The 55,821-nt window shown below is 70.6% G+C and carries 54 protein-coding genes and 1 pseudogene (1 of these 55 only partly in view); 33 read left to right on the top strand and 22 right to left on the bottom strand.

Features of this window, described 5'->3' with window-relative positions; translation table 11 throughout:
- A protein-coding gene (locus IE134_RS00275) for a Rid family hydrolase (RefSeq protein ID WP_030711279.1) crosses the window boundary here: on the top strand, positions 1-13 show its end. The gene continues 413 nt to the left of window position 1, outside the view; 13 of the gene's 426 nt are visible here — the last part of the coding sequence; its start codon lies off the left edge, out of view; the stop codon is at positions 11-13.
- Between the two features lie 28 nt (positions 14-41).
- Here the strand turns inward: IE134_RS00275 and IE134_RS00270 are convergent, their stop codons facing one another.
- Positions 42-728 carry an SDR family NAD(P)-dependent oxidoreductase gene (locus IE134_RS00270; RefSeq protein WP_098894809.1) on the bottom strand — a complete coding sequence of 229 codons (687 nt, stop codon included), beginning with the start codon at positions 726-728 and terminating at the stop codon, positions 42-44.
- 119 nt (positions 729-847) lie between these two features.
- On the opposite strand from IE134_RS00270, the gene IE134_RS00265 reads away from it, so the two are divergent.
- On the top strand, positions 848-1,456 hold the full coding sequence (locus tag IE134_RS00265; RefSeq protein WP_098017951.1) for a TetR/AcrR family transcriptional regulator: 609 nt from the start codon (positions 848-850) through the stop codon (positions 1,454-1,456).
- A 28-nt stretch (positions 1,457-1,484) separates the two neighbouring features.
- Here IE134_RS00265 and IE134_RS00260 read toward each other — a convergent pair whose 3' ends face one another.
- The 3 genes from IE134_RS00260 to IE134_RS00250 all read right to left on the bottom strand — a co-directional run bounded on the left by IE134_RS00260 (position 1,485) and on the right by IE134_RS00250 (position 4,084).
- Complete coding sequence (locus IE134_RS00260) at positions 1,485-2,462, bottom strand: glycoside hydrolase family 6 protein (protein WP_030711283.1); 978 nt, start codon at positions 2,460-2,462, stop codon at positions 1,485-1,487.
- 210 nt (positions 2,463-2,672) lie between these two features.
- The gene (locus IE134_RS00255; protein ID WP_189429328.1) at positions 2,673-3,686 is read right to left on the bottom strand and encodes a TY-Chap domain-containing protein; all 1,014 of its coding nucleotides are present in this window, start codon (positions 3,684-3,686) and stop codon (positions 2,673-2,675) included.
- Positions 3,687-3,757: 71 nt separating this feature from the next.
- Entirely contained in the window at positions 3,758-4,084 is a 327-nt protein-coding gene (locus IE134_RS00250; RefSeq protein WP_098894806.1) for a hypothetical protein, read from the bottom strand.
- 228 nt (positions 4,085-4,312) lie between these two features.
- On the opposite strand from IE134_RS00250, the gene IE134_RS00245 reads away from it, so the two are divergent.
- Positions 4,313-5,686, top strand: coding sequence for an NAD-dependent succinate-semialdehyde dehydrogenase (locus tag IE134_RS00245; protein WP_030711288.1), 1,374 nt, complete (start codon positions 4,313-4,315; stop codon positions 5,684-5,686).
- A 40-nt stretch (positions 5,687-5,726) separates the two neighbouring features.
- Here the strand turns inward: IE134_RS00245 and IE134_RS00240 are convergent, their stop codons facing one another.
- Positions 5,727-6,275 (bottom strand): 2'-5' RNA ligase family protein, encoded by a 549-nt coding sequence (locus IE134_RS00240; protein ID WP_189429327.1) that lies wholly within the window; start codon positions 6,273-6,275, stop codon positions 5,727-5,729.
- A 150-nt stretch (positions 6,276-6,425) separates the two neighbouring features.
- On the opposite strand from IE134_RS00240, the gene IE134_RS00235 reads away from it, so the two are divergent.
- The 3 genes from IE134_RS00235 to IE134_RS00225 all read left to right on the top strand — a co-directional run bounded on the left by IE134_RS00235 (position 6,426) and on the right by IE134_RS00225 (position 9,110).
- Complete coding sequence (locus IE134_RS00235; RefSeq protein ID WP_179892618.1) at positions 6,426-7,427, top strand: DUF6924 domain-containing protein; 1,002 nt, start codon at positions 6,426-6,428, stop codon at positions 7,425-7,427.
- Positions 7,428-7,562: 135 nt separating this feature from the next.
- On the top strand, positions 7,563-8,015 hold the full coding sequence (locus IE134_RS00230) for a hypothetical protein (RefSeq protein ID WP_030711295.1): 453 nt from the start codon (positions 7,563-7,565) through the stop codon (positions 8,013-8,015).
- 84 nt (positions 8,016-8,099) lie between these two features.
- A complete protein-coding gene (locus tag IE134_RS00225; protein WP_189429325.1) occupies positions 8,100-9,110 on the top strand; it encodes a YdcF family protein in 1,011 nt (336 codons plus the stop codon).
- Positions 9,111-9,195: 85 nt separating this feature from the next.
- On the opposite strand, the gene IE134_RS00220 is transcribed toward IE134_RS00225, so the two are convergent.
- Entirely contained in the window at positions 9,196-9,975 is a 780-nt protein-coding gene (locus IE134_RS00220; protein WP_030711299.1) for a D-Ala-D-Ala carboxypeptidase family metallohydrolase, read from the bottom strand.
- A 174-nt stretch (positions 9,976-10,149) separates the two neighbouring features.
- On the opposite strand from IE134_RS00220, the gene IE134_RS00215 reads away from it, so the two are divergent.
- Positions 10,150-10,680 (top strand): MepB family protein, encoded by a 531-nt coding sequence (locus IE134_RS00215; protein WP_189429323.1) that lies wholly within the window; start codon positions 10,150-10,152, stop codon positions 10,678-10,680.
- Between the two features lie 41 nt (positions 10,681-10,721).
- Here IE134_RS00215 and IE134_RS00210 read toward each other — a convergent pair whose 3' ends face one another.
- From IE134_RS00210 to IE134_RS00195, 4 genes are all read right to left on the bottom strand, one after another.
- Positions 10,722-11,048 carry a DUF6980 family protein gene (locus IE134_RS00210; protein ID WP_189429321.1) on the bottom strand — a complete coding sequence of 109 codons (327 nt, stop codon included), beginning with the start codon at positions 11,046-11,048 and terminating at the stop codon, positions 10,722-10,724.
- Entirely contained in the window at positions 11,045-11,578 is a 534-nt protein-coding gene (locus tag IE134_RS00205; protein ID WP_373296725.1) for a GNAT family N-acetyltransferase, read from the bottom strand. The genes IE134_RS00210 and IE134_RS00205 overlap by 4 nt, the downstream gene beginning before the upstream one ends.
- Positions 11,579-11,874: 296 nt before the next feature.
- Positions 11,875-12,723, bottom strand: a complete 849-nt coding sequence (locus IE134_RS00200; protein WP_189429319.1) for an NmrA family NAD(P)-binding protein — start codon at positions 12,721-12,723, stop codon at positions 11,875-11,877.
- A complete protein-coding gene (locus IE134_RS00195; RefSeq protein ID WP_030711309.1) occupies positions 12,720-13,145 on the bottom strand; it encodes a nuclear transport factor 2 family protein in 426 nt (141 codons plus the stop codon). The genes IE134_RS00200 and IE134_RS00195 overlap by 4 nt, the downstream gene beginning before the upstream one ends.
- An 85-nt stretch (positions 13,146-13,230) precedes the next feature.
- Here IE134_RS00195 and IE134_RS00190 point away from each other — a divergent pair, with 85 nt between their 5' ends.
- Positions 13,231-13,845, top strand: coding sequence for a TetR/AcrR family transcriptional regulator (locus tag IE134_RS00190; protein ID WP_098017969.1), 615 nt, complete (start codon positions 13,231-13,233; stop codon positions 13,843-13,845).
- Positions 13,846-14,005: 160 nt separating this feature from the next.
- Here the strand turns inward: IE134_RS00190 and IE134_RS00185 are convergent, their stop codons facing one another.
- Both IE134_RS00185 and IE134_RS00180 read right to left on the bottom strand, forming a co-directional pair.
- A complete protein-coding gene (locus IE134_RS00185; RefSeq protein ID WP_098017972.1) occupies positions 14,006-14,221 on the bottom strand; it encodes a DUF397 domain-containing protein in 216 nt (71 codons plus the stop codon).
- The gene (locus IE134_RS00180) at positions 14,218-15,057 is read right to left on the bottom strand and encodes a DUF5753 domain-containing protein (protein ID WP_098017975.1); all 840 of its coding nucleotides are present in this window, start codon (positions 15,055-15,057) and stop codon (positions 14,218-14,220) included. Before IE134_RS00180 ends, IE134_RS00185 begins: the two co-directional genes overlap by 4 nt.
- A 93-nt stretch (positions 15,058-15,150) precedes the next feature.
- On the opposite strand from IE134_RS00180, the gene IE134_RS00175 reads away from it, so the two are divergent.
- From IE134_RS00175 to IE134_RS00160, 4 genes are read left to right on the top strand one after another with little or no spacing between them, the layout of a single operon-like run.
- Complete coding sequence (locus IE134_RS00175; protein WP_030711316.1) at positions 15,151-15,411, top strand: hypothetical protein; 261 nt, start codon at positions 15,151-15,153, stop codon at positions 15,409-15,411.
- Complete coding sequence (locus IE134_RS00170; RefSeq protein ID WP_229823261.1) at positions 15,408-15,866, top strand: hypothetical protein; 459 nt, start codon at positions 15,408-15,410, stop codon at positions 15,864-15,866. Before IE134_RS00175 ends, IE134_RS00170 begins: the two co-directional genes overlap by 4 nt.
- A 4-nt stretch (positions 15,867-15,870) precedes the next feature.
- On the top strand, positions 15,871-16,416 hold the full coding sequence (locus tag IE134_RS00165; protein ID WP_098017977.1) for a hypothetical protein: 546 nt from the start codon (positions 15,871-15,873) through the stop codon (positions 16,414-16,416).
- 36 nt (positions 16,417-16,452) lie between these two features.
- The gene (locus tag IE134_RS00160) at positions 16,453-16,833 is read left to right on the top strand and encodes a hypothetical protein (RefSeq protein WP_189429897.1); all 381 of its coding nucleotides are present in this window, start codon (positions 16,453-16,455) and stop codon (positions 16,831-16,833) included.
- A gap of 61 nt (positions 16,834-16,894) precedes the next feature.
- On the opposite strand, the gene IE134_RS00155 is transcribed toward IE134_RS00160, so the two are convergent.
- Positions 16,895-17,677 (bottom strand): MBL fold metallo-hydrolase, encoded by a 783-nt coding sequence (locus IE134_RS00155; protein WP_030711322.1) that lies wholly within the window; start codon positions 17,675-17,677, stop codon positions 16,895-16,897.
- Between the two features lie 91 nt (positions 17,678-17,768).
- Here IE134_RS00155 and IE134_RS00150 point away from each other — a divergent pair, with 91 nt between their 5' ends.
- The 3 genes from IE134_RS00150 to IE134_RS00140 all read left to right on the top strand — a co-directional run bounded on the left by IE134_RS00150 (position 17,769) and on the right by IE134_RS00140 (position 20,008).
- Complete coding sequence (locus IE134_RS00150) at positions 17,769-18,371, top strand: TetR/AcrR family transcriptional regulator (RefSeq protein WP_030711324.1); 603 nt, start codon at positions 17,769-17,771, stop codon at positions 18,369-18,371.
- Between the two features lie 91 nt (positions 18,372-18,462).
- Entirely contained in the window at positions 18,463-18,630 is a 168-nt protein-coding gene (locus tag IE134_RS00145) for an NIPSNAP family protein (protein ID WP_158717126.1), read from the top strand.
- Between the two features lie 160 nt (positions 18,631-18,790).
- Positions 18,791-20,008 carry a low temperature requirement protein A gene (locus IE134_RS00140; protein WP_098018028.1) on the top strand — a complete coding sequence of 406 codons (1,218 nt, stop codon included), beginning with the start codon at positions 18,791-18,793 and terminating at the stop codon, positions 20,006-20,008.
- 23 nt (positions 20,009-20,031) lie between these two features.
- On the opposite strand, the gene IE134_RS00135 is transcribed toward IE134_RS00140, so the two are convergent.
- The 5 genes from IE134_RS00135 to IE134_RS00115 form a co-directional block, all read right to left on the bottom strand.
- On the bottom strand, positions 20,032-21,495 hold the full coding sequence (locus IE134_RS00135) for a glucoamylase family protein (protein WP_098894799.1): 1,464 nt from the start codon (positions 21,493-21,495) through the stop codon (positions 20,032-20,034).
- A 154-nt stretch (positions 21,496-21,649) separates the two neighbouring features.
- A complete protein-coding gene (locus tag IE134_RS00130; protein WP_030711330.1) occupies positions 21,650-22,879 on the bottom strand; it encodes a glycoside hydrolase family 1 protein in 1,230 nt (409 codons plus the stop codon).
- 107 nt (positions 22,880-22,986) lie between these two features.
- A complete protein-coding gene (locus IE134_RS00125) occupies positions 22,987-23,865 on the bottom strand; it encodes a carbohydrate ABC transporter permease (protein WP_030711332.1) in 879 nt (292 codons plus the stop codon).
- The gene (locus tag IE134_RS00120) at positions 23,862-24,845 is read right to left on the bottom strand and encodes a carbohydrate ABC transporter permease (RefSeq protein WP_032783311.1); all 984 of its coding nucleotides are present in this window, start codon (positions 24,843-24,845) and stop codon (positions 23,862-23,864) included. Before IE134_RS00120 ends, IE134_RS00125 begins: the two co-directional genes overlap by 4 nt.
- A 2-nt stretch (positions 24,846-24,847) precedes the next feature.
- On the bottom strand, positions 24,848-26,092 hold the full coding sequence (locus tag IE134_RS00115; RefSeq protein WP_030711336.1) for a sugar ABC transporter substrate-binding protein: 1,245 nt from the start codon (positions 26,090-26,092) through the stop codon (positions 24,848-24,850).
- 293 nt (positions 26,093-26,385) lie between these two features.
- Between IE134_RS00115 and IE134_RS00110 the strand changes: the two genes are divergently transcribed.
- Entirely contained in the window at positions 26,386-27,399 is a 1,014-nt protein-coding gene (locus IE134_RS00110; RefSeq protein WP_030711338.1) for an acetylxylan esterase, read from the top strand.
- A gap of 76 nt (positions 27,400-27,475) precedes the next feature.
- Here IE134_RS00110 and IE134_RS00105 read toward each other — a convergent pair whose 3' ends face one another.
- Positions 27,476-28,672, bottom strand: coding sequence for a PP2C family protein-serine/threonine phosphatase (locus IE134_RS00105; protein WP_189429318.1), 1,197 nt, complete (start codon positions 28,670-28,672; stop codon positions 27,476-27,478).
- A 105-nt stretch (positions 28,673-28,777) separates the two neighbouring features.
- Positions 28,778-29,848 carry a LacI family DNA-binding transcriptional regulator gene (locus IE134_RS00100; protein WP_030711342.1) on the bottom strand — a complete coding sequence of 357 codons (1,071 nt, stop codon included), beginning with the start codon at positions 29,846-29,848 and terminating at the stop codon, positions 28,778-28,780.
- A gap of 446 nt (positions 29,849-30,294) precedes the next feature.
- On the opposite strand from IE134_RS00100, the gene IE134_RS00095 reads away from it, so the two are divergent.
- The 13 genes from IE134_RS00095 (at position 30,295) to IE134_RS00035 (ending at position 48,778) form a co-directional block, all read left to right on the top strand.
- Complete coding sequence (locus tag IE134_RS00095) at positions 30,295-32,724, top strand: ABC transporter family substrate-binding protein (RefSeq protein ID WP_098894798.1); 2,430 nt, start codon at positions 30,295-30,297, stop codon at positions 32,722-32,724.
- Between the two features lie 398 nt (positions 32,725-33,122).
- A complete protein-coding gene (gene typA / locus IE134_RS00090; RefSeq protein ID WP_030711347.1) occupies positions 33,123-34,997 on the top strand; it encodes a translational GTPase TypA in 1,875 nt (624 codons plus the stop codon).
- Positions 34,998-35,522: 525 nt separating this feature from the next.
- Positions 35,523-37,139 (top strand): peptide ABC transporter substrate-binding protein, encoded by a 1,617-nt coding sequence (locus IE134_RS00085; RefSeq protein ID WP_030711349.1) that lies wholly within the window; start codon positions 35,523-35,525, stop codon positions 37,137-37,139.
- A gap of 128 nt (positions 37,140-37,267) precedes the next feature.
- Complete coding sequence (locus tag IE134_RS00080) at positions 37,268-38,197, top strand: ABC transporter permease (RefSeq protein WP_010063259.1); 930 nt, start codon at positions 37,268-37,270, stop codon at positions 38,195-38,197.
- A complete protein-coding gene (locus tag IE134_RS00075) occupies positions 38,190-39,146 on the top strand; it encodes an ABC transporter permease (protein ID WP_030711351.1) in 957 nt (318 codons plus the stop codon). The genes IE134_RS00080 and IE134_RS00075 overlap by 8 nt, the downstream gene beginning before the upstream one ends.
- 11 nt (positions 39,147-39,157) lie before the next feature.
- The gene (locus IE134_RS00070) at positions 39,158-40,216 is read left to right on the top strand and encodes an ABC transporter ATP-binding protein (RefSeq protein ID WP_030711353.1); all 1,059 of its coding nucleotides are present in this window, start codon (positions 39,158-39,160) and stop codon (positions 40,214-40,216) included.
- A complete protein-coding gene (locus IE134_RS00065; protein WP_030711355.1) occupies positions 40,209-41,357 on the top strand; it encodes an ABC transporter ATP-binding protein in 1,149 nt (382 codons plus the stop codon). The genes IE134_RS00070 and IE134_RS00065 overlap by 8 nt, the downstream gene beginning before the upstream one ends.
- Before the next feature lie 165 nt (positions 41,358-41,522).
- The gene (locus IE134_RS00060; RefSeq protein ID WP_030711357.1) at positions 41,523-43,157 is read left to right on the top strand and encodes a peptide ABC transporter substrate-binding protein; all 1,635 of its coding nucleotides are present in this window, start codon (positions 41,523-41,525) and stop codon (positions 43,155-43,157) included.
- Positions 43,158-43,432: 275 nt separating this feature from the next.
- Entirely contained in the window at positions 43,433-44,356 is a 924-nt protein-coding gene (locus tag IE134_RS00055; protein ID WP_006127343.1) for an ABC transporter permease, read from the top strand.
- A complete protein-coding gene (locus IE134_RS00050) occupies positions 44,349-45,326 on the top strand; it encodes an ABC transporter permease (RefSeq protein ID WP_030711359.1) in 978 nt (325 codons plus the stop codon). The genes IE134_RS00055 and IE134_RS00050 overlap by 8 nt, the downstream gene beginning before the upstream one ends.
- Before the next feature lie 13 nt (positions 45,327-45,339).
- Entirely contained in the window at positions 45,340-46,317 is a 978-nt protein-coding gene (locus IE134_RS00045) for an ABC transporter ATP-binding protein (protein WP_030711361.1), read from the top strand.
- Complete coding sequence (locus IE134_RS00040) at positions 46,307-47,512, top strand: ABC transporter ATP-binding protein (protein ID WP_030711363.1); 1,206 nt, start codon at positions 46,307-46,309, stop codon at positions 47,510-47,512. The genes IE134_RS00045 and IE134_RS00040 overlap by 11 nt, the downstream gene beginning before the upstream one ends.
- Positions 47,513-47,716: 204 nt before the next feature.
- Positions 47,717-48,778 carry a hypothetical protein gene (locus tag IE134_RS00035; protein ID WP_306471750.1) on the top strand — a complete coding sequence of 354 codons (1,062 nt, stop codon included), beginning with the start codon at positions 47,717-47,719 and terminating at the stop codon, positions 48,776-48,778.
- A 30-nt stretch (positions 48,779-48,808) separates the two neighbouring features.
- Here IE134_RS00035 and IE134_RS00030 read toward each other — a convergent pair whose 3' ends face one another.
- Entirely contained in the window at positions 48,809-50,935 is a 2,127-nt protein-coding gene (locus tag IE134_RS00030; RefSeq protein ID WP_030711370.1) for a S9 family peptidase, read from the bottom strand.
- A 182-nt stretch (positions 50,936-51,117) separates the two neighbouring features.
- On the opposite strand from IE134_RS00030, the gene IE134_RS00025 reads away from it, so the two are divergent.
- The 4 genes from IE134_RS00025 (at position 51,118) to IE134_RS00010 (ending at position 55,239) form a co-directional block, all read left to right on the top strand.
- Positions 51,118-51,312 (top strand): hypothetical protein, encoded by a 195-nt coding sequence (locus IE134_RS00025; protein WP_010063247.1) that lies wholly within the window; start codon positions 51,118-51,120, stop codon positions 51,310-51,312.
- A gap of 81 nt (positions 51,313-51,393) precedes the next feature.
- A complete protein-coding gene (gene mshB, locus IE134_RS00020) occupies positions 51,394-52,329 on the top strand; it encodes an N-acetyl-1-D-myo-inositol-2-amino-2-deoxy-alpha-D-glucopyranoside deacetylase (RefSeq protein WP_030711371.1) in 936 nt (311 codons plus the stop codon).
- Complete coding sequence (locus IE134_RS00015) at positions 52,326-52,799, top strand: DUF6113 family protein (RefSeq protein WP_030711372.1); 474 nt, start codon at positions 52,326-52,328, stop codon at positions 52,797-52,799. Before mshB ends, IE134_RS00015 begins: the two co-directional genes overlap by 4 nt.
- Positions 52,800-52,974: 175 nt before the next feature.
- Positions 52,975-55,239, top strand: a complete 2,265-nt coding sequence (locus tag IE134_RS00010; protein WP_189429317.1) for a hypothetical protein — start codon at positions 52,975-52,977, stop codon at positions 55,237-55,239.
- A gap of 207 nt (positions 55,240-55,446) precedes the next feature.
- Here IE134_RS00010 and IE134_RS00005 read toward each other — a convergent pair.
- A pseudogene (locus IE134_RS00005) lies at positions 55,447-55,821 on the bottom strand (coagulation factor 5/8 type domain-containing protein); the annotation flags it as partial.

The raw sequence follows: 55,821 nt of genomic DNA, 5'->3' as shown, positions 1-55,821 counted from the left end.
CTCCGGAGCCTGACCGCCGCCCCGGCGCAGGACCTGGGTGCCTACCAGGGCAGCACCCCGGCCTCGTCCTGCAAGGTTCCCGTCGGGCCGTCCGCGTCGAGCGTCGCGAACCGTACGACGACCCGGGCGCTCTCCTCGGGGGAGCGCCCGATGCCGAACTCCGCGGTCATGTCGGTGGCGGTCGGGCCCGGCTCGACCGCGTTGAACCGGATGCCCGGCTCGGACTTCGCGTACTGGACCGTGAGCATGGTGGCCGCCGCCTTCGAGGCGGAGTAGAGCGCCAGCGGCAGCGTGGACTCCACCCGGTCGGGGTTGTTCACCGCCCAGAACGACCCGGCGCTGCTGGAGACGTTGACGACCGTGGCGTTCGAGGACGCGCGCAGCAGGGGGAGCGCCGCCTCCGTGACGCGGACGATTCCCACCGCGTTCGTGTCGAAGACCCGCAGGGCCTTGGGGCCGTCGACGTCCCCGTGTCCCAGGAGGCCCGCGTTGTTGACCAGGACGTCGAGCCGGCCCTCGGCCGCGCCGATCGCCGCCAGTGCGCTGTCCACCGACGCGTCGTCGGTGACGTCGAGCCGGACGAACCGCGCGCCGAGTTCAGCGGCGGCCTTCTCGCCCCGCTCGACGTCACGGGCGCCGATGTAGACGGTGTGGCCCAGTTCCGCGAGCTGCTTGGCGGTCGCGTAGCCGATGCCCTTGTTGGCGCCGGTGATCAGGGTGACGGTCATGGTGTTCCCCGGATTCCGTAGTCGTCGAGTTCCGTGGTCATCGATTTCCGTAGTGATCGATGCGGAACTTCACCGTAGCACTTCTGCATCGGTCACTACGGAAGACGTAGGATGAGGGGGTGGAGACGAGGAAGAAGGGCCCGAGCGGCCGGCCGAGGGGGTTCGACGCCGACCAGGCGCTGGAGCGCGCGATGCTGGTGTTCTGGGAGCACGGCTACGAGGGCGCCAGCCTGGCCGCGCTGACGGACGCGATGGGCATCTCCGCCACCAGCGTGTACGCGGCGTTCGGCAACAAGCAGGAGCTGTTCCGCAAGGCCATGGAGCGCTACGCCACCGGCCCCAGCGACTATCTGGTCCGGGCCCTGGAGCAGCCGACCGCCCGCGGCGTGGCCACCGAGCTCCTGGCCGGCACCATCCGGACCACCACCCGCCCGTCCGGTCCGCAGGGGTGCCTGGGCGTCCAGGGCGCGCTGGCCGCGAGCGACTCCGGGCGCGAGGTCCGCGACCTGCTCGCCGACTGGCGGAACGACAGCTGCTGCCGGATCCAGGAGCGGTTCCGGCGGGCCGCCGACGAGGGCGACCTGCCGCCGGGGACCGATCCGGCGGTGCTGGCCCGGTACGTCACCACCCTGGCCTTCGGGATCGCGGTGCAGGCCGCGAGCGGAGTCTGCGGCGACGAGCTGCGGGCGATGGCCGATGCCGCTCTGCGCACCTGGCCGCCCGTCTGAGGGAGGCGGACGGCCAGGTGGACCGCACTCAGTACCCGTAGATCATCTTGTACGCGACCTCCGGCAGGAACTGCCCGGCCACGGAACCGGCCCCGACCCCGCAGTTGCCGTCCGACTCGCCGGGGGTCTTCAGCCACAGCAGCATCTCGGCCCCGCCGCCCGTCTGGCTGACGGCTCCCGTCCTGCGTCCGCCCGGGTTGCACCACTCACCGTTGGAACCGTTGCCGTTGCGGCTGGTGTCGATGACGTACGGCTTCGTGTAGCCGTAGGACGCCGACAGGGAGCCGTTGACGGCGTTGCCGTACGCGGAGTTCTCGCCGGTGGCGTAGTAGTTCGAGATGTTCAGCGTGAAGCCGTGCGCCTGCCGTGCTCCCGCGCCGTCGAGGTGCTGCGCCATGGTGTCCGCGCCGATCCAGGCCGGGTTTCCGGCGTCCAGGTAGGTCCAGGTGTTGGGGGCGTGCGCGGTGAACTGGGCCAGCGCGTCCCGGAGCATCCCGTTGCGCTCGTCGATCTGGGCCTGGCTCAGGCAGCTGAAGTCGCCCAGCGAATCGGGCTCGATGACCACCAGTGCCGGCCGCGAGCCGATGGCCGAGGCGAACGCGGAGATCCAGGTGCGGTACGCGCTCGGGGTGCCCGCGCCGCCGCCGGAGTGGCCGCCGCAGGCGTCGCGCCCGGGGATGTTGTACGCGATGAGCACGGGCAGCTTGTCGGCGGCGTCGGCCGCGCCCACGTACGAGCTGACCGCCGCGCCGATGTCCCCGCTCCAGGCGCCGAACCAGCGGGCCATCGGCCGCGAGGCGATGTTGTCGCGGATGGCGGCGGCCCGGCCGTCACCGGGGTTAGCGGCGGCCCAGGCGGCGGGCGTCGAGTGCGGGTCGGTGTAGAACCCGCTGGTCATGCCGATGGGGTCGGCCTGGGCGGAGGCGGCGGCCGGCTGTCCTGAGGTGAGGGGGAGCAGGAGGCAGGCGAAGGCCGAGGTGGCGAGCGTGCGCAGAAGTCTCTTCATGACTGCGGCCCTTCTGTGGGAGCGCTCCCAATCTGCGGCGGCGGAACGGTGGGGGAGGGAGGCGCCCGAAGTGGGGTGGTGGGGGTGATGGAGGTGCGTACGGCGGGCCGGTGGGGGCCCGGTCCGCGACTGCCGCCGTCAGTCGAGACGGTGACAGCGGGGCGCGGCGCTGTCAATGAGTCCGGCAACGACGGCCCCACGCACGGGAGTTCAGGCGGCTGGGTGGTGGGCGCGGGGGATCCCCAGATCCGGCAGGTCGAGGTGGAGGCCGCGCCCGCGACCGCTCATGGTCCCGTCGTAGGAGAGGCCGGACAGATCGACGCCCAGCTGCCGCAGCTCCTCGACGAGCATGCGGGCGGCCGTCACCGCGTGCGCGGGGTCGTCCATGGCGTCGGGGAACCGGCGCTGCCAGATGGAGCGGGAGAACTCCCAGCCGTTCCGTGCCAGGCGGGCGGGGTCGGCCGCGTCCGGCCGGTGCAGATGGCCGGTGGCCTCGACGACGAGGCTCAGATCCTGGCTCCAGCACTGGACGAAGCGCTGGGGATCGCGGGCGTCTCCCAGGTGCAGGATGAACCTGCCGGGGAAGAACGGGGTGTCGTGGTCGAGGGACCGGAGGGTTTCGGCCAGGCGCTTCTCGACCTGCTCCCAGGTGGCGCCGGGCAGTTCTGGCGAGGCGGGCGGCAGTTCGGCAGGTTCGGCGGCACGCCAGCGACCACGGGAGTAGCCGCTCCCGGCTCCATCGCTGTCCGTTGCGGAGGGCAGGAGTTCGCAGCTCACCTCGCCCCCGTCGTGCGAGTGCACGAGGATGCTGGTGCCGGGGCGCCGCCACAGCATCCACGGTCCCGAGTCGCCTCCCCACAGCGTGGGCGGGCCCAGCTCGTCCTCCATCACCCACCAGGCGGCACGGATGAAGCCGGCGGCCGTGGCCAGGTCCTCGGGCGGCAGGTCGACGACGCGGACGTTCAGCTTGCGGAGTTGCTCGGGCTCCGAGGCGTCGGCGATCAGGGTGCCGTATCCGGCCGAAGGCCCCTTCCGGGGAGCGAACCTGCGCCGGACCTGGCCGGCGACCTCCTTGGGATCCCGAAGTTCCCATCCCAGCGACGACGTTGCGCGCTCGACATCGGTCAGGCTCCAGGAGCCGAAGTGGAGCGGTGCGACCTCTCTCACGAACGTACGGAATATGTCGTCGTCGAGCCAGTTGCCGCGAGGGATCATGTTCTCCATGCGCCGGACAGTAGCGGTCCGGTACGACAGGGGCCGATGGCGACGTCACCACGCTCGGGCGGAGCAGCGGCTCACCGCTCCCCGTGACCGTCGAACCAGGTGAGCCCGTCGCGCCACCGCCGGTCGCGCTCCCGCCCCGACTGCTCCCACCACGGGTCGCCCCGCTCGCCGAGCGCGACCTTCGCCCGCTGGACGCGGTCACGCGCCCGGCGCAGCCCGGCATCGTCCGTCGCGCGCTTCGCCTCCCGTACCGCCCGCCGCGCCGCCATCAGGTGGGAGCGCAGGGCGGCGGCCGCGTCCTCGGGGACGGTGGGGTCGGTCGCCCGCCAGCGCCGCCCGTTGATGATCACGTACCGTCCGTCTTCCGTCCGGTCCGGGCCGCCGCCCCCGGGCGGCATGTCCTCAGGCATGCCCTCATGATGCGCCGGATTCCGAGCGACTGCCCGGAGTCGCGAGGGCGACACAGGCCGGAGTCGTAAGGGCGACACCGGGCGGAGTCGTGAGCGCGGTGGAAGGGTCGAGGTGTGCGCATCTGCCGGATGGGTACCCGAATGTCCGCCCGGTGGTCCTGCGGTCGTTTCCGTCTCGCACGGACCTCGTCCGGGAGCTGTCCACGGAAGGAAGTCATGAGTACGTACCGAGTCGTCAACCCTGCCACCGGTGAGACGGAACAGGAGTACCCCACCGCCACCGACGGCGAGCTGCGCGACGCGCTCGCCCTGGCCGACGACGCGCAGCGCGCCTGGGCCGCCCGGCCTGCGGCGGAGCGGGCCGATGTGCTGCGACGGGTCGCGGACCTGTACGAGGAGCGCAAGGATCAGCTCGCCGCCATCATCACCCGTGAGATGGGCAAGCCGGTCAAGCAGGCCCTCGGGGAGCTGCGCACCGTCGTGTCCATCTACCGCTACTACGCCGACCGGGGCGAGGGCTTCCTGGAGACGGAGGAGCTGGACGTCGCCTCCGGCGGCCGGGCCGTCATCCGGAAGGAGGCGGTCGGCACGCTGCTGGGGATCATGCCGTGGAACTTCCCGTACTACCAGGTGGCCCGGTTCGCCGCACCGAACCTGATGCTGGGCAACGCGGTCCTGCTCAAGCACGCCCCGCAGTGCCCGGAATCGGCGCTGGCGATGGAGCGGCTGTTCCTGGACGCGGGCCTGCCCAAGGGGGCGTACGTCAACATCTTCGCCACCAACGAGCAGATCGAGACGCTGATCGGTGACGACCGGATCCACGGCGTCTCGCTGACGGGTTCGGAGCGGGCGGGCGCGGCCGTCGCGGAGATCGCGGGCCGCAACCTGAAGAAGGTCGTCCTGGAACTGGGCGGCTCCGACCCGTATCTGATCCTCGGCACGTCGAACATGGAGCAGGTGGTGAAGAACGCGCTGATCGGCCGGATGGGCAACGCGGGCCAGGCCTGCAACGCGGCCAAGCGCATCATCGCCCTCGACGAGCACTACGACGGCTTCTCGACCGCCTTCACCGAGGCGGTCCGGTCCATCGCCGTCGGCGACCCCACCGACCCCGGGACCTTCATGGGTCCCCTCTCGTCGGAGAAGGCGGTCGAGACCCTGGACGAGCAGGTCCAGGACGCGATCTCCAAGGGGGCCACGGTGCTGGCCGGCGGCAAGCGCATCGACCGCCCCGGCGCCTGGTACGAGCCCACCGTGCTCGCGGGCATCACCCCCGACATGCGGGCCTACAAGGAGGAGCTGTTCGGACCGGTGGCCCTGCTGTTCAAGGTCGGCTCCGAGGAGGAGGCCGTCGACTTCGCCAACGACTCGCCGTACGGTCTCAGCGCCTCGATCCAGACCGACGACGACGCCCAGGCCGAGCGCGTGGCCCAGCGCCTGCAGACCGGCATGGTGTTCGTCGGCGCCCCGTCCGGCACGGCGGCGGAGCTGCCGTTCGGCGGGGTCAAGCGGTCCGGTTTCGGCCGGGAACTGGGCCGGTTCGGCATGGAGGAGTTCGCCAACCACAAGCTGGTCCGGCTGGTGCGCTGACGAAAGGGAATGCGGAGCCCTGGCGCGGAGGGGCGGCAACTCACGGCGCCCCCGGCCCGATCACGGCCGTCGTCCGGCTCGTCGAGTCGTAGGACCGGGCCTCGGCCCACCGCCCCGGCAGGGCGCCCGGCCCGGTGGCTTCCTCGGGGAGCCACCGGCCGTCGGGGCCGGGCCACACCGCGCCCCGGCCCCGGCCGAGCGTGATGTGCGGGACCCAACGGGCTGGGGAGAGCCGCGGGTTGGGGCGGTCGCCGGCTCCGGGGGTTTCCCGCAGGATCCGCCACACCGTCTCGTGCAGCTCCAGGAGCGCGGCGTCGCGCCGGACCGCCCAGGCCAGCACGTCGACCCGGCCGGAGAAGCGCAGCAGCCCGGTCAGGTGGAGGGGGAGGGGGAGCGCGGCGAGGGCTTCCGCCAGCGCGGTGCGGGCTTCCGCGGGGAGCGTCTCTGCCGTGGCGAGCGTGAGGTGCGGCCGGTTGGTCGGGTGGTGGTGCGTGCTCTGGCTGGGCAGGCCCTCGTCCGCGAGGGCCTGCCAGACGCCGCGTACGGCTCGGTCGGTCGAGGCGTCCGGTAGCAGCTCGATGGTGTGCACGGGGGCAGCGTAGGGCCGCCGCACCGCGCGCGATGGCTGCCGCGACCGTGCGCCTCCCGCGGCCTCTCTGTCAGAGGCGGATGTTAGACCTGAGAGGTCTTCAGAGGTCTTCTCCGGCCCTGTGCAACTGATCTGACGAGGTGTCTGCCGATGCGTCCCCCCTTTCCCCTTCCGCCCCGCGACGAAGCGATCCGCGTGCCCGGAATCCTGCTGCTGCGCACCGACGGCGGCAGCGACAGCGATGCCTGGGACGACGTCCTTGAGCGGATGGGCGAGCTGCCCGGTATGCGTCCGCCCGGGGCAGGGGGTGCGGCCGAAGCCGAGGCGTCCATTCCCCGGCGGCTGATCGTGGCGGAGGAGCCCGGCTGGGGAGGGTCCTCCCGCGCCACCCCCCAAGAGATCGCCGCGGCCTTTGACCGCCCCGGGGCATGGATACCCGACCTGGTGGTGCTCACCGACGCCCGGACCGCGCGCGACGCGGAGGCGCGCCCGCTGCTGGCCTTCAGCGGCAGCGATGGGCAGGCCTTCTGGATCACGCCGCGGCAGACGGCCATGGCGTACCTGGCGCTGCACCGGGGGCTCTCCTTCACCTTCGACGGGTTCGCCGAGGAGGCGCCCGCAGAGTGGGAGGACGGGGAGGAGACGGAACCGGAGGACGAGGACGGCTACGAGCCCGCCGGTTTCGCGTTGGAGACGCGGACCGACCCGCCCCGCTACACCCCGCCTGCCCGCGAGCTGCCTGTGCTCGTCCAGGAGACCGATCTCCTCGTCCGTACCGACTTCGGCGACGACGCGGCCTGGGCTTCCGTGGTCGACCGTGTGCGCCGGGGCCGAGGGGCGGCGTTGGACGTGATCGAGGACTTCGGCGAGTACGTCACCTTCGTCGACGATCCGGCCTTCGCGGGCGCCACCCCGGAGCAGGTGATGGCCCAGGTCCGCCCGGGCACGGATCCGGAGGCGATGATCTCCGACACCGTGCTGATCGCCGACACCGCCACCCTGCGTGAGCCCGGACATCCCGTCCGGGTGGTCCCCCTGGAGGACGAGGTCGGGGACTCCTTCCGGGTGGACGCCGAGGTCGCCGGGATCATGGTGGTCAACCTGGCGCTGGGCAACATGGACCTCGGTGACTGGCGGGAGGACGACGCGTAGGCATCAGGGTCGGTGCGACCAGAGAGGTACCCCTAAAAGCCCCATAGGTTGATGTTTCCGGCGCGCGAGCGGTCAAGAATTGAGGTGAACAGAAGAGATCTGCTCGTAGTCGCAACAGGCATCAGGAGTGAGAACATGCGTGGCGTTCTGATAGGCGTCGTCGGCGCCGTGGCGGTCCTCGGAGTCGCGGCCGCCGTGGCCGTACCCGAAGCCAAGGAGTGGTACGACGGACGCCACGAGCAGACCTCGTCCTACGCCACCGGCAAGGACGCCAAGGAGGAGCGCGAGTCCGTTCCCCGCTGGCTGCCGGACGACGCCTCGTCCGTCGAGTACGCCATGCGGACCACCGGCGGCGAACGCATCCTCAAGGCCACGCTCCACGACGGCCGTCTCCCCGCGCAGTGCGAAGCGCTCGGCGGCGGGAGCGCCCCGGACCCCGAGATCAGCGCGTCCTGGTTCCCCTCGGGGACCGCGAGCAGTGCGAAGGGCCGCTGCGGCTCCTACTACGTGGCGCTCGAGGACCACACCCTGTACGCCTGGCAGACGAACGACGACTGGGTGGACGAGAACCGCCGCTCCGGGCAGTGACCGCCGCACCCCCGCGGATCCGTGGCCGGCGGTTCGCCGCAGACGTACCGACGTACCGACGTACCGACGAACCCGAGGCTCCCCGTGATCGCTTTCGCCCCGACGGCCGTGTTCCTGCTCTGGTTCTGCTGGGGCGTACGGCAGGACCGCCGCCAGTTCCGTAACGCGGTGCTGCTCGGCCTGACCGTCCTGAGCCTGTCGTTCGCCCTGTTGACGCAGGTGGACCGGCTGCCGGACAGCCTGGCCGTGCCGGTGTACGCGCTGGTCTTCCTCGTACCCGTGCTCGCGGTCGTGGTCCTCGGCGGCTTCCTCGTGGTCAACGGCCTCACCATGGTCCGCAAGGAGGGCCGCCGCCCCGCCAACCTGCTCTCCGGCCTGGCCGGGATCGGCACCTTCGCCGTCCTGGCCCTGGTGGTCACCGCCGACTACCTCGGCGGCTCCAAGCCGTACCGCTCCTTCATCCTGGCCGTCGTGCTGATCACCGGCTATGTCGCCTTCCTCTTCCTCTGCTTCCTCGTCTACGCCTTCCTGTACGGCCGCATCCAGGTGCGCGGCGACGTGGACTTCGTGGTGATGCTGGGTTCGGGCCTCATCGGCGGGGAACGCGTGCCCCCGCTGCTCGCCTCGCGTCTGCGCTCCGGACTCCGTGTCCAGCAACGGCAGATCGCCCGGGGCGGACCGGCACCCGTCCTGCTGGTCTCCGGCGGCCAGGGCCCGGACGAGAAGCTGCCGGAGGCCGAGGCGATGGGCCGCTGGCTGGTGGCCGAGGGCGCCGACCCGGACCTCGTCCTGGAGGAGAGCCGCTCCCGTACGACGACGGAGAACCTCCGCTTCAGCCGGAGCCTGATGGAGGGGGCCGACGAGCGTTACGTCTGCGTCGTGGTGACCAACAACTTCCACGCGTTCCGGGCCGCGATGACCGCTCGTAAGGAGGGCGTGCGCGGCCAGGTGATCGGCTCGCCCACCGCCGCGTACTTCTGGCCGAGCGCGACGATCCGGGAGTTCGTCGCGGTCTTCTGGGAGCACCGGATCGTCAACGGCGCTCTGTGCGTGCTGCTGGCGGCGCTGGCCGTGGTGGTGGGGATGGGCTGGTAGCCCGTGGCCCGCGGTGTACGGACACGGGTACGGGGCCTCCGGTCCGCCGAGCGGAGGCCCCGTACGTCAGGAGAGCGCTACGGCGTCAGATGCCGCAGCTGGGCGCGGACCAGAAGCGGCCGCTGCCGCCGGCGACGTGGGTGTGGTCGTTGTGCCCCGGGTAGCCCGGGCCGAGGATCTCGGTGAAGCCGTGGTTGCGGGCCGCCTGGGCGAGGGCGCAGAAGCCCTGGGATCCCGCGCCGAGGTCGGCCGCGTGGCCGTACATGTGGCGGCTGTTGGCGGCGCCGCCGACGGCGCTGTTGCAGGACACGCTGCGGAAGCCGCCGTTGACGGTCATGGGCCGGTCGCCCATGGCGTGCCGCATGGCCTGGAGCTTCCACATGGTGACCAGGGCGTTGGCGCGGGCGGTGGCGGCGCTGACCTTGCCCCCGGACCAGTCGGAGTTGCAGCGGTTCAGCTCGGCGTAGGTGAAGTTGACCGGGGTGCAGTCGTCGTCCTGCAGCTGGTAGATCTTGTTGAAGGTCGCGGGGCCCGCGATGCCGTCGGCGGCCAGCCCGTACGCGGACTGGAAGCGCGACACGGCCGCCTTCGTCGCCGGGCCGAACGCCCCGTCGATGGCGATCTGGTTGCCGGTGCCGGGATAGCCCGCGACCCGGATCTGGAGCTGACGTACCGCTTCACCGCTGGAGCCCTCCCGGAGGGTTCCGCTCCAGGTGTAACAGCCGTCGGCCGCACGGGCGGTGACGCCCGACGCGGAGTCGGGCACCGGGGCCGCGGCCGGGCTCGCGGAGGCGGTGGTGCCGCCGAACGCCAGGGCGGCGCCGGCGAGGGTCGAGACGAGGAATCCGATGGGGCGTGATCGCATGGGGGCTACACCTCATTGTCGTCGTGGCCGTCTGCGGTTCGTGGGGGATTCCGAGCCTCCGGCGCGGGCGGGGCAAGTGTCAAGGTCATGTCAACATGCTGCCAAGGGGGCGGCCCCGTGCGGCGCCCCGCCGCCCCGGCCGGGCGTGGTCGGCGCGGTGACAGGATAGGGAGAATGGAGACGAACCAGCCGTGGGCGCGGCTTCACGGCGACCTGCCGGCAGCAAAGGCATCGGTGTACGACCCGGGTGGCTTCGTCTGCTCGCAGCCGGTCCCCGAGCCGGAGAGCGCTGATTACGCCGCTCACCGCTTCACGCTCGACGGGCGGTCGGTCGCCTTTCGCGTGGCCAGGACGACGCCGACCAAGGCCGGCCAGTTCGTCACCGTGTGGCAGCGCTCCACCGAAGGCCCGATCCGCCCCTTCGACGCCGACGACGGCGTCGATCTCTTCGTCATCAGCGCCCGCGACGACGGCCGCCTCGGGCAGTTCGTGTTCCCGCGCGGCGTTCTGTGCGAGCGCGGCATCGTGTCCCGTAACGGCGTGGGCGGAAAGCGGGGCTTTCGCGTCTACCCGCCGGGTGCCGTTACGGCGAGCCGTCAGGCGCGCGGTACGCAGGCGTGGCAGGTGAATTTCTTTCTGGGCATCGGGGAGGGCGGGCCCGTGGATCTGGTGCGAGCCAGGGCTCTCTATTCAGGCCGTGTTTGAGGCGATGATAAGGCGCTGAGGGAACCCGGTTCAGAAGCGGATCAACGCTCGTCCCGTTCCTGACGCGGCGAAGCAAGCCAGCCCTCGCCCTGGAACTCGGCCGGGATCGGGTCTTCCCATGGATCGATCCCGCGACGCTCCAGTTCATCGAACCAGCGGTCCCGCTGGGACTCGGGGAGGTGCTGTCCGCACCACGGGCAGAAGTCGATCCCGAGGGTCGATGCGCCGCCGTCATGGATGACCAACCCGTACTCCTGGAACCTGACCTCGAAGCGAATCAGCGCGTCCGGGCAGGTGAAGGGGGTGTCGTGCCGGTCGCAGTGCCAGTTCACCCGGGTCGTCATCACCTCGCAGCAGTGGTCGGTCATCGCCTCGGTTCCGTCGTCGGCTGCCCGAGTCTCCGTTGCATCAGCAGGGTGTCGATCCAGCGGTCGTGTTTGTAGCCGACGGCGGCGAGCCGGCCCGCGTCCGTGAAGCCGTAGCGGCGGTGCAGGGCGGCGGACGTGTCGGTGCCCGCGTCGGCGATGACGGCGATCATCTGGCGTACGTGCGTCCCGGTGCAGGCGGCCAGCAGGGCCTCCAGCAGCGCTCCGCCCAGTCCTCGGCCCGTGCGGCCGGGGGCGAGGTAGATCGAGTTCTCCACGGTGTGGCGATAGGCGGGCTTGGGGCGCCAAGGGGCCGCGTACGCATAGCCGACGACCTCGCCGGACAACTCGACGACCAGGAACGGCAGGTTACGGGCGGCGATGTCGTCGAGGCGCTGGTGCCAGGCGGCCACCGGCGGAGGGTTCTCGTCGAAGGTGATCACGGTGTGGCGGACGTAGTACGTGTAGATCTCGGCGACGGCGTCCAGGTCGGCCGGGACCGCCGGGCGGATCACCGGCTTCATGACTGTCACGCCGGGAGTGTAGGCCGCAGGCTCACCCGGACAACGGGACGCCCCACCATGCGGGCACGGTGGGGCGCGGCCGGAGCGGCGGCGGTGGTCAGGCGGTGGTGTCGAAGCCGCCTGCCGTGACGCCCGCCACGAAGAAGGTGAACGCGTCAGCGGCGAGGGCATTCAGCCGGGACGGCGAGCTCCTGAGCCGGCGGCTCTACGGCCGTATGCCCGAGCCCGCGCTGCGGAAGGCGACGCAATGACCCGCCCGCTGCCGTGGTCGGGCCGCGACCGGAACCGCTGATCCCCCTGGAGCATCAGCCGCTGTAACGCGCCTCCCGCTCAAGGAGGGACCGGAAGGTACGCGGGGGCCGGCCGGTGAGGCGGTGGACGGTGCCGGTGACGCGGTCCTCCGCCCCTTCGGCGATGGCGCGGTCCATCCCGGCCAGCATCGCGGCGAACTCCACCGGCACCTGCGTCGTGAGGTGCTCGCGCATCTCCTCGTAGGACAGGCGATGGTGCACCACGGGCCTTCCGGTGACGTCGGTGATGATCGTGGCGATGTCGTCGTGGCCGAGCGCCTCGGGTCCGGTCAGGACGAGATCGGTGTTCGGGGCCTGCTCGTCGGTCAGAGCGCGTACGGCGACGGCCGCGATGTCCTCCGCGTCCACGAAGCCGACCCGGCCGGTCCCGGTGGCGGTCCGGATGACGCCCTCATCGCGGATGCTGAGCGCGTGGGCGTGCGTACCGGTGAAGTTCTGCATGAACCACGAGGGACGCAGCACCGCCCACTGCTCGAAGAGACCGGGCAGAGCCTGGTGCACCTCTCCGACCGCCGGGCCGCCCTCCGGGATGGCCGAGGAACTGAGCAGCACCGCGCGGCGCACGCCGGCGGCGCGGGCCCCCTGGAGGAACGGCAGCATCGTCGCAGCGGGGTCGGAGTCGCCCACGGGCGGTACGAGGTAGACGCGGTCCACGCCGTCGAGAGCGGCCGCATGCGTCGCGGGGGCGTACCAGTCGAAGGGGACGGGCTCGGTCCCGGCGACCGGCGTGGCCCGGCGGCTGGCGGCCCTGACGCGGTGCCCACCGGCCGTCAGCTGCGCGGCGGTGCGGCTTCCGGTGGTGCCGGTCGCGCCGATGACCAGCGTGGTGGGTGCGGTGGTCATCGGCTGCTCCCGGTGAAGTCGGCGCCGGGTTCCTGGACGGCGAGGGGGTTCCAGTAGTCGCGGTAGGAGGTGAAGTGCCCGTCGCGCACGGTCACGACGGCGATGTAGGTCATGTCGAAGGGAGCGTTGCTCTCCACCAGTCGGCCGACCCCACGCATCTCGACCACGACGGTCTGCGGATCGGTGGTCCGGTGGATCCGCAGCTCGGGGAAGTCGTGCAGGTCGATGTGGTCGGGGTAGTGGCGCATGTAATCGGCGACGGCCTCCTTGCCCTCCAGGCGCCGGGGCCAGCCGTCGGGAGCGAACGGGAACTCCATCACTCCGTCCTCGGCCCACAGGGCGATCCACGCGGGAATGTCCTTGTCGAGCAGCAGTCGCAGGCTGTGGCGGAAGAGATCCGCCGGGGAGGTCGGTGCGGGCATACGTGTCCTCCAGTCGTAGAATCCGGACCCGGGGTCCACTTCAAGATATGGACCGTGGGTCCGTTTTGCAAACGGAAGGAGCGGCATGTCCGAACGCCAGTCGTCCCGCAAGGACGCCATCCGTAACAGGGAGGCCGTACTCGCGGCTGCCGATGCCCTCTTCAGCCGCCGCGCGAGTCCGGAGGACATCACGATGGCCGACGTCGCGGCGGCGGCCGGGGTCGGCAAGGGCACGCTCTTCCGGGCCTTCGGCGATCGCGCCGGGCTGCTGCGCGCGCTGTACGAGGCGCGGCTCGAACCGATCAGGGAGGCCATCGAGGCAGGCCCGCCGCCGCTGGGGCCCGGGACCCCGCCACAGGACCGCGTACGCGCCCTGCTCGATGCCGTCCTGTGCTTCAAGCTCGACAACGGGCCGCTCGCCCTGGCCCTGGAGGACAGCGGCAGCGACAGCAGCCCGTACCGGGCGGACCACTACGAGCGGTGGCACGGCCTGCTCCGAGCCGTACTGGAGCAGATCCCCGGCCTGACCGACAGTGATTTCACCGCCCACGCCCTGCTCGCCGCCACGCGGGCCGACCTCGTCGAGCACCTGGCGGGCGAGCGGGGGATTCCGCGGGAGCGGATGCGGGAACAGCTCGCGGGCTTCGTCGCCAAGGTCCTCGCCCCTGGCCCACGGCCGGGCGGGACCGCCGAGGAGTGAGAGGGGAGCGGCGGGTGCGTCGGCGTACAGCACGCAGCCCGGTCGTCACCTTGCGGGTCGGGACCGGGCTGTGTGCGGTGCACGAGGGCTGCCGCAGAGGGTCAACTGCGGCCCAGGGCCACGGAATGGCCGCGGGCCGCGCTCGCGGGAGCCTGTGGGATCAGGCGGCGTCGAAGCCGCCTGCCTTGACGCCCGCCACGAAGGAGGTGAACGCGTCAGCGGCGAGGGCCAGGGCCGGGCCGCCCGGGTTCTTCGAGTCGCGTACGGGGACGATGCCGGTGGTGGAGGCGGTGGCCGGGGCCCACTCGACGCAGGTGCCGCCGTTGTCGCTGTAGGAGGACTTGACCCACTGCGGGGTCGTGGATTCGGTCGTCACGGGGTGCCCTTTCGATGCTGGTGGATCATGTCCACGGTATCTGTCTGCGACAGAGACACAGCCTGCAACTGATGGTAGGACCTCACCATCGGGATGACAGAGCTGAGTTCGCGGTCCAGATGGCCTTGCGTCTCGGACTCGACGTAGGAGACCACGGACCGATCCTGGAGCGTCAGCAGATTCACTGCCCGATTGAAGGGCCGCTGCTCACCGATGCTGTACGGGGCGATCTGCAGCATGGTGTGGGACTGCGTGGCGAAGTCGACCAGATACTGCAACTGGGCGTCCATCACGGCAGGGCTGCCGATCGGGCGGCGGATGCAGCTCTCGTCCAGTACGGCGATCAGCATCGGCGGCACGGTGCGTAAGAGGGCGCCCTGGCGTTCCATGAGTAACGAGACGCGCTGATCGGCCTGTTCGGAGGTGATGACGCCTCGGTCGACCGCTCCGCGTGCCAGCGCCTCCGCGTACTCCCGGGTCTGCAACAGCCCCGGGATGACGCCCACCTCGAAGAGCCGGATCTCCGCCGCCCGGCCCTCCAGTGCCACGTACTCCGGGAAGCCCTGCAACAGCACCCCGTGCTTGATCTTGCGCCACTCGCGCTCGAACGAATCAGCGGTTCCCGTGTAGTTCATCGCCACGTCAACGGCGATCGAGAACTTGCGAGTTGGGGACTTGTGGCACAATTCCACGCCGGAAACGTGCCGCCCCGTGTAGCCGATCCGGCCCCCGAGATCGTCCTGTTTCCAGCCCCGAGCCTCTCGCTCCCGCCGCAGACGCGCTCCGTAGGCCGCCTCCGGGCCCCCGTCCGGGTTCACTTCCTTGCGGTTGACCAACGTATCCCCCAGTTCCGAAACGTTGAAGACGTATCCACGCTAGGCCACGCTGAGTCGCCCCGGTAGTCGTTCGGCTACAGAGAGGAGCGATCGGTGTACGGCGAGAACGCCAGCGCGAATACGGAACGGCCCCCACGCGTCCCTGCCCCCGGGACTCTGCTCGCGGACACCAGTCGCGGTGACCGCGTGGGGGAGTTCCAGGGTGTCGCCGGCCCGTACTGGTCCCTCCGGCCGGTCGGCGGCGGGCGCGAGTGGGAGGTCGAACCCCGTTACGTACGGCCCGCGTTGCTCATGGAGCAGTTACGGGCCCGTACGGCGCGGCTCAACGCCCGCAGCCGGGGAGAAGTGCTGTGAGGGCGGGGCTTCCCGGCGCGGGCCGGGCGAGGGTGCTGGACTACGTCGCGGCCGTCGCGGTGACGGTCGGCAGCCGGGCCCTCCCGCTCGGCGGGGTCGCCCTGCCGAACCGCCGGCTCGTTCTTCGCTGGCTGCGGCGGCAGGCGCTGCGGCTGGCGGACGGGCACGGGCGGAGTCTGCCCCCGGCCGCCCCCTGGCTCGGGGCCAGGGACGTCCGGCCGGTCGCCTTCCACGGCTGCGACGCCCCGGAGGCGCTCCGGGCATGGGCGGACGACCACGGCCGCCAGGATCACGCCCTGGGCGCGCTGGAATCCGGGCGCCCCGCCCTGCTCACCGTGGTCGACCCCTTCGTGGGGCTGCGCGTCACCCTCGGCGCCTGGCCCGTGGACCTGTGGGGGTGGACGGCGGAAGCCTCGGAGGACCACCCGTCCCCGCCCCGTACAGAAGGGGCCTGACCGCGTGCTGCAATGCACCGCCGTGACCCACGTCCCGTACGCCGAAGCGCTGCTGGCGCTCGCGACGATGGAGGGCGGGCCGGAGCACCCGCCCGATGCCGTGGAGCCGGAGGAGTTCGTCCTGTGCGAGCTGGGCGACCACGACGAGTCGGCCGAGCACGCCGGGCACCTGTGGACGGCGGACACCCCCGACGACCAGGACCTGTGGCTCCTCTGGTCGGGCACCGGCGCCCACCGCGTCCACCGCCTCGGCATGCTCCGCCTCTGCCCCGCCGTGCTCCGCGAGCTGGCGACCCGCACGGTGACGACATGCGCGTTCTTCGACCATCACCCCGGGCCGCACTCCTTCTCCGTGACCGACCCGCTCGGCGACCTCATCGCCGCACACGTCCACAGCGAGGTCCGGCGACTGATCTCGGAGGGCGACGCCCCCGACGCTCCCGGCGAGCCCGACGCTCCCGGTACGCCCGATGCCCCCGGCACGTTCAACGGCCCTGGCGCCCCCGGCCGTCCCGACACCCCCGACGTACCCGACACCGACGCGCCCTGACGGCGACGACCGGAGGACTCCCGCCCCATGGACCCCATTGACCAGTGCACCGCCGTAGCCCTGCTGCCGCCCCCGGACTTCGTGCTCCGCCTCGCCGCTGCCGACGGCGGCAGCCGCCCGGAAGCCGGACACCTGCTCTGCGAACTGGCCGCCGACCACGACGGCTACCACGCGATGGCGTTATGGGACGACGACACGAACCGCACCGCCGTCTGGGCCCGCTGGAGGGGTGAGCGGGCGACTCTGGCGGAGCTGGCCTGGTGCGGTGCTGTGGAGCCCCGGGGCGAGGACGCGTGCGGGCTGTTCTCCGGTCACCCCTCCGCCCACGACTGGGACGTCACTGATCCGACGCTCGCGGCGGTGGACGCCGTACTCGCGGGGGAGTACCCGCACCTTGCCCCGCGTGACGGCGTGTGACGGCTTCAGTCCCCCCGCCCAGGGGTACGCAGCCGCGACCGTACCCGCCGGGGCGGTCCGGTCAGGCGCTTAGGTCCAGCCATTCGCCGACGGCCAGCACACGGGCGCGTGGTCCGGCGTGCCCGCGCAGTTCCTCCGCCGGGTCGGCGACTTCGACGTAGCCTGCGATCTTGTCCGGCTGCTCCGGTTCGTAGTGGATCGGTACCACGTACCGGGCGTCGAGGATCTCCGCCGCCGCAGCCGCCTGCCCCGGGTCCAGCGCGGCGAGCACCGGGCTCGGGGGTTGCAGATGCGGTGCGTCGACGACGGGCCCGTTGGCGGGCAGGAACGCCGCGTCGAACGGACTGAAGCGGCGCGCGATGAGCCACCAGGAGCCGTGGAACATGGTGTCGCCGCCGTGGAAGAGCCGCTGCCCGTCGGCCTCGACCACCCAGTTCACCTGTGGGTCACCCAGTCCGTCCACGGCCGGGACGGCGGTGACGCGGAACGGTCCGATCTCATGGACGGACCACACGTCGACGACGGTCGCCGCCAGCCCGTGCGCGGTCAGCTCGCTCTCGGCGAGCAACGTCGTCACGTTGTCCACGTCGTCACCGTGGCCGGGAGCCGGCCTCAGCACCGGTGCTCCCGGCGCCAGCACCTTCGCGAGCGCGGACGCGTCGGTGTGATCCCGGTGCAGGTGGGTGACCAGCGCGGCATCGGCCTTCCCGCTCGGCTCCGCCAGCCGGTCACCGGGCTTCCATCCCGTGAACAGCGGTGAGATGTCCCGTACGTAGTCGATCACCAGCCGTTGGCCCCCGGCCTCGATCTCCAGTCCCGCCCAGCCCAGCCGTCGCACTCGCATCTCAACACTCCTTTGTCTCGGTGACGTCGACCAATTTAGCGTACGGTCGTACTCTAATCAATAGAGGACGCTCGTACGCTATGATCGGCGCATGTCTCCACGCCGCTCAGTAGCCGAAGCGCAGGCCACCAGGGGGCGGATCCTCAGCCGCGCCGCTGAGATCGCCTCGGAAGAAGGACTGGACGGCATCACCATCGGCCGGCTCGCCGAGGCGCTGGAGATGAGCAAGTCCGGAGTGCACAAGCACTTCGGCACCAAGGAGTCACTGCAGATCTCCACGCTGGACAAGGCGTTCGTGGACTTCTGGCACCGGGTGGTCGAGCCCGCGCTGGGCGAACCCCCGGGCCTGCGGCGGCTGCGCGCGGTGTGCTCCAACTCCGTGGGCTACCTGGAGGAGCCGCTGTTGCCCGGCGGCTGCCTGATGACCGCGGCGCTCACCGAGTACGACGGCCGCCCCGGCCGGGTCCGTGATGCGGTGGCCGAGGTCTGGTCGCGCTGGCGTGACCAGCTGCGGACGGATTTGGCCGCCGCGGTGGAGAACGCCGAACTGCCGGACGGGTTCGACGTCGAGCAGGCCCTGTTCGAGATCATCGCCGCAGGACTGGCGCTGAACGCGGCCATGCAGCTCCAGCACGACCGGTCGGCCGCGGACCGGGCCCGCCGCGCGATCGAACGGGCGCTGAGCCGGCCCTGAGAGCCCGACGGTCCGCCGTCGGCCCGTGGCAGGCCGCAGGGCGGGGATGCGCTTCCCGTCCGGCCGGTGTCGCTCCCCGGCTTTCGGTGACATGGAGGACGGCCGCACCCCGTACCGGCTCCGGCGCAAAGCCCGCGACCCCTGCGGCCACACCCTCATCGAGCGCGGGGAGTCGTGGGAACGCCTGGACGCGCACGGCCGCACGCCGCACCGGATTCACTTCGGCAGCACCGTCAACGGCTGCCTGGAGTCGGAGTAGGGGGAGCACCACTACACCGAGACCCCCGCCTGAGGCTGCCGTACACAGCGCGTGTCGTCCATCCGCCTGACGTGTCGTCAGAAATGATGGCCGTATGCCTGAGAATCCGCGGAAAGACGACGACCACGGCAGGCGCGCCCGTAGGCGCCGGCTCGTCCCGATGACCGGCCGCGACCCCGAGGAGGGCGGGCGGGTCTCCTCCCCGCTGGAGCTGCTGTTCGACCTGACCTTCGTCGTCGCGGTCGGTACGGCGTCGTCCCAGTTCGCCGAGCTGCTGGCCGAGGGACACCTGGCGCACGCGGTCACCGCGTTCGTCATGGCGATGTTCGCGATCAGCGTCGCCTGGATCAGCTTCAGCTGGTTCGCCTCGGCCTTCGCCACCGACGACTGGCTCTACCGGGTCCTGACCATGGTCCAGATGATCGGGGTCGTCGTCTTCTCGCTCGGCCTCCCGGCGATGTTCCACTCCGTCGACGAGGGTGGTCACCTCGAACTGCGCGCCATGGTCGCGGGGTATGTCGTGATGCGGATCGCGATGGTGTTCCAGTGGGCGCGTGCCGCCCGGGAGGCACCCGAGTTCCGGGGCGTGTGCCTGGCCAACATCCGCTGGACGGTGATCGCCCAGGTCGGGTGGGTCGTCCTGGCCTTCGTCGGACTGCCGGTCTACGTCGTGTTCGCGGCGTTCGTCGTCCTCGGCGCGCTGGAACTGGCCCTGCCGGTCTTCGCCCAGGGCGCGGCGGGCGGCACGCCGTGGCACCCGCATCACATGGCCGAGCGGTACAGCCTGTTCGCGATCATCGTGCTCGGGGAGAGCGTGGTCGGCACGGTCGCCTCATCGGGCGAACTGCTGGGCGGGGCCGACGGCACGGCCTGGACCGGGAACGCGATCGCCGTCGTGGTCGCGGGGGTCGGTCTGACCTTCGGCATGTGGTGGGTCTACTTCACGACCCCGTTCGGCGACATCCTGGAGCGTCGCCGCAACCGGGGGTACCTCTTCGGCTACGGCCACATCCCCCTGTTCATCGGGGTCGCCGGGGCCGGGGCCGGGCTGCACGTCGCGGGCCTCTACCTGGAACACCACGCGGAGATCCCCGAGACGACCGTCGTCCTCGCCCTGGCCCTCCCGGTGGCCCTCTACCTCCTGGTGGTCTTCCTGCTGCACACCCTGCTGCTCTCGGCGGGGGACCGCTTCCACCTGCTGCTGATCGGCCTGACCCTGGCGGTTCTGCTGGCGGCCTGCCTGCTGGCCGTGACGGGAGCGCCGTTGGCGGTGTGCTTGATCGTGGTGATGCTCGCGCCCTTCGTGACCGTGATCGGTTACGAGACGATCGGGCGCGAGCATCAGCGGCGCATGCTGGAGGGGGCCGGAGGGCCATAGGCCCGGCCCCTTCCGCAGCCCTCTCAGATCGAGAACCGCTCCCGCTCCAGCAGCGGCCGCACGCGCGAGCGGAATCCCCCTGTGCGGAACGGGCGTTGCAGCAGACCCGGCCGCAGCTCCTGGGCCAGAGCCGCGGCGATCATCCCCTGGTCCAGCGCGAGCATGAAGTCGCTGACCCGGCCCGTCGACACGTTCACCGAGTCCCGGAAGCCGAGCCCCTCCTCGTACGCCCCGAAGTCCCGTTCCAGGGAACGCAGGTTGGCCACCGCCTCCCGGCGGGCGTACGGCAGGGCCAGGAAGGAGGCGTGCGGGGTGACGACTCCGTTGGTGAACGCCGAAGGGGGCGGGAGCGGATCGCCGTCGGTCGTGTGCGTGCGGTCCGTGTTGGAGGCGTAGCCGTCCACCTGCATGCCGAGCGCGTCCACCCCGTACTCCTGGTAGCCGTCCTCGGGGACGTTGGCGGGGGAGAAGCCCCAGTAGCCGTACCGCGCCTCCCGCAGGCCGTGGTCGATCTGGCCGCGTACGTAACGCTGATGCGTCACGCCCCACGCGCGCGGCGACCACTCCGGCTCCGGCACGAACAGCGGCACCATCAGCGCCTCGAACATCGAGCCGCCCCAGGTGGGGACCACCTTCCGGCCGCGATGCGTGTAGTGGCCGTTCCATACGCGTACGCCGTCGACCGTGACGTGACCGCCGCCCGGCTTCTGCTCCTGCTCGTGCTCCGGCAGCATCGTGCGCAGCAGGTGCCAGTAGTGGTCGCCGGGGAGCGAGCCGTCCGCGATGCCCAGGTAACTCGCCATGCGAGGCTCGGTGTTGAGTGCTCCGTAGTGGTGCGGGGTCGGCTCGTCCGTGTCCGTCCAGACGCCGCCCCGGAGCTGGCCGGGGCCCGCCACCGGGTCGGCCGGGTCGTACGGCGTGTAGAAGTACGACCAGTCGGCGGTGGCCAGGATGCGGTCGATGCGCGGGCGTAGTGCCGGGGCCGCGTCGGCGGCGATCCGCAGGCCCGTCACCAGCCACGCGTTGTCCACCGAGGAGAGGAACGGGCGGACCGGGTCGCCCGTGCCGGGCCACTCCGTCAGCACCGAACCGTCGTGCGCGTCGTACCAGTTGAGCCAGAAGCCGTGGTGGCGTTCCAGCTTCTCCACCGCCGTGACCGTACGGGTCAGGGACCGGAGCATCGCTCCCTCGCCGATCACGCCCAGGCCCGCGGCGGCCACCGTCGACCACAGGCCGCAGCCGATGTTGGTGGGGGATGTCTGGCGGGACTGGGCGGGGGCTCCCGCGCCCCTGAGGTCGATCTTGTCGGTGACCAGGCCGAAGTCGGTCGTCATCGCCTCGATCGAGCGGTACGTGTCGCGGAACCAGGTCCGCAGGAGGCGCGGGTCGGCGGGGGCGGCTGCTGCTGTTGCGGGGGCTGTCACGGCTCCGAGCGACAGGGCCGCGGCCCCGGTCCCTGCGGCGGTGAGAAACGTGCGACGGTCCATCGGTCCGGCTCCTGGTGGCAGAAGGGGGAAAGGGGAACAGTGCTCGTGCGGGGGCGGCTCGGGAGCCGGCGGTCGTCAGGTTCCGCCGGCTCCCGGGCCGGAGGGAGCCGTCAGGTGGCTCCCCGTATCGAGGGCGCGCGAACGCGCGGGTGAATCAGGCCTCCGTCCGCGGGAGTTCGCGGGTACGGCCCAGCGAGCCCAGCCACTTCGCCGAGTCGCGCGGGGTGCGCTCGAAGGTCTCCCAGTCGATCGCGATCAGGCCGAACGTGGCCTTGTACGTGCCCCACTCGTAATTGTCGAGCGCGCTCCATGCCAGGTAGCCCCGGATGTCGAGGCCGTCCTCCAGCGCCGAGGCGACCTCGCTCAAAGCGCCCGTGTAGTAGTCGACGCGGCGGCTGTCGTCGGCGGTCGCGATGCCGTTCTCCGTGACGATCAGCGGCACGTCCCCGACCACCTCGGCCGTGTGGCGCAGCGCCTCGCCGACCGCGCCCGGGTAGTACTCCCACGTCGTCAGCGTCCGCTCGACGTCGTCGGCCGCCGGGATCGGTCCGTCGGGGCCGATCCGCGTACGGGTGTAGGACTGCACACCGATCCAGTCGTCGCCGCGCGCCGCCTCGATGAAGACGTCCTCGCGCGGGTGGCGGTAGGCGGCGGTGACGTCCTCCGCGCCGGGGAGGGCCTGGTAGACCTGGTTGGCGATGGTCCAGCCGACCTGGATGCCGGCGTCCAGGGCCCGGACCTCCTTCACCGCCGCGTGGTGGGCGGCGATGACGGCCGCGGTCGTCTCGTCGTCGGGGGTGGGCAGGCCGGCGGGCGGGAAGCTGTTGTCGCCGCGCTTCGCCTGGCCCGCCATCACGGCGATCATGTTCGGCTCGTTGATCGTGCAGACGTGGGAGACCCCCTCGGAGATCACCGGGGCGCAGGCCGCCACGTACCGGGCGAACAGCTCCACCGCCCCCTCGGCCGTCCAGCCGCCGCGCGCCTCGAACCACTGCGGGACCGTGAAGTGGTGCAGGGTCACCATCGGGCGCAGGCCGCGCTCGATCGCGCCCTCCACCATCCTTCGGTAGTGGGCGAGCTGGGCCCGCGAGAAGCGGCCCTCGACCGGCTCGATACGGGCCCACTCGATGGAGAACCGGTAGTCGGTGAAGCCGAGCGAGGCCAGCAGGTCCATGTCCTCGGGCCAGCGGTGGTAGCTGTCGCAGGCGTCCAGGCTCGGCTCCGCGATGTGGGTGCCGGCGGCGTGCTCCTTGACCCACCAGTCGCAGTCGGTGTTGTTGCCCTCGATCTGGTGGGCGGCCGTGGACGCGCCCCAGAGGAAGCCCTCGGGGAACGGTACGGAAGCCGTCGTCGCCGGCCGGTTCGGGGCAGGGGTGTTCGTCATCGCGACATGTCTTTCTGGTGGTGGTGTGGGGATGGGGGTGTGGCCGCGCTGGGGTGCCTGGAGGGGTGTGGCGCGGTCGCTGTATGTGAAGTGCTGCGGCGGGGGCGCTACTTCATGCCCGCCGTGGCGATGCCCTGCGTGAAGTGCCGTTGCAGCGCGATGAAGACGACCAGCACCGGCAGCACGATCAGGAAGGCCCCGGCCATCAGCATCCCGTTGGAGCCGCCCGCCTTGTTGGGGTCGGTGGCGAAGGTCGCCAGGGCGACCGGAAGGGTGTACTTCTCGGGGTCGTTGGTCGCGATCAGCGGCCAGACGAAGTTGTTCCAGGAGCCCAGGAACGTGAAGATCGACAGCGTCGCGAGCGCGGGCTTCACCAGCGGCATCACGATGCGCCAGAAGATGTACCACTCGCTCGCGCCGTCCATCCGGGCCGCCTCCAGCAGCTCGTCCGGGATCGACTGCATGAACTGGCGCATCAGGAAGACCCCGAAGGCCCCGGCGGCGAACGGCAGCACCAGACCCGCGTAACTGTCGATCAGCTGGAGCTTGCTCATCAGCACGAACAGCGGCAGCAGCATCAGGTTGCCGGGCACCATCAGCGCACCGAGCACCAGGCCGAAGATCTTGTTGCGGCCGACGAAGTTCAGCTTCGCCAGGGCGTAGCCGAGCATCGAGCAGAAGACCAGGTTCGAGACGGTCACCAGGACCGCCACGATCACCGAGTTCATGAAGTACAGAGGCAGGTCCAGCTTGTCGAGCAGCTGCCGGAAGTTGGTCAGCGTCCACTCGGTGGGGATCCACACCGGCGGGCTCGCCGACAGCTCGCTCTGGGTCTTGAAGGCGGAGATCCCCATCCAGAGGAAGGGCGCCGACATGACCAGCAGGCCGAGCGAGAGCAGGACGTAGGTCAAGGGGCGAGCGACGCTCCGCTTTCCGCGCGGCCCCTTGTCCAGGTTCTTGACCGGGGCGCTGCTGGTGGCGCTCATTTCGTGTTGTCCTTCAGCAGTCGGAGCTGGAGCACCGTGATGCCCATGATCACCACGAACAGGACGTACGCCATGGCGCTCGCGTAGCCCATGTGGAAGAAGTTGAACCCTTCGCGGTACATGTTCAGCGAGACCGTGAGGGTCGAGTCGGACGGGCCGCCCTGGGTCATCACGAACGGCTCCTCGAACACGTTGAGGTAGCCGATCGTCGTGATCACCGTGGCGTAGAGGACCGTCGGGCGCAGCAGCGGGATCGTGATCGACCGGAACTCCTGCCAGACGCTCGCACCATCCAGCTTCGCCGCTTCCCGCACCTCGGTGGGGATCGCCTGGAGGCCCGCGATGAACAGCACCATCACCGTGCCGACATTCCGCCAGACCGCCATGACGATCAGCGACGGCATCGCCAGCGCCTCCGAGCCGAGGAAGTCCGGTGCCGTCCAGCCCACTTCGGAGAAGAGGCCGGCGATCAGCCCGTCGCTCGGGTCGAGGACGAACCGCCAGACCACGGCCACCGCGACGATGGTCGTGACCACCGGGGCGTAGAAGCCGACCCGGAAGAAGGTCCGTGCCCGGTCGATGCCGTTGTTCAGCAGGACGGCGACGACCAGCCCGATCCCGATCGTCAGCGGCACACCGACGACCACGAAGTACCCCGTGTTGAAGAGGGACTTGAGGAATTTCTCGTCGCCGAACAGCTCGACGTAGTTCTCGAAGCCGATGAACTCCGCCTCCCACGGGCGCGTCACATTGCGCAGCCCGAAGTCGGTGAAGCTCATCGCCAGCGTGGCGAGGATCGGGAACGCCATGAAGACGGCGAACAGGACGAGGAACGGGGTGGAGAACAGCCAGCCCGCCGCGTTCTGCATGCCCAGCGTCCGCTTGCGGCGGCCGCCGCCCGGGGCGGGGGCGGCGGATGCTCCCGCCCCCGCCTTCGCGGGCCGCGCGGCCTTCTCGGTCGTGGTGGTCGAGGTGCTCATGGCTACTGCTTCACGAGGCCTTCGATCTCGGACTGCGCCGTCTTCAGCGCGTCCTCGGCGGAAGCCTTGCCCTGCGTCACCTTGGCGATGGCCTGGTCCACCTTGTCGGTGATCTCGGTCCAGTTGGCCAGGGAGGGCGAGGACTTGGCGGTGTCCATCTGCTTCTTGAAGGTCTGCAGGTCGGCGTCGTCGGCGAGCGTGCCGGACTCCCACGCGGAGGTGTTGGCGGGCAGGTCCTTCGTCCGCTCGTACCAGTCGGCCTGGCCCTTCGTGTCGGTCAGGTACTGGATGAACTCGGTGGCCGCCGCCTTGTGTTCGCTGTCCTTGGACACGACGAGCGAGGAGCCGCCGGCCATGGAGGTGGACGAGGCGTCCGCCGGGACGGGGGCGATGGCCCACTTGCCCTTGATCTGCGGCTGGCCCTCGTTGAGCAGCGTCACGTGCCAGGGGCCGCCGAAGAACATCGGGACCCGGCCGTTGCCGAAGTCCTTCACCACGTCGTAGCCGGGCTGGACGGACTTGTTGGCGAGGCCCTTGTCGAAGTAACTGCCGTATTCCTTAAGCGCCTTGACCGCCTCCGGGCTGTCGATGACCGCCTCGCCCTGGTCGTCGACGATCTCGCCGCCCGCCGAGTACAGGAAGGAGTAGAAGTTCTGCACGGTGTCCAGGCCGCTGGGCTGGATGGACAGCCCCCACTTCGTACCGGCCTTCTCCTGGTACGCGCCCGCCAGGTCCTGGAGCTCCTGCCAGTTGGCCGGGGCCTTGCTCACGCCCGCCTTCTCGGCCAGGTCCGTGCGGTAGTAGAGGACGCGGGTGTCGACGTACCACGGCACGCCGTACGCCGTGCCCTCCACCTCGCCCTGCTCCCAGCCCGCGGGGAAGAAGTCCTTCTTCTCGAAGACCTTGGTGTCCACCGGCTCCAGCACGCCCAGCTCGGCGAACTCGCCCATGTAACTGCCGCCCATCTGCGCCACGTCGGGCAGGGTGCCCGCCGCCGCTGCCGAGACGAGCTTCTGGTGGGCGACGTCCCAGCCGATCGGGGTCACCTTCACCGTGATGTTCGGGTTGGCCTTCTCGTAGACCTCGGCCACGTCCGCGAGCTTCTCGCCCTCGGCCCCCATGGCCCACACGGTGAGCGTCTGCTTCTCGTCGGCCGCGACGTCGCCGCCGGAGGAGCCGCAGGCGGAGAGGGTCACGGCGAGGGCGAGCGCTATGCCGGCGGGAGCTGTTCTGGCGATGCGGGACATGGGAGGGCTCCTCCTTGAGCAATCCGGATGCTGCGCTATGCGCTATGTATGCGCTGCCTGTAAGCGCATACATCACTCTGCGCCAGACGTTCGGCAATCCGCAAGAGGGTGGTGGGTCACACTCGTGCAACGCGCCCGACATCCCGGCGTCTTGTCGCCCGACTTCTCGGCGTCCTGTCGTTGAACCGTAAACGCGGCGTTTGTAGAACAACAGGCGATGTGACCGATTCGTCGCCCCGGAGGGGCCCCGGAGGCGAACGTTCCGCCGACGACCCGGCGTCTACCCTCGCCGCATGGCCTCATCCGTCGCGCTCTCCCACGACTTCCCGTTCGACCCGGCCTACGGGTACGACGCGCCGGACGCGTTGCTGGACGTCCCCGCCCCGCCCGCCCCCGACGACTTCGACGCGTTCTGGCGCGGCCGGTACGCGCGAGCCCGTGCGGTGGACCCGGCGCCGGTCCTGGGCCCGGTGGAGGAGGAGCGCGACGGCGTCCGCGTCCACGGGGTCGCCTTCACGTCCGTGGGCGGCGTCCGCCTCGGCGGCTGGCTCGCGCTGCCCGCCGAGGGTCCTGTGCGGTACGGATTCGTCGTCGGGCACGGGTACGGCGGCCGCCAGGGACCCGGCCGGGACCTGCCGGCGCCGCTGCCCGGGGCCGCCGTGATCCTGCCGTGCGTACGGGGCATGGGGGAGCGGGGGCGGGTGGACGGCATCCCGGACCTGGCCGACGCGCACGTCCTGCACGGCATCGGCTCCCGCACGTCGTACGTCATCGGGGACTGCGCGGCCGACCTGTGGTGCGCCGCCTCCGCCCTCACGGCGCTGGCGCCGGAGCTGGCGGCGGCCGGGCAGCCGGGCGGGCCCCGCCTCGGCTACCTCGGCGAGAGCTTCGGTGGCGGGCTCGGGGCCCTCGCGCTGCCCTGGGACGACCGCTTCGGCGCGGCCCAGCTCACCGTCCCCACCTTCGGCAACCACCCGCTGCGGCTGACCCTGCCCTGCGCGGGCAGCGGCGAGGCGGTCCGGGCGCACCACCGCGCACACCCCGAGATCACGGAGGTCCTGCGCTACTTCGACGCGGCGACGGCGGCGACCCGGCTGACGCTGCCCACGCTGGTCGCGGCCGCGCTGTTCGACCCGTCGGTGCCGCCGCCGGGGCAGTTCGCCGTACACAACGCGCTGGCCGGGGAGCGTGAGCTCCAGGTGCTGACGGCGGGGCACTTCGCGTACCGGGGGATGGTGGCCGAGGCGGCCGAACTGGACGCACGGCGGACGCGGTTCTTCGGGGAGCGGCTGGCCCCGGCCGCCTGAGGGGCCGGGTGCCTGAGGGGTCGGGTGCCTGAGGGGCCGGGTGCGGCTCAGGTGCCGGGTGCCGCCCGGCGCGGGCTCAGGCCTCCCGTTCGCGGGGCTCGCTCCGGGGGCCGCGCCAGTCGAGGCACAGGACGGTCGCGTCGTCCTTGGGCGGGCGGCCGTCGTAGGCGTCGGCGACCGCGGTGACGAGCGTGCGGACGACCTCACGCGGGTGCTCGGCGGCGGTTCGGAGCAGTATGTCGGGCAGGTCGACCGAGGCCGATTCCCGTTCCTGCACGCCGTCGGTGTACAGCAGGAGCCGGTCTCCGGGGCGCAGGTCCAGGCCTTGGATCTCGTACGGACCCTGGGGCGGAAAGCCGAAGGGCATGTCGACCCGCGGGGCGATCACCTCGACCGAGCCGTCGCGCAGCCGGAGCGGCGCGGGGTGGCCGGCGTTGACGAGCTGGGCGCGGCTCCCGTCCAGGGCGATGCGGAGCAACTGGCCGGTGGCGAAGGTGCTCTTCCCGTGGTCGAGGAGGGCCTGATGCATCTGACGGGCCTGCTCGGCGAGTTCCGCCCCGGCGCGACGGGCACCCCGCGAGGCGTTCACCACGAGGGTGGCGATCAGCGAGGCGTTGACGTCGTGGCCCATGGCGTCGGTGACCGACAGATGGAGGTCGCTGTTGTCGAGGCTGTAGTCGTAGGTGTCCCCGGCGATGTCGGCGGCCGGGACCAGAGCCCCGGCGAGGGCGAACTCCGCCGCGTCGCAGGAGGCGGCGGACGGGAGCAGCTGACGCTGGATCTCCGCCGCCAGACTGACCGGCGTGGAGCGGTTGCCCCAGTGGTAGAGGTCGGTGAAGCGGCGGTCGGTGACGATGATGTACGCCAGCGCGAGCGCGGCGTCCTCGATCTGTGCCAGTACTTCCTCGGTGACGGCGTCGAGGAACAGTTCCAGCACGCCGATGGTGTCACCGCGGTTGGTCACCGGGGCGAGGATGCGCTGACCCCGCCCGTTCTGGTCCTCCTGCACCACCTTCTGAGAACGCAGCACCTTGTCGTAGATGCCGCTGCCCTCCAGCGGAACCCTCTCGGTCCGGTCCTCGCCACGGGAGGCGCCGGTCATGTCGTTGACCCGCAGCAGGCGGCTGCCGACCAGGTCCACGAAAAGGAACGACACGTACCGCGCGCCGAACCTGGTGCGCAGATCGCGCGCCACGACATCGACCGAATTCACCGGTGCGGCTTCCCGCGCAGCCGTCAGCACTGGGGCCAGTCCCGTTCTGTCGCTCACCACAGCCTCCTCAGGTAGGCAGTGCTTATGCCCTGCCGGCCCCGAGTCAGCGCCCTGTGTGAAAAACACGGCTTACATATGCGTACAAAAGCACCCAGAACGCCCGGGTCAGCCGCAGCCGCAGCTCGCCCTCCGTGTCACCGAGACCGGCAGCTCCAGCGAGACCGGGGCGCGGCCCGGGTCGGCCAGGCGCTGGACCAGGAGCTCCACCGCCTGCTCGCCCAGGTGCCGGATCGGCTGGCGGACGGTCGTCAGGGGCGGGCGGACGATCCGGCTCAGCGGGATCCCGTCGAACCCGGTCACGGCGATGTCCTCGGGCACCCGCACCCCGCGCCGCTCCAGCGCCTGGAGCGCCCCGACCGCCATCTGGTCGTTGGCGAACAGCATCGCCTCCGGCCGCTCCACCCCCGTACCCTCCGACCGGTCCAGCAGGGCGTCCGCCGCCAGCGCGCCCTCGGCCTGCGTCATCATCCCGGCGCGCACCTCCGGCCGGGAGGGCACCGGAAGGCCCGCGTCCCGGCACGCCTCCTGGAAGCCCCGGAACCGGGCCTGGGCGTCCGGGGAATTCTCCTCGCCGCCGATGAACGCCAGCCGGCGCAGCCCGTGGTCCTCGATCAGATGGCGGGTCAGCTCGCGCTCACCCTCGGCGTTGGCCACCACGATGTGGTCCAGGTGGTCGATCTCGCGCGGCCCGGAGAGCATCACCACGGGCAGCCGACGCGATATCACCTCCAGGTCCTCGGTCGGCACCGTCTGCGCCAGTACGGCGAAGCCGTCGACCCGGCCCGCGACCTTCGCCACCAGGCTCTCCGGGCCGCCGTCCAGCGAGGCCGCGATCAGCAGGGCGTAGCCGTGCCGCCGGGCCGCCCGCTCCATGCCCCGGATGACCTGGTCGGAGTAGAGCATCACGGCCTGGTCGTCGTCCGCGTCGCTCGCGGCGGCGGCGGCCTCGGCGTCCTGGTCCACGAAGTCGGGGAAGCACAGCCCGAGCACACCCGTTGTCCGGCTGGCCAGGCCCCGGGCGCTGCCGCTCGGTACGTACCCCAGCTCGCGGGCCGCCTCCATGACCTTCTCGCGGGTCTGGGCGCGTACGGAATCGGGGTTCCGGTAGACCCGGGAGACCGTGGCGATGGAGACGCCCGACCGCTCGGCGACGTCGTACACCGTGGGGGCGCTCACTGGACCCACCGTCCGTCCGCTTCTTCTTCCGCAGCCCCGCGTCCGGCGGTGCGGGTGCTGGTACCGGCCCGGCGGTCCTGCGCCGGGCAAGGCGATCACGAGGCTCGTGAAAGCGCATTCACCCTAGATCCTGGGGCGCGCGAGGGGCAAGGTCGTCCGGGTCACGCGGGCTGCCCATCCGGTGCCGGGCGGGCTGCCCCTCGGGTGCTGATCCGGGCCCTCTTCGGCGCCGGGAGGGCCGTCGGGGGGAGGGCGTGTTGGGCGGAACGTTCCTCCGGGCGGGTGAGCTTGCGGCCCCCGGCCGTCGTGTCGGCGCCCCCTCGCGCGAGGGGGCGCTTTCAGTAAGCGGAAGGAATCAGTGTGATCAACTGCAAATGCCACCACATACGCACTATCCGGTCCATTCCGGTACGGGGTGGTCCGGGCCGGCCCCGGAGGTATCAGCCATGTCCCACGTCGGCGTCCCGCGCGGGACGGTTCGAAAGCGCCGATCGCTCGCGCTCCTCACGACGGGGGTGCTCACGATCCCCGTGCTGGCGGGGTGCAGCTCCGGCGGCGAGGAGACCGCCCGCGGCGTGCCCCAGGACATCGCGCCCGCCGCCCGCGAGACGGTCGCCGACGGTTCGACGGCGAACTGGGCGGTCGACGCGCTGCCCGCCACCTTCAACGCCTTCCAGGCGGACGCGGACAGCGCCACCACCCGGATCACCGGAGCCCTGCTCCCGACCCTCTTCCCGATGGACAGGACCGGGCAGCCGAAGCTCAACCCGGACTACCTGGAGTCCGCGAAGGTCATCGAGCGCGAGCCCCGGCAGGTCGTGCTCTACAAGCTCAACCAGCAGGCGGTGTGGAGCGACGGGCGGGAGATCGGGGCCCCCGACTTCGTCGCCCAGTGGCGGGCGCTGAGGGGCAAGGACTCCGCGTTCTGGACCGCCCGCAACTCCGGCTACGAGCGCATCGAGAAGATCGAGCGGGGCGCGGACGACCTCCAGGTGCGGGTCACGTTCTCCAAGCCGTACGCCGACTGGCGCTCGCTGTTCTCGCCGCTCTACCCGAAGGAGATCACCGGGTCGCCGGACGCCTTCAACGACGGCGCGCGCACCGCCCTGAAGACCACCGCCGGGCCGTTCGTCCTGAAGAGCATGAGCAAGTCCGAGGGCACCGTCACGCTGGCCCGCAACCCGCGCTGGTGGGGCGACAAGGCCAAGCTGGACACCCTCGTCTTCCGGGCGGTCGCCGCGAAGGACCGTACCCAGGCCCTCTCCGACGGCACGGTCGACATCGCCGACATCGACGCGGCCACCGCCGACCGCATCACGCTCGCCCGCCGTGACCGGGGCAGCAACGGCCAGCCCCTCAACCACGGCCCGGGTTCCGAGATCACGCCCGCCCAGGCCCTGCGCTCCTGGGCCCAGGCGCACGGCTCCGACGAGGACGCGGCGGAGATCGCGCAGGCCGCCCGGGAGAAGAACCGCAAGGCCGTCGTCGCGTACGCCACGGAACAGAAGGCCCTGCGCGACTTCGCCGTCCGCAAGTCCCTGGAGCCCGCCTACACCCAGCTCGCCCTGAACGGTGAGTCCGGCCCGCTCGCCGACGACCGGGTCCGCCGGGCCGTCGCCCGCGCCCTGGACCGCCAGGAGCTGGCCCAGACCGTGCTGGGGCCGCTGGGCCTTCCGGCGAAGCCGCTCGGCAGCCACCTCGCCCTCGCGGGGCAGCCCGGCTACAAGGACGGCAGCGGGGCGCTCGGCGAGCAGAACACCAAGGAGGCCCAGGCCCTGCTGGCGGACGCCGGCTGGACCCGGGGCGGCGCTGCCGAGCCGCCCAAGGACACCAAGGCGGGCAGCGAGGCGGAGAAGAAGGGCGGCAAGGACGACGAGGCCGAGGCGGAGAAGAAGACCGCCGGGGAGGCCGAGGAGGACAAGGACGCCAAGAGCGAGAAGAGCGAGAAGGACGGGAAGAAGGCCGAGGAGGACAGCACCGAGGACTCCGCCGACTCCGCCGCCGAGCGCAAGAAGGCCGACCAGGACTCCGAGGACAGCGCCGCCTCCCGCGACGAGGGCCTCTACATCGTCGGCGACGACAACAAGCCCGGCGCCCCCGCCCCCGCCACCGTGGGCAGCGCTTCCGCCGTCCACGTCCTGGCCCCCGCCCGGACGGCCGCCGCCCAGGGCACCGTCCTGCTGCGCCAGGCGGGCGTCCTCGGTGAGGACGGCGCCGTCGCCGCCACGGACAAGCAGCCCGGGGGAGCCGCCGGGGCGTACGCCCCCGTCGGCACCGCCGCCCCGGCGCCCGCCGCGGCCAAGGGGCAGCTCGGCAAGGACGGCAAGACGCTGACCCTGCGCTTCGTGCTCCCGTCCGGCCCCGGCTCCCAGTCGCTGCGCAGCGTCGGCGACAAGATCGCCGCGATGCTGGAGAAGATCGGCGTCGGCACGGAGATCACCAAGGTCCCGGACGAGAGCTACTTCAAGGACCACATCGCCTCCGGCGCGTACGATCTGGCGCTCTACTCGTGGCCCGCCACCGCCTACCCGGCCACCGACGGACGTCCGATCTACGCCAAGCCGGAGCCCGCCACCGACGGCTCGCTCCTCGTGGAGCAGAACTACACCCGGGTCGGCACCGACCACATCGACCAGCTCTTCGACAAGGCCGCCGGCGAGCTGGACGAGAAGGCCGCGCGGGAACTGATGAAGCAGGCGGACGCCCGGATCTGGGCCGCCGCCGGATCGATTCCGCTCTTCCAGCGTCCGCAGCTGGTCGCGGTCGACAAGAAGCTCGCGAACGTCGGGGCGTTCGGCTTCGCCGCCCCCCGGTACCAGGACATCGGGTTCAAGAACCGGCAAGCGGCAGGTTCCCCCGCAGACCGCAAGAAGTAGCGGGTTAATACCACACCCTCCCGCCGCCAAGCTCAGATGCACCTCAAAACCCTTGCCCGCCGGTTCCCCCGGCGGGCAGTGTGGTTTCTGCCCTGACCCGGGCCGTTCGTCGCTTCACCTCTCCTCACCCCCCCCACATAGCTGCACCGGCTCCACCGCGGTCCGCCGCAGCGACCCCCGCATTCCGGCCACCCACTGGCCCGGCAGTACCTTGACACCGGCTGAATATCGCCTGAATCACACGGGAAGACCGCCTTCGCGGATCGGCCCGGGAAGCCCGGCGCGCCCGAGGCCCGTACGATGGGACGAGCCGTGGCGTGCCGCCCGGCGGGCGTACGAGGACTCGAAGACCGACTGAGACGCCTGATCCCACGATCCGAGAGAAGCGCAAGCCACCCATGCCCACGCGCCACGACATCCGTAACGTAGCCATCGTCGCCCACGTCGACCACGGCAAGACCACGCTGGTCGACGCCATGCTCAAGCAGGCCGGCTCCTTCGCCGCGCACGCTGCCGAGTCGCTCGACGACCGGATGATGGACTCGAACGACCTGGAGCGTGAGAAGGGCATCACGATCCTCGCCAAGAACACGGCGGTGAAGTATCACCCCAAGGACGGCGGGGACCCGATCACGATCAACATCATCGACACCCCCGGTCACGCCGACTTCGGTGGCGAGGTCGAGCGTGGTCTGTCGATGGTGGACGCCGTCGTGCTGCTCGTCGACGCCTCCGAGGGCCCGCTGCCCCAGACCCGCTTCGTCCTGCGCAAGGCGCTGGCCGCGCGGATGCCGGTCATCCTCTGCATCAACAAGACGGACCGCCCCGACTCCCGGATCGCCGAGGTCGTCGACGAGACGTACGACCTGTTCCTGGACCTGGACGCGGACGAGGACCAGATCGAGTTCCCGATCGTCTACGCCTGCGCCCGTGACGGCGTCGCCTCGCTGACCAAGCCCGAGGACGGCACCGTCCCGCAGGACAGCGACAGCCTGGAGCCGTTCTTCAACACGATCCTGGCGCACGTGCCGGCCCCCGAGTTCGACGAGGCCGCGCCGCTCCAGGCCCACGTCACCAACCTGGACGCCGACAACTTCCTCGGCCGTATCGCGCTCTGCCGCGTCGAGCAGGGCGAGCTCCGCAAGGGCCAGACCGTCACGTGGATCAAGCGCGACGGCAGCATGTCCAACGTCCGCATCACCGAACTGATGATGACGGAGGCGCTCACCCGCAAGCCCGCCGAGGTCGCGGGCCCGGGCGACATCTGCGCCATCGCCGGTATCCCGGACATCATGATCGGCGAGACCCTGGCCGACCCCGAGAACCCGATCGCGCTGCCGCTGATCACGGTCGACGAGCCCGCCATCTCGATGACCATCGGCACCAACACCTCGCCGCTCGTCGGCAAGGGCGGCAAGGGCCACAAGGTCACCGCCCGTCAGGTGAAGGACCGCCTGGACCGCGAGCTGATCGGTAACGTCTCGCTCCGCGTCCTGGACACCGAGCGCCCCGACGCCTGGGAGGTCCAGGGCCGTGGTGAGCTGGCGCTCGCCATCCTGGTCGAGCAGATGCGCCGCGAGGGCTTCGAGCTGACCGTCGGCAAGCCCGAGGTCGTCACCAAGCAGATCGACGGCAAGACCCACGAGCCGATCGAGCGCATGACGATCGACTCCCCCGAGGAGCACCTCGGCGCCATCACGCAGCTCATGGCGACCCGCAAGGGCCGCATGGAGACCATGACGAACCACGGCTCCGGCTGGGTCCGCATGGAGTGGATCGTCCCGTCCCGCGGCCTCATCGGCTTCCGTACGGAGTTCCTGACCCAGACCCGCGGCACCGGCATCGCGCACTCCATCTTCGAGGGCCACGAGCCGTGGTTCGGCGACCTGCGCACCCGTCACAACGGCTCGCTGGTGGCGGACCGTTCGGGTTCGGTCACGCCGTTCGCGATGGTCAACCTCCAGGAGCGCGGTGTCATCTTCACCGAGGCCGGCACCGAGGTGTACGAGGGCATGATCATCGGCGAGAACTCCCGCGCCGACGACATGGACGTGAACATCACCAAGGAGAAGAAGCTCACCAACATGCGTGCGGCCTCCGCGGACACCACGGAGAACGTGGTCCCGGCCCGCAAGCTGTCGCTGGAGCAGTCCCTGGAGTTCTGCCGCGAGGACGAGTGCATCGAGGTGACCCCGGAGACCGTGCGTATCCGCAAGGTCGTCCTGGACCAGCGCGAGCGCAGCCGCGCCGCCTCCCGCGCCAAGAACGGCTGACACGGAGCCAGGAGACGCCCCTGAGCCTCCCCTGAGCCCTTCCGAGGGCCCGGGGGCGGTCGGAGGCATACGCTCCGTATGCGCGGGCCCGTTCCGGGGTGGATCACCCCGTCGGACGGACCGTCAGCACAGGCATTGACAGAAGGCCCGGCCCACCACGGACACTGTGGTGGGCCGGGCCTTCGTCAATTGCTTTTCCTGACCGGGGTGTCCGGATATCGGGGGTCGCTCTCCGGAACATGTGTTAACAGTCCGTTTCGGGCGTGTCTGTCTGGGATCGCTTTGTCCGGATTTCGGGCACACAGGCGGGTCTGATGTTGTCAAACCGAGACCCTTTAAGTGTGGTTTACAGCCCGGCCGTACTCAATAGTTGGCTCCATTGAGCTCGGGTCAATGGGTCACGCACTGTGGGGAGTGCCGACTCACGAGCACACTCGGGGCACTGAACGATCACCGTCAGGGGTGTCGGTGAATCTCTCCAGTGCCCTTCTTGTAGTCAAAAGTGGACTCATGAGGAGGAAACCCATGCGCGGTGCCAAGAGCGCCAAGTGGGTCGCGGGAGCGGCCGTCATCGCCCTGGCCGCGACTGCCTGTGGCGGCGGTAGCAGCGACGAAGGCAAGAAGAACACGTCGGGACAGCCCGCCGGTTACGTCTCGATCGACGTCGGTGAGCCCCAGAAGCCTCTGATGCCGGCCGACACGAACGAGAGCAACGGCTCCTACGTCATCCAGTCGCTGTTCACCCAGCTGCTGGACTTCGACGACAAGGGCGAGATCGTCTACACGAACGCCGAGTCCGTCGAGACCGAGGACTCCAAGCTGTGGACCGTCAAGCTCAAGTCCGGCTGGAAGTTCCACAACGGTGAGGCCGTGACCGCGCAGTCGTACATCGACGCGTGGAACTGGTACGCCAACGTCGACAACAAGCAGCAGAACGCGTTCTGGTTCTCCGACATCAAGGGCTACGAGGACGTCCACCCCGAGAAGGGTGCGCCCAAGGCCAAGGAGATGTCCGGCCTGAAGGCCGTGGACGACACCACGTTCACGATCGAGCTGAGCAACAAGGTCCCGTACTTCAACTACAAGCTCGGCTACGCGACGTTCGCGCCGCTGCCCAAGGTCTTCTACGACGACCCGAAGGCGTTCGGCCAGAAGCCGATCGGCAACGGCCCGTACACGTTCGAGAAGTGGACCCACAAGAAGCTCATCCAGGTCAAGGCCTGGCCCGAGTACCAGGGTCCGAACAAGGCTGCCAACAAGGGCATCCAGTTCAAGAACTACTCGACCGTCGAGGCCGCGTACACCGACCTCGTCTCCGGCAACCTGGACATGATCCGCCAGGTCGGCCCGCGTGACCTCCCGAAGTACAAGACGGACCTCGGTGACGGCGCCATCGACCAGCCGTACGCGGCCATCCAGTCGCTGAACCCGGCGTTCTACTCGGACACGTTCAAGGACATCGACCCCAAGGTCCTCCAGGGTCTGTCCATGGCGATCGACCGTGACACCATCACGAAGACCGTCCTGAACGGCACGCGCATCCCGGCGACGAGCTTCACGCCTCCGCAGGTCAAGGGCAACCAGACCCTCGACTCGGACATCCTGAAGTACAACCCGGCCAAGGCCAAGGAGCTCATCAAGGCCGGCGGCGGCGTTCCGGGCAACAAGTTCACCATCCAGTACAACGCCGACGGTGGGCACAAGGAGTGGGTGACCGCTGTCTGCGAGTCCATCCGCAACGCCACCGGGGTCGACTGCGTGGGCGACGCCAAGCCGGACTTCCCGACCGACCTCGAAGCGCGTGACAACAACGAGGTCAAGGGTGTCTACCGCGGTGGCTGGGTGGCCGACTACCCCGTCAACGTGAACTTCCTCAAGGAGCTCTACCACTCCAAGGCGGAGTCCAACAACGGTCGCTTCTCCGACAAGGAGATCGACGACCTGATGGCGAAGGGTGACAAGGCCGACTCCCTGGAGGAGTCCGTCGCCGCCTACCAGGAGGTCGAGAAGGCCCTGGTGGACAAGATGCCCGCCATCCCGCTCTGGTACTACGCCATCAACGGCGGCCACGGCAAGAACGTCGACAACGTCAAGGTCGACTTCCACGGTGACCTCGAACTGACCGGCGTCACCACCAAGTAACGCCTGCGGGTCATTCCCCAACTGGCCGTCATCCGCCCGCGCCGTCCGTCGGCGCGGCCGGAGGCGTGGGGGTCGTCTCTGCGAAGAGGCGGCCCCCACGCCGCAGTTATCCCCACACGGAGGCACCCATGGGGCGTTATGTCGCACGACGACTGCTCCAGATGATCCCGGTCTTCATCGGGTCGACCCTGCTGGTCTTCCTGATGATGTACGCACTGCCCGGCGACCCCGTCAGAGCACTTGCCGGTGAACAGCATGTAGACGCATCGCAGATCGCCGCTCTGAAGGCCGAGTACGGCCTCGACCAGCCGATCTGGCAGCAGTATCTGAACTACCTGGGCAATCTGTTCCAGGGCGACTTCGGCACCCAGATCGGAACGCAGCGTCCGGTCGCCGAAGTCATCGCCGACGCCTACCCGATCACCGTCAGACTGGCGATCTTCGCCTTCGTCTTCACGGTCGTCGCCGGTATCTCGCTCGGCATCATCGCCGGTCTGAAGGCGGAATCGCTCCGGGACCGCGGTCTGCTCGGTCTGACGCTGGTGCTCATCTCCATGCCGTCCTTCGTGCTGGGCTTCCTCGTTCAGTACTTCTTCGCGTTCCAGCTCGGCATCGCCAAGCCCAACGTGAGTCTCGAACCCACCAACGGCGAGCTGATCATGCCGGCCATCGTGCTGGCGTCGCTGTCCCTCGCCTACGTGGCCCGGCTCACCCGTACCTCGGTCGCCGAGAACATCCGCGCCGACTACATCCGTACGGCTGTCGCCAAGGGCCTGCCGCGCCGCCGCATCGTCGGCATCCACCTGATGCGCAACTCGCTCATCCCGGTCGTCACCTTCCTCGGCACCGACATCGGCGCTCTGATGGGCGGCGCGATCGTGACCGAGGGCATCTTCAACATCAAGGGCGTCGGATCCCTCGTCTTCGAGGCCCTGTCCAAGCGTGAGGGTGCCACGGTCGTCGGGATCGTGACGTTGCTCGTCATCGTCTACCTCGTCTGCAGCCTGCTCGTCGACCTGCTCTACGCGGTCCTGGACCCGAGGATCCGGTATGCCTGACACCACCGCACTGACCAAGAGCACCGACGCTTCGGCCGCCGCAGCTCAGACACCGACCACGACGGACTCCGGCCCCGCGCCCGGCAAGCCGCGCAGCCTCTGGTCCGACGCCTGGCACGACCTGCGTCGCAACCCGCTCTTCCTCGTCTCGATGGTGCTGATCCTGCTGCTCACCGTCATGGCGATCTTCCCGGGTCTGTTCACCAGCGCCTCGCCGCGCGACGCCAACCTGGCCGAGCACTACCTCCAGAAGCCGAACTGGGGACACTTCTTCGCCCCCGACTGGCTCGGTTACGACGTCCAGGGCCGCTCCATCTACGCGCGTCTGATCTACGGAGCCCGCGCGTCCATCATGGTCGGCGTGATCGTGACCATCGCGGTCACCATCACCGGCCTGGTGATCGGGATGCTCGCCGGATACTTCGGCGGCTGGATCGACACGGTCCTCTCGCGGATCACCGACGTCTTCTTCGGCGTCCCCTTCATCGTCGGCGCCATGGTCATCCTGACCACCTTCGAGGAGCGCTCCGTCTGGGTCGTGATCCTCTCCCTGTCCTTCCTCGGCTGGACGTCCATCGCCCGTGTCGCCCGTGGCTCGGTCATCACGATCAAGCAGGCCGACTACGTGGTCGCCGCCAAGGCCCTGGGCGCCTCCACCACCCGGATCATGACGCGGCACATCCTGCCGAACGCCATCGCTCCGGTGATCGTGGTCGCCACCATCGCGCTCGGCGGCTACATCGCCGCCGAGGCCACCCTGTCGTTCCTCGGTATCGGCCTCGCCGAGCCGACGGTCTCGTGGGGTATCGATGTCTCCGCCGCGAAGGACCAGCTCCGCAACGTTCCGACGGTCCTGATCATCCCCTCGGTGATGGTCTCGATCACGGTGCTGTCCTTCCTGATGTTCGGCGATGCGGTCCGCAACGCCCTCGACCCCAAGATGCGCTGAGGGAGGCGTTCGTGACCACCATCGACAAGACGGCTCACGTCCCCGCACCGCGGGAGTCCGTGAGTGGCGACGGTCCACTGCTCGACGTCCGTGACCTGCACGTGGAGTTCCACACCCGCGACGGTGTGGCCAAGGCGGTCAACGGTGTGAACTACACCGTCAGCGCCGGCGAGACGCTCGCCGTGCTCGGCGAGTCCGGCTCCGGCAAGTCCGTGACCGCGCAGACCATCATGGGCATCCTCGACATGCCGCCCGGGAAGATCACGCAGGGCGAGATCCTCTTCCGCGGCCAGGACATGCTGAAGATGTCCAACGAGGAGCGCCGGAAGATCCGCGGCCGCAAGATCGCGATGATCTTCCAGGACGCGCTGTCCTCGCTGAACCCGGTCCTCACCGTCGGCTACCAGCTCGGCGAGATGTTCCGGGTGCACCAGGGTCTGTCCCGCAAGGACGCCAAGGCCAAGTCCATCGAGCTGATGGACCAGGTCAAGATCCCGGCGGCGGCGGCCCGCATCTCGGACTACCCGCACCAGTTCTCCGGCGGTATGCGCCAGCGCATCATGATCGCCATGGCGCTGGCCCTGGAGCCGGACCTGATCATCGCCGACGAGCCGACCACCGCGCTCGACGTGACGGTGCAGGCCCAGGTCATGGACCTGCTGGCCGAGCTTCAGCGCGAGTACAACATGGGTCTGATCCTGATCACCCACGACCTCGGCGTCGTCGCCGACGTCGCGGACAAGATCGCCGTGATGTACGCGGGCCGGATCGTGGAGACGGCCCCGGTCGGCGAGCTGTACAGCCGCCCGGCCCACCCGTACACCAGGGGTCTGCTCGACTCGATCCCGCGCCTGGACCAGAAGGGCCAGGAGCTCTACGCGATCAAGGGGCTGCCGCCCAACCTGACGCGTATCCCCGCGGGCTGTGCCTTCAGCCCGCGCTGCCCCAAGGCACAGGACATCTGCCGTACCGAGATTCCGCCGCTCGCCCCGGTGACCGAGCAGGACGGCCTCGAGCTGGTCGGCCGCGGCAGCGCGTGCCACTTCTGGAAGGAGACGATCCATGGCTGAGCTCAAGAAGGAGCAGGGGCCCGTGGACGCCACCCCGAACGTCTCCGAGGTGGAGACGGTGGACGCCGCGACCGAGGCGGAGGCCGTAGCCGCCATCGACGCGCCGGTCAGCCAGGGCGAGCCGATCCTCCAGGTGCGCAACCTGGTCAAGCACTTCCCGCTGACCCAGGGCATCCTCTTCAAGAAGCAGATCGGCGCGGTCAAGGCCGTCGACGGCATCTCCTTCGACCTGTACGCCGGTGAGACCCTGGGCATCGTGGGCGAGTCCGGCTGTGGCAAGTCCACGGTCGCCAAGCTCCTGATGACCCTGGAGCGGGCGACCGCAGGCGAGGTCTTCTACAAGGGCCAGGACATCACCAAGCTGTCCGGGCGCGCGCTGAAGGCCGTCCGCCGCAACATCCAGATGGTGTTCCAGGACCCGTACACCTCGCTGAACCCGCGTATGACGGTCGGCGACATCATCGGGGAGCCCTTCGACATCCACCCCGAGGTGGCCCCGAAGGGCGACCGGCGCCGCCGCGTCCAGGAGCTCCTGGACGTCGTGGGTCTGAACCCGGAGTACATCAACCGGTACCCGCACCAGTTCTCCGGCGGCCAGCGCCAGCGCATCGGCATCGCCCGCGGCCTCGCGCTCAACCCGGAGATCATCATCTGCGACGAGCCGGTCTCCGCGCTCGACGTGTCGGTGCAGGCCCAGGTCATCAACCTGATGGAGAAGCTCCAGGACGAGTTCAACCTGTCCTACGTCTTCATCGCGCACGACCTGTCCATCGTCCGGCACATCTCCGACCGGGTCGGCGTGATGTACCTCGGCAAGATGGCCGAGATCGGCACGGACACGCAGATCTACGACCACCCGACGCACCCCTACACCCAGGCGCTGCTGTCGGCGGTCCCGGTCCCCGACCCGTCGGCCCGCGAGGGACGCGAGCGGATCATCCTCACCGGTGACGTTCCGTCACCGGCGAACCCGCCCTCGGGCTGCCGCTTCCGCACCCGCTGCTGGAAGGCGGAGGACCGCTGCGCGACGGAGGAGCCCCTGCTGGCGATCCCCGAGCGCTTCGTCTCGGCGGCCACCCCGGCCGCGCACGAGTCGGCGTGCCACTTCGCCGAGGAGAAGGACGTCGTGCACGCGGCGTAACCGCTCCCCCAGGTCGAACGACCGAGGCCCGGCCCCTTCCGAGGGGGCCGGGCCTCCGTCGTGTCCGCCGCCCTCCTGCCCGTACGGGGCAATCCCGCATGCGGTACGTCACGTAATGCGGTGATATGAGGCATTGAGCTACTCGATGACTCTAGGAGGCACTTCATGCGCGGAGCCACACAGGTCAGGTGGGCCGCATGTGCGGTGGCCGTCGCCCTGGCAGCGACGGCCTGCGGCGGCGGTGACGGTGACGGTGGCGGCAGCGGCGGCGCCGACGGCATCGTCAGCTCCTCCTGGGGAGACCCGCAGAACCCGCTGGAGCCGGCCAACACCAACGAGGTCCAGGGCGGCAAGGTCCTCGACATGGTCTTCCGCGGACTCATCCGCTACGACCCGAAGACCGGCGAGGCCCAGAACATGATCGCCGAGTCCATCGACTCGACGGACTCCCAGAACTTCACGATCAAGCTCAAGGACGGCTGGACGTTCTCCAACGGCGAGAAGGTCACCGCCAACTCCTTCGTCGACGCCTGGAACTACGGCGCGGCCCTGAAGAACAACCAGAAGAACGCCTACTTCTTCCAGTACATCGAGGGCTACGACAAGGTCCACCCGGAGTCCGGGTCCGCCTCCGCCGAGACCCTGTCAGGCCTGAAGGTCGTCGACGACCTGACCTTCACCGCCAAGCTCACCCAGAAGTTCTCCCTGTGGCCCGACACCCTCGGCTACTCCGCCTTCGTCCCGCTGCCCAAGGCGTTCTACGACGACCACGACGCCTGGCTCTCCAAGCCCGTCGGGAACGGCCCGTACACCATCGAGTCGTACGCCAAGGGCTCCTCGATGAACCTGCGCCGGTGGGATGACTACCCGGGCGACGACAAGGCGAAGAACGGCGGCGTCGACCTCAAGGTCTTCACCGACAACAACACCGCCTACACCGACCTGACCGCGGGCAACCTCGACCTCGTCGACGACGTCCCCGCCTCCCAGCTCCGCAACGTCGAGGCCGACCTCGGCGACCGCTACATCAACACCCCCGCCGGCATCATCCAGACCATCGCCTTCCCCTTCTACGAGAAGGAGTGGGACACCGACGACGCCCGCAAGGTCCGCCAGGGCCTCTCGATGGCGATCAACCGGCCGCAGATCACCGACCAGATCTTCCAGAAGACCCGCACCCCCGCCACCGACTGGACCTCCCCGGTCCTCGGTGAGGAGGGCGGCTTCAAGGAAGGGCTCTGCGGCAAGGAGTGCACGTACAACAAGGCCGAGGCCAAGAAGCTGATCGACGAGGGCGGCGGCATCCCCGGCGGCCAGCTGAAGATCTCGTACAACGCGGACACCGGCTCCCACAAGGAATGGGTCGACGCCGTCTGCAACAGCATCAACAACGTCATGGGCAACAACAAGGCCTGCGTCGGCGGACCCGTCGGCACCTTCGCCGACTTCCGCGCCCAGGTCTCCACCCAGAAGCTCACCAGCGCCTGGCGCGCGGGCTGGCAGATGGACTACCCGCTGATCCAGAACTTCCTCCAGCCGCTCTACTACACCAACGCCCCGTCCAACGACGGCAAGTGGAGCAACCAGCAGTTCGACGACCTGGTCGACAAGGCCAACGCCGAGAGCGACAAGGCCAAGGCGATCACCACCTTCCAGGACGCGGAGAAGATCCTCGTCACGGAGATGCCGGTCATCCCGCTCTGGTACCAGAACGGCAGCGCCGGCTACTCGGACCGGGTGGACAACGTCGCGCTGAACCCGTTCAGCGTCCCGGTCTACGAAGAGATCACCGTCAAGTGACGCGCTGAGCGAAGCGGACGGCCGGGACGCCCCGACACACCGGCGCCCGGCCGTCCGCGCACTCCATGCACCCTCCGCCCGGTACTGCTCGAACTCAGGGGGTGCCTTGCCGGCCAGGCCGGGCTCGCGTGGCCTGGCACCGCACCTCGCGGCGTTGTCGTCGGTCACCGACGCTCCGCGTCGACTCCCTCCTCCGCCTTGCGATGCACGGCACCAGACCCCGCTCCCTGATCCGGCCTGACCGACAAGGCACCCCCCAACCCCCGGAGCCCCTCATGGGACGTTATGTGATCCGGCGGCTGCTGCAGATGATCCCCGTCTTCTTCGGCACCACGCTGTTGATCTTCCTCATGGTGAACGTGATGGGCGACCCCATCGCGGGCCTCTGCGGCGACCGCCAGTGCGACCCGGCCACCGCCGCCCAGCTGCGGGCCGAGTTCGGCCTCGACAAGCCGGTCTGGCAGCAATACCTCACCTACATGGGCAACGTGTTCACCGGCGACTTCGGCACCGCGTTCAACGGGCAGAAGGTCACCGAGCTGATGGCCACCGCCTTCCCCATCACGATCCGGCTCACCATCGTCGCGGTCGTCTTCGAAGTCGTCATCGGCATCAGCCTCGGCGTCGTCACCGGTCTGCGGCGCGGCCGCCCCGTCGACACCACCGTCCTCATCCTGACGCTGATCGTCATCGCCATCCCCACCTTCGTCACCGGCCTGCTGCTCCAGCTCCTCCTGGGCGTCAAGTGGGGCATCATCAAGCCCTCGGTCTCCGCCGACCCCACCTTCGACGAACTCCTCGTCCCCGGGCTCGTCCTCGCCTCGGTCTCGCTCGCCTACGTCACCCGGCTCACCCGGACCTCGATCGCCGAGAACGCCCGCGCCGACTACGTACGCACCGCCGTCGCCAAGGGCCTGCCCCGCCGCCGGGTCGTCGTACGGCACCTGCTGCGCAACTCGCTCATCCCCGTCGTCACCTTCATCGGCACCGACGTCGGCGCGCTGATGGGCGGGGCCATCGTCACCGAGCGGATCTTCAACATCCACGGCGTCGGCTACCAGCTCTACCAGGGCATCCTGCGGCAGAACTCCCAGACCGTCGTCGGCTTCGTCACGATCCTCGTCCTGGTCTTCCTGGCCGCCAACCTGATCGTCGACCTCCTGTACGCCGTACTCGACCCGAGGATCCGCTATGCCTGAGCCGCAGACCCCGGACGAAGCGATCTCCCAGGCGGGCGCCGGCGGCGCGACGGACCTCGCCATGGAGGAGGGCACCAGCCTGGAGAAGAACCCGGGCGGCCCCGACGGCACCGGGCCCGCCGGAAAGCCGCGCAGCCTCTGGTCGGACGCCTGGCGCGACCTGCGCCGCAACCCGGTCTTCATCATCTCCTCGCTGGTCATCCTCTTCCTGGTGATCATCTCGATCTGGCCCTCGCTCATCGCGAGCGGCGACCCCCTCCAGGCCAACCTGGACGACGCCCAGAAGGGCTCCGAACCCGGCCACCCCTTCGGCTTCGACCCGCAGGGCCGCGACGTCTACACCCGCGTCGTCTACGGCACCCGCACCTCGGTGACCGTCGGCGTCTGCGCCACCCTCGGCGTCGCGATCCTCGGCAGCGTCCTGGGCGGACTCGCGGGCTTCTTCGGCGGCTGGTGGGACGCGATCCTCTCCCGCCTCACCGACGTCTTCTTCGGCATCCCCGTCGTCCTCGGCGGCCTGGTCTTCCTCTCCGTCGTCACCAGCTCCACCGTCTGGCCCGTCGTCGGGTTCATCGTGCTGCTCGGCTGGCCCCAGATCGCCCGTATCGCCCGTGGCTCGGTCATCACCGCCAAACAGAACGACTACGTCCAGGCGGCCCGCGCGCTGGGCGCCTCCAACTCCCGCATGATGCTGCGCCACATCACCCCGAACGCCATCGCGCCCGTCATCGTCGTGGCGACCATCGCGCTCGGCACGTACATCTCGCTGGAGGCGACCCTCTCCTACCTCGGCGTCGGCCTGAAGGACCCGGCCGTCTCCTGGGGCATCGACATCTCCGCGGCCTCCAACTACATCCGCAACGCCCCGCACATGCTGCTCTGGCCCGCCGGCGCGCTGGCGGTCACCGTGCTCGCGTTCATCATGCTCGGCGACGCGGTGCGCGACGCCCTCGACCCCAAGCTGCGCTGAGGAGCCGATTGCCATGTTGCTCGAAGTGCGCGATCTGTACGTGGAGTTCCACACCCGCGAAGGCGTCGCCAAGGCCGTCAACGGGGTCAACTACTCGGTGGCCGAAGGCGAGACGCTCGCCGTCCTCGGTGAGTCCGGCTCCGGCAAGTCCGTCACCGCCCAGGCCGTCATGGGCATCCTCGACATGCCGCCCGGGAAGATCGCCGGCGGGGAGATCCTCTTCAAGGGCCAGGACCTCCTGAAGGCCAAGCCGGACGAGCGGCGCAAGATCCGCGGCCAGGAGATGGCCATGATCTTCCAGGACGCCCTGTCCTCGCTGAACCCGGTCCTCACCGTCGGCCAGCAGCTCGGCGAGATGTTCGTCGTCCACCGGGGCATGTCCCGCAAGGACGCCAAGGCCAAGGCCATCGAGCTGATGGACCGGGTCCGCATCCCCGCCGCGAAGGAACGCGTCAACCAGTACCCGCACCAGTTCTCCGGCGGGATGCGCCAGCGCATCATGATCGCCATGGCGATGGCCCTCGAACCGTCCCTGATCATCGCCGACGAGCCCACCACCGCCCTCGACGTCACCGTCCAGGCCCAGGTCATGGACCTCCTCGCGGAACTCCAGCGCGAGCTGAACATGGGCCTCATCCTGATCACCCACGACCTCGGCGTCGTCGCCGACGTCGCCGACAAGATCGCCGTGATGTACGCGGGCCGGATCGTCGAGACCGCCCCCGTCCACGAGATCTACAAGGCCCCCGCCCACCCGTACACCAAGGGCCTCCTCCAGTCGATCCCGCGCCTGGACCAGAAGGGCCGGGAGCTGTACGCGATCCAGGGCCTGCCGCCCAACCTCACCCGCATCCCGCCCGGCTGCGCCTTCAACCCCCGCTGCCCGATGGCCCAGGACGTGTGCCGCAGCGATGTGCCGCCGCTCTACGAGGTCGACGAACAGCGCCGCAGCGCCTGCCACTTCTGGAAGGAGACGCTCGATGCACGCTGACCGCGACAAAGGTGCGGGGACCGGTGGCGGCGCGGCCGGCTCCACCCTGCTCTCCCAGGCGAGCGAGGACGCGGTCGCCCCGTACACCGAGGGCGACCCGATCCTCCAGGTGCGCGGCCTCGCCAAGCACTACCCGCTCACCCAGGGCATCCTCTTCAAGCGGCAGATCGGCGCGGTCAGGGCCGTCGACGGCGTCGACTTCGACCTGTACGCGGGCGAGACGCTGGGCATCGTGGGGGAGTCGGGCTGCGGCAAGTCCACCGTCGCCAAGATGCTCGTCCACCTGGAACGCCCCACCGCCGGGGCGATCCGCTACAAGGGCGAGGACATCTCCAAGCTGTCCGGCCGGGCGCTGAAGGCGGTCCGCCGCAACATCCAGATGGTGTTCCAGGACCCGTACACCTCGCTGAACCCGCGGATGACGGTCGGCGACATCATCGGGGAGCCGTACGAGATCCACCCCGAGGTCGCCCCGAAGGGCAGCCGCCGCCAGAAGGTGCAGGACCTGCTGGACGTCGTCGGGCTCAACCCGGAGTACATCAACCGCTATCCGCACCAGTTCTCCGGCGGGCAGCGCCAGCGCATCGGCATCGCGCGCGGCCTCGCCCTCAACCCGGAGATCATCGTCGCCGACGAACCGGTCTCCGCGCTCGACGTCTCCGTCCAGGCCCAGGTGGTCAACCTGCTGGACCGGCTCCAGGCGGAGTTCAACCTCAGCTTCGTCTTCATCGCGCACGACCTGTCCATCGTCCGGCACATCTCCGACCGGGTCGGCGTGATGTACCTGGGCCGGATCGTGGAGATCGGCTCCGACGCGGAGATCTACGACCACCCCACCCACCCGTACACCCAGGCGCTGCTGTCCGCCGTCCCCGTCCCGGACCCGACCGCCCGCGAGCACCGGGAACGGATCATCCTGCACGGCGACGTCCCCTCGCCCGCCAACATCCCCTCCGGCTGCCGCTTCCGCACCCGCTGCTGGAAGGCTCAGGAGCGGTGCGAGCTGGAGGTCCCGCTGCTGGCGGTCCCCGCGGAGTTCCGGCACGTCGACACCCCTGCCCGGCACGACTCCGCATGCCACTTCGCGGAGGAGAAGCGCGTGGTGCCCCCGGAGGGCGAGCTGGAGATCCCGGGGCCCGCGGAGGCGCCGGGGGACGGGGAGACTTCCGAGGCAGAGGGGGACGAAAGGTCATGAACCGGCGTCAGCATCGTTAACACGTAAGCAACTCCGCCGTCGCCGCTCCGATATACGAACGCCCCATGCTGATCAGCGTACGGCCGTGCGGGTGCCGTGGTCCGGTCGGAGCGTCGTCCTGGCGCTCCGGCCGGTCGCCCGCCGCCAACGCCCCGCCCCCTGAACGCCCTTGTTCATCCGTTCGGGGCAATGGAGTATCAGCGGGTGACACTTACACGGGGAGCAAGAATCACCGGCGCCGTTCTGTGCGCGGTGCTGGCACTGATGGCCGTCGCCTGGATCGTGCGGGACATACGGGCCGCCGACGGACCGGTGCCGGTCTGGGAGTACTGGTCGGGCACCGCGAGCCTCCGGGACATGGTGCGGCCCACCACCACCTCCACCAGCCTCGTCCTGCTGCTGGCCTACGCCGCCGCCGCTGTGGCGGCACTCCGCTCGGCCTCCGCCGCCTCGGTCCTGATCGTCACCGGCGTCGTGACCTTCGTCCTGCGGCTGCCCGGCGTCTGGACCGTCGCCGACGCCCCGGCCCCGGAGGAGCTCCGCGACCGGGCACTGCTCACCACGTACGCCGCGCTGGTGGCCGGGCTCGCCCTGATCGTCGTGGGGACGGCGGGCCGCCGCCCCGTGCCGCAGGGCGAGGAGCGCCCGGCGGGTCCGGGGCGGGGTGCGGGGGTGGCCGTCTTCCTGCTCCTGGGTCTTCAGGCAGTGATCTACACCGCCTGGGAGATCCGGCAGCCCTTCGTCTTCCCGTCCGGGTTCTATCCCGAGTGGTTCATCGGCGGGGCGCCCCTGAACACCCCGCTCATCGAGGGGCCGCCCGGCTGGGTCACCGTGGCGATCATCCTGATGTCCCTGGTGGCGGCCCTCGGCGCGGTCGGCGGGGCGGCCCTCGCGCGACCGCTCGGCCTGATCGCGGGCGGGTTCGTCCTCGCCTCCGGGGCGCTGGGCCTGGCGCGCATCATCCACTTCGAGCTGTACGAGCGGTTCACCGACCTGGACGTCGAGGGGCAGCTGACCCTGGTGAGCCAGATCTGCTCGCTCCTCATCGGGGCCGTCGTGATCGTCCTGCTCGCCCGCAAGGGCGCCGCACGGACCCCCGCCGCCGGCCCCTGGGGCGGCCCGAACTCCTGGGGCGGCGGCTGGGGAGCCCCGGCGCCCGGCCGGCCCGGACCGCAGGGCTACCAGCCGCCGCAGGCCCCCGGCTTCGGTCCGCCACCGGGCGGCGGTTTCGGGCCCCCGCCCTCGTCCCCGCCGCCCCGCTGGTGAACCGGGGGCGGACGGGGCGCGGCGGGCGGCTCAGGCGCCGGTCAGCCCCAGCGACCGCTTGAGGAAGTCCACCTGGAGCAGGAGCAGGTTCTCCGCGACCTGCTCCTGCGGCGTCATGTGCGTCACCCCGCTCAGCGGCAGCACCTCGTGCGGCCGCCCGGCCGCCAGCAGAGCCGAGGACAGCCGCAGGGCGTGCGCGACCACCACGTTGTCGTCGGCCAGACCGTGCACGATCATCATCGGCCGGGCCTCGTCGGCGGCCTCGGAGAGACCGTCGTCGGTGAGCAGCGAGTTGTACGCGTACACCTCCGGCTGCTTCGCCGGGTCCCCGAGATAGCGCTCGGTGTAGTGGGTGTCGTACAGCCGCTGGTCCGTCACCGGGGCCCCGACGACCGCCGCGTGGAAGACGTCCGGCCGCCGCAGCACCGCGAGCCCCGCCAGATAGCCGCCGAAGGACCAGCCCCGGATCGCCACCCGGGACAGATCGAGCGGGAACCGGTCCGCCAGCCCGTGCAACGCCTCGACCTGGTCCTCCATGGTCAGCACGAGGTTGTCCCGTACCGCCTTCTCCCAGGCCGGCGAGCGGCCCGGCGCGCCCCGCCCGTCCGCCACGACCACCGCGAAGCCCTGGTCCGCGAACCACTGCGAGGTCAGGTGCGGGTTGTGGGCGGCGACCACCCGGCGGCCGTGCGGGCCGCCGTACGGATCCATCAGGACCGGAAGGGGACCGTCCGACTCCTCGTAGTCCGACGGAAGCAGGACGGCGCACGGAATCCGCCGTGCGCCCCCCTCGGTGAGGGTCACGCGGGCGGTGAGCACCGGCTCCTGGGCGAAGCTCGCGATGCGGACCAGCCGCTTGCCGTCCCGCACGACCCACGCGGCGGTTCCGGGCTCCTCGGGGACGGCCGAGACCACCACCGACAGAGCGCCCGAGCGGACCGCGGAGTGCACACCCACCCCTTCGGAAATCCGCTCGATTCCCAGCTCGTTGACCCGGTACACATGGATCTGTCCGATCTCCGGTTCGACCGCGTCCTCACCGGCCACCGCCGAGACCAGGATGTCCGACTCGCCGATGTCCAGCACTGCCTGGACGTGCAGCTGCGACCCGGTGAGCGGCCGGTCCCCGACCGCCAGCACCCGCGCGCCGCCCTCGTCGGCGATCCGCACCAGCCGCCCGTCCGGCGCCCACGCGGGCACCCCGGGGAAGAGATCCAGCCAGACCGGGTCCTCGTCGACATGGACGACCCGGGTCGCACCGGTCTCCGGGTCCACCGCCAGATACCGCTGACTGCGCTGGTCACGGGCCTGCACCAGCAGCAGCGGAGCACCTGCGGACGACCAGTGCACCTGGGCCAGGTACGGGAACGCCTCCCGGTCCCAGACCACTTCGGTACGGTCCCCCGCCAGGTCCATGACGAAGAGCCGCACCTCCGCGTTGGGCGTCCCCGCCGCCGGGTAGGCGACCTCGGCCGGCTTGCGCCCGGGGTGGGCCGGATCGGCGATGTACCACCGCTGTACGGGGCTCTCGTCGGCCCGCGCCACCAGCAGCCGGTCCGACTCGGGCGACCACCAGAAGCCCCGGTAGCGGTGCATCTCCTCGGCCGCGATGAACTCGGCCAGACCATAGGTGACCTGGGGATCCTCCGGCTCGGCCAGCGCCCGGTCGCCCTCGCCCGTCGCGTCCACCACCCGCAGCGCGCCCTTGGCCACGTACGCGATGCGCCGGCCGTCGGGGGACGGGCGGGGGTCGATCACCGGGCCCGGCACCGGCAGCGCCCGCGCGGTCCCGGCCCGCAGCTCGGCCACGTACACCTTTCCGGACAGCGCGAACGCGGCCAACTCCGCCGCCGCGTCCACCGCGTAGGAGACGATCCCCGACGAACCCTCCCGGGTCCGCTCCCGCCGGGCCCGCTCCTGAGCCGACAGCTTCTCCGCCGAACCGCCCAGCAGGACGTCCGGATCGGCGGCGATGCGCTCCTCGCCGGTCGCCGGGTCGAGCACCCAGAGCCGGGTGGTCCGGTCCGTTCCGGAGGTGGACCGGAGGAAGATCACACGTGTCTCATCCGGTGAGACGGTGAAGGCGCGAGGTGCGCCGAGAGTGAAGCGCTGGGTCCGGGCGTGCTGGCGGGGAAAGGACAGCTTCTGCGAGGTCATGGCCCCGAACTTAGCCCGCAACTCGGCTGCGGGGCACGGTTCGTGCGCCCCTCGTGCTGCTGTGCCCCGATCAATGCGTTGGCACGGATAGTTATGATCCGTAGCGCTCGGTGGGTAAGAACCTGCTGGCTCCGTGTACCCCCGTTCCGACCGTCCGAACGTACCGATGGAGGTGAACCGCCGTGGCGCTCTCGATTTCGGCGGTAGTGCTGCTGGCGATCATCGTCTTCCTGCTGATCCGGAAATCCGGACTGAAGGGAGGACACGCGGTGGTCTGCATGCTGCTCGGGTTCTACATCGCGAGCTCGTCCATCGCACCGACCATCTCCGATCTGACGACCAACGTGGCGGGAATGATCAGCAGCATCAAGTTCTGACCCGGGCGGCCGGGGACCGGCGGCCGGCGGGCGCAGGGGCGCGGGGGCACGGGGGGCCTCCGGGCTCGTAGGGTGGTCCCCATGAAGGACCTCCCCGCCCGCCGTCTGCTGCTCGTGCACGCGCACCCCGACGACGAGTCGATCAACAACGGCGCCACCATGGCCAGGTATGCGGCCGAGGGCGCCCACGTCACCCTGGTGACGTGCACGCTCGGCGAGGAGGGCGAGGTCATCCCGCCCGCGCTCGCCCGTCTCACCGCCGACCGGGACGACGCGCTGGGCCCCCACCGCGTCGGCGAGCTGGCCGCGGCGATGCAGGAGCTCGGCATCAACGACCACCGCTTCCTGGGCGGCGCGGGCCGCTACCGGGACTCCGGGATGATGGGCGCCGAACAGAACGGCCGCCCCGGCTCCTTCTGGTCCACCCCGGTGGACGAGGCCGCCGCCCACCTCGTCGAGGTGATCCGCGAGGTCCGCCCCCAGGTCCTGATCACCTACGACCCGGACGGCGGCTACGGCCACCCCGACCACATCCAGGCCCACCGCGTCGCGATGCGCGCCGCCGACCTCGCCGCCGACCCGGCGCATGGCTCCGGCACCCCGCACACCATCGCCAAGATCTACTGGAACCGGGTGGAGCGCGAGGTGCTGGAAGCCGCCTTCGACCGGCTGCGCAGCACCGCGCCCGACGCCTTCCCCGGCATCGCCGCCGTGGCCGACGTCCCGGGCGTGACCGACGCGGAGCAGATCACCGCGGAGATCGACGGATCGGCGTACGCCGGGGCGAAGTCGGCGGCGATGCGCGCCCACGCCACCCAGATCGCGGTCGACGGCCCCTTCTTCGCCCTCTCCAACGACCTGGGCCAGCCCCTGCTGACGACCGAGTGCTACGAACTCGTGCGCGGCGTTCGCGGCGTGGCCGGACCGGAGCGCGAGAGCGACCTGTTCGCGGGCGTCCCGGGCGCCGACGCCCCGGACACGGCGGGCGTCCCGGGCGCCGAAGGAGGCGCGGCATGAGCGGCAACCCCAAGAAGTCCCGAGTTCGCGCGGACTCCTCCCACGCGCCGCGACGGAACGCGCCCCCCAGGGAGCCCGAGCCCATCGGATTCGCCGCCCGGCCGAACCCGGCCCGGATCGCCGCCTACTTGGGCCTCGCGGTCCTCGGCGCGCTCGTCGCCCTCGCCGGAACCCTCGTCCAAGCGGCCTGGTTCCCGGGCGGGTTGATCATCGCCCTGGTGGGCTCCGCGGGCCTCTTCTACGGCGGCCGGATCCTGACCCGCACCCAGATCGGCGCACTCGCCCCGGCGGCCGGCTGGTTCATCACCGTCTTCCTTCTGCTGAGCGGCCGGCCGGAGGGCGACTACGTCTTCGGCGACGAACTCGGCCTGGTGCTCTTCATGCTCGGCGGAACGGCCGTCGCTGTGATCTGCGCCACCACGTCCAAAGTGCCGCAATCAGCCATCCACAGCGGCCGGTCCGGCACGTGAAGTGCCAAGTCCGGGTCCGGAAAGACCCCCACAGGTGTGAGGCACGGGTGGAGGTTTCACCCGGTCGCGGAGTGTCCGACGGCGGCGGCCAGTATGGTGGTGCGCGCGCCGAGCCGTCCCCTGGCCTGCGGCATGGGGGAAGTACGGGCGGCGGAGCCAATCGGGAGAACCTGCTTTGAGTCGTGAAACTGACAGTTCGTCCTCCGGGCCCCAGGGCCGCGGCGGAGCCGCGTACCCCTCGGGTACGCCGCCGTACGGATCCCGCCAGTATCCGTCGCTGCACCCGTCGCAGGACGGCTCTGACGAGAACCCGGAATCCGTGGATCCGCCCCGGCCCGAGGAACCGAAGACCGAGACGACGCTGACGACGCGCATCCGGATCAACATCCCCGGCTCGCGTCCCATCCCGCCGGTCGTGATGCGTACGCCGATGGCGGAGAGCGACATCTCCGGCGGCGGCCGTTCCGACGCGGAGCGCACCGGCGCGACCCCGCGCCCCGGCACACCGCCGGCCGCACCGGGTCCCGGTGCGAGCGCGAGCGCCGGTGCCGGATCCCCGGACCGCTCCGGCGGCCCGAGCGCCGGTTCGAACGGCGGCGCGCCCGCGGACCGGTCCCGGGACGGCGTCCCGGCCGCCGACCCGACGCCCGGGGAGAAGCCGGCCCGGGAGAAGAGCGGCAGCGACTGGTTCGCCCCGCGCAAGACCCCGGCCGCCGGACCGGCGGCAGCCGGCCAGGGCACCGGTGCGCCCGGTGGTCCCGGTGGCGCGGGCGCAGGCGGTCCCGGTGGCGCGGGCGGCCAGGGCGGTCCCGGTGGCGCGGGCGGCCAGGGCGGTCCCGGCGGCCCGGCCTCCGGTGGTCCCGGCGGCCCGGGTTCGGGTGGTCCGGGTGGTCCCGGCGGCCCTGGTGGTGCGCCCGACGGTGGCGCGGGCCGCTCGCGCCCCGACCTGCCGTACTTCTCGGACGCCCCGGCGTCCGGCGGCGGACCGGGTGCGCCGGGCTCCGGCCCCGCCCGCAGCGCGCTCGACGGCTACGGCTCCGAGCCCCCCGGCGGCGGCCCGCGTGCCACCCCCGGCCCCGGAGTGCGGACGCCCGGCCCGTCCGGCCCCACCACGGGACCGGTCACCGGCACCTCCTCGCTGACCCCGAACCTCGACGGCGTCCCGGGGCTCGGCGGCCCCGGCCCGATGGTCCCGGGCACCCCCGGCGGCGTACCCCGGATGTCCGACGACACCGCGATCCTCACGCCGCAGGCCCCGGCGCCCGAACCCGGCCCCGGCGGCCATGTCTCGGGCGACACGCTGACGAGCGGCATCCCCGTGGTGCCCAGCGAGCCCCGCGCCACGTTCCCGGGCGGGCCGGGCACCCCCGGCGGCCCGGTGACGGGCCACGGCGGTCCCGGCGGACCGGGCGGACCGGGTGTTCCCACGCCGGGTCCCGCCGCTCCGCGCCCCGCACCGCAGGCCGCCGCCCCCGCCTCCGCCCCCGCGAAGAAGGGCCGCTCCAAGCTGGTCCTGCTCGGGGTGGCCGCGGTCGTGCTGCTCGGCATCGCGTACGGGGCGGGCCTCCTGCTGAACCACGCCGAGGTCCCCAAGGGCACGACGGTGCTCGGCGTCGACATCGGCGGCGGCTCGAAGGAAGAGGCGGTCACCAAGCTCGAAGCCGCCCTCGGCGAGCGGGCCAAGGCCCCCATGACGCTGTCCGTGGACGGCAAGGAGGAGAAGCTCGACCCGGAGAAGGCCGGTCTCACCCTGGACAGCCAGGAGACCGTGCGCGGCGCGGCGGGCAGCGACTACAACCCCGTCTCGGTGATCGGTTCGCTGTTCGGCGGGGAGCGCCCCGCCGACCCGGTGATCCCGGTCGACGAGGAGAAGCTCGGCGTGGCGCTGACCGACCTGGCGGGCGCTTCCGGCTCGGCCAACGACGGCACGATCCGCTTCGAGCCGAACAAGGCCGTGGCGGTGCCGGGCAAGCCGGGCAAGACGCTGGACGCCGGCCAGTCCCTGATCTCGGTCCGGGACGCCTACCGCGCCCAGGTCCAGACCGGGAAGGCCAACCTGGTCGAACTTCCCGTCACCACCAGCGAACCCACCATCACCCAGGCCGAACTGAACCGGGCGATGAAGGAGTTCGCCGAGCCCGCGATGTCCGGTCTGATCACCATCAAGGCCGGTCCCAAGCAGATCCAGTTCGGCCCGGCCAGGTCGTTGCCGCAGATCCTGTCCATGAAGCCGGTCGACGGCCGTCTGGTCGACGTCTACGACAAGAAGGCGATCGACACGCTTCTGGACGGTGTCTTCGACGGCATCATGGCCGTCAAGGCCGACGGGAAGAAGCACCAGGTCGGCCCGGACGACGTGGCCCAGGCGATGAAGACCGCCCTGGCCGGGAAGACCCCGGCCGAGCGCACGGTCACCATCAGCCTGACCGGCGAGGGCTGAGCCCCCGCGGCAGCCGCGCCATCGCTCCACGACTCCGCCCCCGCCCGGGAACGTCTCCGGCCGGGGGCGGAGTCCTTCCCGGGCAGGGAGGGCCGGCCGACAGGCGGCCCGCCCTCGGGCGGAACCGCAGCGCCCGCGGCGAAGCGGGGCCCGGCGCTCACCAGCAGCCGGACCCCGCTTCCGTACGACTCCCTCAGCCGGAGAGGACTAAGGGAAGTTCACCACCTGGGACGGGACCGTCTCCGTGCCCGACGTAGGGGAGCCGACGTCGTTGATCACGTGCTCGTACTGGCCGTTGCCGCCCAGCGAGACGACGATCAGGCTGTGGAACTTCACGCCGGGCTTCACCGGTGCCTTGAAGCCGTGCTCCTGGATGATCGTCGGGTCGACGTTGTAGTAGCAGTAGCTGCCCATGCCCCAGCCCTCGTGCTCGTCGACCGAGTCGTCGACCCGGTAGGCCGCGTAGCCCTTCGTGTCGCCGTTCTGGATCGCCTCCTGGTTCGGGGCGTCGTACGCCTTCTCGTTCTGGAAGAAGATCGTGCGGCCGCGTTCGCCGTACCACTCGACGTCGTACTTGTTGAA

The sequence above is a fragment of the Streptomyces rubiginosohelvolus genome (assembly GCF_014649875.1).
GTDB classification, from domain to species: Bacteria; Actinomycetota; Actinomycetes; order Streptomycetales; family Streptomycetaceae; genus Streptomyces; species Streptomyces rubiginosohelvolus.
Note: the sequence above shows the minus strand (reverse complement) of the source record. Positions and strands in the feature narration are given on the sequence as shown.

What these genes read in the sequence shown, in the direction of transcription:
- IE134_RS00085 (WP_030711349.1), top strand. Translation starts at nt 35,523, where the DNA reads ATGCGCGGTGCCAAGAGCGCCAAGTGGGTCGCGGGAGCGGCCGTCATC.
- IE134_RS00140 (WP_098018028.1), top strand. Translation starts at nt 18,791, where the DNA reads ATGACCGGCCGCGACCCCGAGGAGGGCGGGCGGGTCTCCTCCCCGCTG.
- IE134_RS00235 (WP_179892618.1), top strand. Translation starts at nt 6,426, where the DNA reads ATGCGTCCCCCCTTTCCCCTTCCGCCCCGCGACGAAGCGATCCGCGTG.
- IE134_RS00250 (WP_098894806.1), bottom strand. Translation starts at nt 4,084, where the DNA reads ATGCCGCCCGGGGGCGGCGGCCCGGACCGGACGGAAGACGGACGGTAC.
- IE134_RS00220 (WP_030711299.1), bottom strand. Translation starts at nt 9,975, where the DNA reads ATGCGATCACGCCCCATCGGATTCCTCGTCTCGACCCTCGCCGGCGCC.
- IE134_RS00030 (WP_030711370.1), bottom strand. Translation starts at nt 50,935, where the DNA reads ATGACCTCGCAGAAGCTGTCCTTTCCCCGCCAGCACGCCCGGACCCAG.
- IE134_RS00210 (WP_189429321.1), bottom strand. Translation starts at nt 11,048, where the DNA reads ATGACCGACCACTGCTGCGAGGTGATGACGACCCGGGTGAACTGGCAC.
- IE134_RS00255 (WP_189429328.1), bottom strand. Translation starts at nt 3,686, where the DNA reads ATGGAGAACATGATCCCTCGCGGCAACTGGCTCGACGACGACATATTC.
- IE134_RS00015 (WP_030711372.1), top strand. Translation starts at nt 52,326, where the DNA reads ATGAGCGGCAACCCCAAGAAGTCCCGAGTTCGCGCGGACTCCTCCCAC.
- IE134_RS00190 (WP_098017969.1), top strand. Translation starts at nt 13,231, where the DNA reads ATGTCCGAACGCCAGTCGTCCCGCAAGGACGCCATCCGTAACAGGGAG.
- IE134_RS00270 (WP_098894809.1), bottom strand. Translation starts at nt 728, where the DNA reads ATGACCGTCACCCTGATCACCGGCGCCAACAAGGGCATCGGCTACGCG.
- IE134_RS00050 (WP_030711359.1), top strand. Translation starts at nt 44,349, where the DNA reads ATGCCTGAGCCGCAGACCCCGGACGAAGCGATCTCCCAGGCGGGCGCC.
- IE134_RS00095 (WP_098894798.1), top strand. Translation starts at nt 30,295, where the DNA reads ATGTCCCACGTCGGCGTCCCGCGCGGGACGGTTCGAAAGCGCCGATCG.
- IE134_RS00155 (WP_030711322.1), bottom strand. Translation starts at nt 17,677, where the DNA reads ATGCGAGTGCGACGGCTGGGCTGGGCGGGACTGGAGATCGAGGCCGGG.
- typA (WP_030711347.1), top strand. Translation starts at nt 33,123, where the DNA reads ATGCCCACGCGCCACGACATCCGTAACGTAGCCATCGTCGCCCACGTC.
- IE134_RS00115 (WP_030711336.1), bottom strand. Translation starts at nt 26,092, where the DNA reads ATGTCCCGCATCGCCAGAACAGCTCCCGCCGGCATAGCGCTCGCCCTC.
- IE134_RS00145 (WP_158717126.1), top strand. Translation starts at nt 18,463, where the DNA reads ATGGAGGACGGCCGCACCCCGTACCGGCTCCGGCGCAAAGCCCGCGAC.
- IE134_RS00135 (WP_098894799.1), bottom strand. Translation starts at nt 21,495, where the DNA reads ATGGACCGTCGCACGTTTCTCACCGCCGCAGGGACCGGGGCCGCGGCC.
- IE134_RS00060 (WP_030711357.1), top strand. Translation starts at nt 41,523, where the DNA reads ATGCGCGGAGCCACACAGGTCAGGTGGGCCGCATGTGCGGTGGCCGTC.
- IE134_RS00120 (WP_032783311.1), bottom strand. Translation starts at nt 24,845, where the DNA reads ATGAGCACCTCGACCACCACGACCGAGAAGGCCGCGCGGCCCGCGAAG.
- IE134_RS00260 (WP_030711283.1), bottom strand. Translation starts at nt 2,462, where the DNA reads ATGAAGAGACTTCTGCGCACGCTCGCCACCTCGGCCTTCGCCTGCCTC.
- IE134_RS00110 (WP_030711338.1), top strand. Translation starts at nt 26,386, where the DNA reads ATGGCCTCATCCGTCGCGCTCTCCCACGACTTCCCGTTCGACCCGGCC.
- IE134_RS00130 (WP_030711330.1), bottom strand. Translation starts at nt 22,879, where the DNA reads ATGACGAACACCCCTGCCCCGAACCGGCCGGCGACGACGGCTTCCGTA.
- IE134_RS00045 (WP_030711361.1), top strand. Translation starts at nt 45,340, where the DNA reads ATGTTGCTCGAAGTGCGCGATCTGTACGTGGAGTTCCACACCCGCGAA.
- IE134_RS00040 (WP_030711363.1), top strand. Translation starts at nt 46,307, where the DNA reads ATGCACGCTGACCGCGACAAAGGTGCGGGGACCGGTGGCGGCGCGGCC.
- IE134_RS00150 (WP_030711324.1), top strand. Translation starts at nt 17,769, where the DNA reads ATGTCTCCACGCCGCTCAGTAGCCGAAGCGCAGGCCACCAGGGGGCGG.
- IE134_RS00215 (WP_189429323.1), top strand. Translation starts at nt 10,150, where the DNA reads ATGGAGACGAACCAGCCGTGGGCGCGGCTTCACGGCGACCTGCCGGCA.
- IE134_RS00125 (WP_030711332.1), bottom strand. Translation starts at nt 23,865, where the DNA reads ATGAGCGCCACCAGCAGCGCCCCGGTCAAGAACCTGGACAAGGGGCCG.
- IE134_RS00080 (WP_010063259.1), top strand. Translation starts at nt 37,268, where the DNA reads ATGGGGCGTTATGTCGCACGACGACTGCTCCAGATGATCCCGGTCTTC.
- IE134_RS00065 (WP_030711355.1), top strand. Translation starts at nt 40,209, where the DNA reads ATGGCTGAGCTCAAGAAGGAGCAGGGGCCCGTGGACGCCACCCCGAAC.
- IE134_RS00245 (WP_030711288.1), top strand. Translation starts at nt 4,313, where the DNA reads ATGAGTACGTACCGAGTCGTCAACCCTGCCACCGGTGAGACGGAACAG.
- mshB (WP_030711371.1), top strand. Translation starts at nt 51,394, where the DNA reads ATGAAGGACCTCCCCGCCCGCCGTCTGCTGCTCGTGCACGCGCACCCC.
- IE134_RS00055 (WP_006127343.1), top strand. Translation starts at nt 43,433, where the DNA reads ATGGGACGTTATGTGATCCGGCGGCTGCTGCAGATGATCCCCGTCTTC.
- IE134_RS00195 (WP_030711309.1), bottom strand. Translation starts at nt 13,145, where the DNA reads ATGCCCGCACCGACCTCCCCGGCGGATCTCTTCCGCCACAGCCTGCGA.
- IE134_RS00075 (WP_030711351.1), top strand. Translation starts at nt 38,190, where the DNA reads ATGCCTGACACCACCGCACTGACCAAGAGCACCGACGCTTCGGCCGCC.
- IE134_RS00230 (WP_030711295.1), top strand. Translation starts at nt 7,563, where the DNA reads ATGCGTGGCGTTCTGATAGGCGTCGTCGGCGCCGTGGCGGTCCTCGGA.
- IE134_RS00200 (WP_189429319.1), bottom strand. Translation starts at nt 12,723, where the DNA reads ATGACCACCGCACCCACCACGCTGGTCATCGGCGCGACCGGCACCACC.